The 57014-nt window shown below is 44.5% G+C and carries 59 protein-coding genes (2 of these 59 running past the window's edge); 21 read left to right on the top strand and 38 right to left on the bottom strand.

The window, feature by feature from the left end; translation table 11 throughout:
• The 3 genes in view from WCV65_RS06125 to WCV65_RS06115 are tightly spaced (at most 5 nt apart) and all read right to left on the bottom strand, a layout consistent with a single transcriptional unit that may run on beyond the window.
• On the bottom strand, window positions 1-355 hold the 5' end (the start) of the coding sequence (locus tag WCV65_RS06125) for an EcsC family protein (protein WP_338780882.1). It extends 356 nt beyond the left edge of the window; only the first 355 of its 711 coding nucleotides appear in the window; the start codon lies at window positions 353-355; the stop codon falls past the left edge of the window.
• Between the two features lie 5 nt (window positions 356-360).
• Entirely contained in the window at window positions 361-1581 is a 1221-nt protein-coding gene (locus WCV65_RS06120; protein WP_338780880.1) for an ABC transporter permease, read from the bottom strand.
• On the bottom strand, window positions 1565-2314 hold the full coding sequence (locus WCV65_RS06115; protein ID WP_338780878.1) for an ABC transporter ATP-binding protein: 750 nt from the start codon (window positions 2312-2314) through the stop codon (window positions 1565-1567). Before WCV65_RS06115 ends, WCV65_RS06120 begins: the two co-directional genes overlap by 17 nt.
• Window positions 2315-2900: 586 nt before the next feature.
• Here WCV65_RS06115 and WCV65_RS06110 point away from each other — a divergent pair.
• The 3 genes from WCV65_RS06110 to WCV65_RS06100 all read left to right on the top strand — a co-directional run bounded on the left by WCV65_RS06110 (window position 2901) and on the right by WCV65_RS06100 (window position 5186).
• On the top strand, window positions 2901-3326 hold the full coding sequence (locus tag WCV65_RS06110; protein WP_338780876.1) for an HIT family protein: 426 nt from the start codon (window positions 2901-2903) through the stop codon (window positions 3324-3326).
• A gap of 141 nt (window positions 3327-3467) precedes the next feature.
• Window positions 3468-4571, top strand: coding sequence for a 3-phosphoserine/phosphohydroxythreonine transaminase (gene serC / locus WCV65_RS06105; protein WP_338780874.1), 1104 nt, complete (start codon window positions 3468-3470; stop codon window positions 4569-4571).
• Window positions 4572-4670: 99 nt separating this feature from the next.
• Window positions 4671-5186, top strand: a complete 516-nt coding sequence (locus WCV65_RS06100; protein WP_338780872.1) for a tryptophan transporter — start codon at window positions 4671-4673, stop codon at window positions 5184-5186.
• Window positions 5187-5229: 43 nt separating this feature from the next.
• Here the strand turns inward: WCV65_RS06100 and WCV65_RS06095 are convergent, their stop codons facing one another.
• On the bottom strand, window positions 5230-5415 hold the full coding sequence (locus tag WCV65_RS06095) for a hypothetical protein (protein ID WP_051860892.1): 186 nt from the start codon (window positions 5413-5415) through the stop codon (window positions 5230-5232).
• A 205-nt stretch (window positions 5416-5620) separates the two neighbouring features.
• Here WCV65_RS06095 and WCV65_RS06090 point away from each other — a divergent pair, with 205 nt between their 5' ends.
• On the top strand, window positions 5621-5977 hold the full coding sequence (locus WCV65_RS06090; RefSeq protein WP_338780870.1) for a YtxH domain-containing protein: 357 nt from the start codon (window positions 5621-5623) through the stop codon (window positions 5975-5977).
• Window positions 5978-6178: 201 nt separating this feature from the next.
• Window positions 6179-6772: an HTH-type transcriptional regulator Hpr gene (locus WCV65_RS06085; RefSeq protein ID WP_035413658.1), complete on the top strand. Its 594-nt coding sequence runs from the start codon at window positions 6179-6181 to the stop codon at window positions 6770-6772.
• On the opposite strand, the gene WCV65_RS06080 is transcribed toward WCV65_RS06085, so the two are convergent.
• Entirely contained in the window at window positions 6766-7104 is a 339-nt protein-coding gene (locus WCV65_RS06080) for a DUF1878 family protein (protein WP_338780866.1), read from the bottom strand. The two genes, WCV65_RS06085 and WCV65_RS06080, sit on opposite strands and share 7 nt — an antisense overlap.
• 168 nt (window positions 7105-7272) lie before the next feature.
• Here WCV65_RS06080 and WCV65_RS06075 point away from each other — a divergent pair, with 168 nt between their 5' ends.
• From WCV65_RS06075 to WCV65_RS06065, 3 genes are all read left to right on the top strand, one after another.
• Entirely contained in the window at window positions 7273-7815 is a 543-nt protein-coding gene (locus tag WCV65_RS06075; RefSeq protein ID WP_035413653.1) for a DUF3267 domain-containing protein, read from the top strand.
• A 136-nt stretch (window positions 7816-7951) separates the two neighbouring features.
• Window positions 7952-8131 (top strand): hypothetical protein, encoded by a 180-nt coding sequence (locus WCV65_RS06070; protein WP_035413651.1) that lies wholly within the window; start codon window positions 7952-7954, stop codon window positions 8129-8131.
• 573 nt (window positions 8132-8704) lie between these two features.
• A complete protein-coding gene (locus tag WCV65_RS06065) occupies window positions 8705-9157 on the top strand; it encodes a hypothetical protein (protein WP_338780860.1) in 453 nt (150 codons plus the stop codon).
• A gap of 209 nt (window positions 9158-9366) precedes the next feature.
• On the opposite strand, the gene WCV65_RS06060 is transcribed toward WCV65_RS06065, so the two are convergent.
• Complete coding sequence (locus tag WCV65_RS06060; RefSeq protein WP_035406457.1) at window positions 9367-9450, bottom strand: YjcZ family sporulation protein; 84 nt, start codon at window positions 9448-9450, stop codon at window positions 9367-9369.
• A 103-nt stretch (window positions 9451-9553) separates the two neighbouring features.
• Window positions 9554-9637, bottom strand: coding sequence for a YjcZ family sporulation protein (locus WCV65_RS06055; RefSeq protein ID WP_035406462.1), 84 nt, complete (start codon window positions 9635-9637; stop codon window positions 9554-9556).
• A gap of 357 nt (window positions 9638-9994) precedes the next feature.
• On the opposite strand from WCV65_RS06055, the gene WCV65_RS06050 reads away from it, so the two are divergent.
• Both WCV65_RS06050 and WCV65_RS06045 read left to right on the top strand, forming a co-directional pair.
• A complete protein-coding gene (locus tag WCV65_RS06050) occupies window positions 9995-10873 on the top strand; it encodes a peptidylprolyl isomerase (protein WP_338780858.1) in 879 nt (292 codons plus the stop codon).
• 230 nt (window positions 10874-11103) lie between these two features.
• Entirely contained in the window at window positions 11104-11304 is a 201-nt protein-coding gene (locus WCV65_RS06045) for a cold-shock protein (protein ID WP_035406464.1), read from the top strand.
• Between the two features lie 56 nt (window positions 11305-11360).
• Here the strand turns inward: WCV65_RS06045 and WCV65_RS06040 are convergent, their stop codons facing one another.
• From WCV65_RS06040 to WCV65_RS06015, 6 genes are all read right to left on the bottom strand, one after another.
• On the bottom strand, window positions 11361-11549 hold the full coding sequence (locus WCV65_RS06040; RefSeq protein ID WP_035406467.1) for a sporulation YhaL family protein: 189 nt from the start codon (window positions 11547-11549) through the stop codon (window positions 11361-11363).
• 64 nt (window positions 11550-11613) lie between these two features.
• Window positions 11614-12558 (bottom strand): 3'-5' exoribonuclease YhaM, encoded by a 945-nt coding sequence (gene yhaM / locus WCV65_RS06035; protein ID WP_035406470.1) that lies wholly within the window; start codon window positions 12556-12558, stop codon window positions 11614-11616.
• 52 nt (window positions 12559-12610) lie between these two features.
• Entirely contained in the window at window positions 12611-15613 is a 3003-nt protein-coding gene (locus WCV65_RS06030) for an AAA family ATPase (protein ID WP_338780853.1), read from the bottom strand.
• A complete protein-coding gene (locus tag WCV65_RS06025; protein WP_338780852.1) occupies window positions 15610-16857 on the bottom strand; it encodes a DNA repair exonuclease in 1248 nt (415 codons plus the stop codon). Before WCV65_RS06025 ends, WCV65_RS06030 begins: the two co-directional genes overlap by 4 nt.
• Window positions 16858-16981: 124 nt before the next feature.
• A complete protein-coding gene (locus WCV65_RS06020; protein ID WP_338780850.1) occupies window positions 16982-17803 on the bottom strand; it encodes a GNAT family N-acetyltransferase in 822 nt (273 codons plus the stop codon).
• Between the two features lie 95 nt (window positions 17804-17898).
• Window positions 17899-18102 (bottom strand): hypothetical protein, encoded by a 204-nt coding sequence (locus WCV65_RS06015; protein ID WP_338780847.1) that lies wholly within the window; start codon window positions 18100-18102, stop codon window positions 17899-17901.
• A 136-nt stretch (window positions 18103-18238) separates the two neighbouring features.
• Here WCV65_RS06015 and WCV65_RS06010 point away from each other — a divergent pair, with 136 nt between their 5' ends.
• The gene (locus WCV65_RS06010; RefSeq protein ID WP_051860632.1) at window positions 18239-18568 is read left to right on the top strand and encodes a DUF3889 domain-containing protein; all 330 of its coding nucleotides are present in this window, start codon (window positions 18239-18241) and stop codon (window positions 18566-18568) included.
• A 135-nt stretch (window positions 18569-18703) separates the two neighbouring features.
• Here the strand turns inward: WCV65_RS06010 and WCV65_RS06005 are convergent, their stop codons facing one another.
• Entirely contained in the window at window positions 18704-19954 is a 1251-nt protein-coding gene (locus WCV65_RS06005) for an ABC transporter permease (RefSeq protein WP_338780841.1), read from the bottom strand.
• Window positions 19947-20846, bottom strand: a complete 900-nt coding sequence (locus WCV65_RS06000) for an ABC transporter ATP-binding protein (protein WP_338780839.1) — start codon at window positions 20844-20846, stop codon at window positions 19947-19949. Before WCV65_RS06000 ends, WCV65_RS06005 begins: the two co-directional genes overlap by 8 nt.
• 156 nt (window positions 20847-21002) lie before the next feature.
• Between WCV65_RS06000 and WCV65_RS05995 the strand changes: the two genes are divergently transcribed.
• On the top strand, window positions 21003-21188 hold the full coding sequence (locus tag WCV65_RS05995; protein ID WP_035406504.1) for a YhzD family protein: 186 nt from the start codon (window positions 21003-21005) through the stop codon (window positions 21186-21188).
• Window positions 21189-21243: 55 nt separating this feature from the next.
• Here WCV65_RS05995 and WCV65_RS05990 read toward each other — a convergent pair whose 3' ends face one another.
• The 9 genes from WCV65_RS05990 to WCV65_RS05950 form a co-directional block, all read right to left on the bottom strand.
• A complete protein-coding gene (locus WCV65_RS05990) occupies window positions 21244-22014 on the bottom strand; it encodes an enoyl-CoA hydratase (RefSeq protein WP_338780837.1) in 771 nt (256 codons plus the stop codon).
• A 13-nt stretch (window positions 22015-22027) separates the two neighbouring features.
• Window positions 22028-23182 (bottom strand): thiolase family protein, encoded by a 1155-nt coding sequence (locus WCV65_RS05985; RefSeq protein ID WP_338780835.1) that lies wholly within the window; start codon window positions 23180-23182, stop codon window positions 22028-22030.
• Window positions 23179-24054 (bottom strand): 3-hydroxyacyl-CoA dehydrogenase family protein, encoded by an 876-nt coding sequence (locus WCV65_RS05980; RefSeq protein WP_035406512.1) that lies wholly within the window; start codon window positions 24052-24054, stop codon window positions 23179-23181. Before WCV65_RS05980 ends, WCV65_RS05985 begins: the two co-directional genes overlap by 4 nt.
• Window positions 24055-24071: 17 nt before the next feature.
• Window positions 24072-25220 (bottom strand): acyl-CoA dehydrogenase family protein, encoded by a 1149-nt coding sequence (locus WCV65_RS05975; RefSeq protein ID WP_035406516.1) that lies wholly within the window; start codon window positions 25218-25220, stop codon window positions 24072-24074.
• A gap of 19 nt (window positions 25221-25239) precedes the next feature.
• Entirely contained in the window at window positions 25240-26799 is a 1560-nt protein-coding gene (locus tag WCV65_RS05970; protein WP_338780830.1) for a fatty acid--CoA ligase, read from the bottom strand.
• A gap of 145 nt (window positions 26800-26944) precedes the next feature.
• Window positions 26945-27382 (bottom strand): GNAT family N-acetyltransferase, encoded by a 438-nt coding sequence (locus WCV65_RS05965; RefSeq protein ID WP_338780829.1) that lies wholly within the window; start codon window positions 27380-27382, stop codon window positions 26945-26947.
• 599 nt (window positions 27383-27981) lie between these two features.
• The gene (locus WCV65_RS05960) at window positions 27982-29487 is read right to left on the bottom strand and encodes a coproporphyrinogen III oxidase (RefSeq protein ID WP_338782180.1); all 1506 of its coding nucleotides are present in this window, start codon (window positions 29485-29487) and stop codon (window positions 27982-27984) included.
• Window positions 29488-29560: 73 nt separating this feature from the next.
• Window positions 29561-30145, bottom strand: coding sequence for a TetR/AcrR family transcriptional regulator (locus WCV65_RS05955; RefSeq protein ID WP_035406524.1), 585 nt, complete (start codon window positions 30143-30145; stop codon window positions 29561-29563).
• Window positions 30145-30909 (bottom strand): alpha/beta hydrolase, encoded by a 765-nt coding sequence (locus tag WCV65_RS05950; RefSeq protein WP_338780828.1) that lies wholly within the window; start codon window positions 30907-30909, stop codon window positions 30145-30147. Before WCV65_RS05950 ends, WCV65_RS05955 begins: the two co-directional genes overlap by 1 nt.
• 162 nt (window positions 30910-31071) lie before the next feature.
• On the opposite strand from WCV65_RS05950, the gene WCV65_RS05945 reads away from it, so the two are divergent.
• Window positions 31072-31998: an LD-carboxypeptidase gene (locus WCV65_RS05945; protein WP_035406528.1), complete on the top strand. Its 927-nt coding sequence runs from the start codon at window positions 31072-31074 to the stop codon at window positions 31996-31998.
• An 84-nt stretch (window positions 31999-32082) separates the two neighbouring features.
• On the opposite strand, the gene WCV65_RS05940 is transcribed toward WCV65_RS05945, so the two are convergent.
• The 7 genes from WCV65_RS05940 to WCV65_RS05910 all read right to left on the bottom strand — a co-directional run bounded on the left by WCV65_RS05940 (window position 32083) and on the right by WCV65_RS05910 (window position 41347).
• Window positions 32083-32949: a Cof-type HAD-IIB family hydrolase gene (locus WCV65_RS05940; RefSeq protein ID WP_338780826.1), complete on the bottom strand. Its 867-nt coding sequence runs from the start codon at window positions 32947-32949 to the stop codon at window positions 32083-32085.
• A gap of 89 nt (window positions 32950-33038) precedes the next feature.
• Window positions 33039-35264: an alpha-galactosidase gene (locus tag WCV65_RS05935; RefSeq protein WP_338780825.1), complete on the bottom strand. Its 2226-nt coding sequence runs from the start codon at window positions 35262-35264 to the stop codon at window positions 33039-33041.
• Between the two features lie 14 nt (window positions 35265-35278).
• Window positions 35279-37000 carry a glycoside hydrolase family 35 protein gene (locus WCV65_RS05930; RefSeq protein ID WP_338780823.1) on the bottom strand — a complete coding sequence of 574 codons (1722 nt, stop codon included), beginning with the start codon at window positions 36998-37000 and terminating at the stop codon, window positions 35279-35281.
• A gap of 11 nt (window positions 37001-37011) precedes the next feature.
• Window positions 37012-37872, bottom strand: coding sequence for a carbohydrate ABC transporter permease (locus tag WCV65_RS05925; protein ID WP_338780821.1), 861 nt, complete (start codon window positions 37870-37872; stop codon window positions 37012-37014).
• On the bottom strand, window positions 37872-38723 hold the full coding sequence (locus tag WCV65_RS05920; protein WP_338780819.1) for a sugar ABC transporter permease: 852 nt from the start codon (window positions 38721-38723) through the stop codon (window positions 37872-37874). Before WCV65_RS05920 ends, WCV65_RS05925 begins: the two co-directional genes overlap by 1 nt.
• Before the next feature lie 60 nt (window positions 38724-38783).
• On the bottom strand, window positions 38784-40046 hold the full coding sequence (locus tag WCV65_RS05915) for a sugar ABC transporter substrate-binding protein (protein ID WP_338780817.1): 1263 nt from the start codon (window positions 40044-40046) through the stop codon (window positions 38784-38786).
• Between the two features lie 65 nt (window positions 40047-40111).
• Window positions 40112-41347, bottom strand: a complete 1236-nt coding sequence (locus tag WCV65_RS05910) for an ROK family transcriptional regulator (protein ID WP_338780816.1) — start codon at window positions 41345-41347, stop codon at window positions 40112-40114.
• Window positions 41348-41544: 197 nt separating this feature from the next.
• Between WCV65_RS05910 and WCV65_RS05905 the strand changes: the two genes are divergently transcribed.
• Window positions 41545-42000, top strand: coding sequence for an HIT family protein (locus WCV65_RS05905; RefSeq protein ID WP_338780815.1), 456 nt, complete (start codon window positions 41545-41547; stop codon window positions 41998-42000).
• 433 nt (window positions 42001-42433) lie between these two features.
• Here WCV65_RS05905 and WCV65_RS05900 read toward each other — a convergent pair whose 3' ends face one another.
• The 5 genes from WCV65_RS05900 to ssuD all read right to left on the bottom strand — a co-directional run bounded on the left by WCV65_RS05900 (window position 42434) and on the right by ssuD (window position 48435).
• The gene (locus tag WCV65_RS05900; RefSeq protein WP_338780813.1) at window positions 42434-43261 is read right to left on the bottom strand and encodes a carbohydrate ABC transporter permease; all 828 of its coding nucleotides are present in this window, start codon (window positions 43259-43261) and stop codon (window positions 42434-42436) included.
• Complete coding sequence (locus WCV65_RS05895; protein WP_338780811.1) at window positions 43261-44184, bottom strand: sugar ABC transporter permease; 924 nt, start codon at window positions 44182-44184, stop codon at window positions 43261-43263. The genes WCV65_RS05900 and WCV65_RS05895 overlap by 1 nt, the downstream gene beginning before the upstream one ends.
• Before the next feature lie 110 nt (window positions 44185-44294).
• Window positions 44295-45602: a sugar ABC transporter substrate-binding protein gene (locus WCV65_RS05890; protein ID WP_338780809.1), complete on the bottom strand. Its 1308-nt coding sequence runs from the start codon at window positions 45600-45602 to the stop codon at window positions 44295-44297.
• A gap of 121 nt (window positions 45603-45723) precedes the next feature.
• Window positions 45724-46959 carry an ROK family transcriptional regulator gene (locus tag WCV65_RS05885; RefSeq protein WP_338780807.1) on the bottom strand — a complete coding sequence of 412 codons (1236 nt, stop codon included), beginning with the start codon at window positions 46957-46959 and terminating at the stop codon, window positions 45724-45726.
• A 420-nt stretch (window positions 46960-47379) separates the two neighbouring features.
• A complete protein-coding gene (ssuD, locus tag WCV65_RS05880; protein ID WP_338780805.1) occupies window positions 47380-48435 on the bottom strand; it encodes an FMNH2-dependent alkanesulfonate monooxygenase in 1056 nt (351 codons plus the stop codon).
• Between the two features lie 258 nt (window positions 48436-48693).
• Here ssuD and WCV65_RS05875 point away from each other — a divergent pair, with 258 nt between their 5' ends.
• Window positions 48694-49659 carry an acetylxylan esterase gene (locus WCV65_RS05875; protein ID WP_338780803.1) on the top strand — a complete coding sequence of 322 codons (966 nt, stop codon included), beginning with the start codon at window positions 48694-48696 and terminating at the stop codon, window positions 49657-49659.
• A gap of 222 nt (window positions 49660-49881) precedes the next feature.
• Here WCV65_RS05875 and WCV65_RS05870 read toward each other — a convergent pair whose 3' ends face one another.
• Together WCV65_RS05870 and WCV65_RS05865 are read right to left on the bottom strand one after the other, a co-directional pair.
• Window positions 49882-50232, bottom strand: a complete 351-nt coding sequence (locus tag WCV65_RS05870) for a YlbF family regulator (protein ID WP_035406564.1) — start codon at window positions 50230-50232, stop codon at window positions 49882-49884.
• Between the two features lie 87 nt (window positions 50233-50319).
• On the bottom strand, window positions 50320-51456 hold the full coding sequence (locus WCV65_RS05865) for a DUF445 family protein (protein WP_338780800.1): 1137 nt from the start codon (window positions 51454-51456) through the stop codon (window positions 50320-50322).
• Between the two features lie 115 nt (window positions 51457-51571).
• On the opposite strand from WCV65_RS05865, the gene WCV65_RS05860 reads away from it, so the two are divergent.
• From WCV65_RS05860 to WCV65_RS05835, 6 genes are all read left to right on the top strand, one after another.
• Window positions 51572-52933, top strand: a complete 1362-nt coding sequence (locus WCV65_RS05860; RefSeq protein ID WP_338780797.1) for a YheC/YheD family protein — start codon at window positions 51572-51574, stop codon at window positions 52931-52933.
• A gap of 5 nt (window positions 52934-52938) precedes the next feature.
• Entirely contained in the window at window positions 52939-54027 is a 1089-nt protein-coding gene (locus WCV65_RS05855) for a YheC/YheD family protein (RefSeq protein ID WP_338780795.1), read from the top strand.
• A gap of 24 nt (window positions 54028-54051) precedes the next feature.
• On the top strand, window positions 54052-55422 hold the full coding sequence (locus WCV65_RS05850; RefSeq protein WP_338780793.1) for a YheC/YheD family protein: 1371 nt from the start codon (window positions 54052-54054) through the stop codon (window positions 55420-55422).
• A complete protein-coding gene (locus tag WCV65_RS05845) occupies window positions 55419-56447 on the top strand; it encodes a YheC/YheD family protein (protein ID WP_338780791.1) in 1029 nt (342 codons plus the stop codon). The genes WCV65_RS05850 and WCV65_RS05845 overlap by 4 nt, the downstream gene beginning before the upstream one ends.
• Window positions 56448-56603: 156 nt before the next feature.
• Window positions 56604-56813, top strand: coding sequence for a YheE family protein (locus tag WCV65_RS05840; RefSeq protein ID WP_035406579.1), 210 nt, complete (start codon window positions 56604-56606; stop codon window positions 56811-56813).
• Window positions 56814-56921: 108 nt separating this feature from the next.
• Window positions 56922-57014, top strand: the beginning of a protein-coding gene (locus WCV65_RS05835) for a helix-turn-helix domain-containing protein (RefSeq protein WP_338780789.1). Its footprint extends 813 nt past the window's final position; the window shows 93 of its 906 coding nt (coding positions 1-93); it begins with the start codon at window positions 56922-56924; its stop codon lies off the right edge, out of view.

The following is a 57014-nucleotide window of genomic DNA, read 5'->3' as shown; positions in this document are numbered from 1 at the left end:
TGCCGAGCAGCAGAGGGAAATCGGCCATACCCGCTGCGAATCCTCCCGCACCTGTTGCTGCTCCTTCAAGCGCCGCTGCTTTTTTATACGTGGATAGAAGCGACCGGACGGCATCATCTTTTTCCTTAAGAGTTGCGAGGTTCGGCACTTCTATATTGGTCCATTGGGAACCTTTTATCGTCATTTCTGTCATAAGCCGGATACTTTCTGTCAGGGCATCATGTATTTTTCCGGGTATGCGGGCAGTCACGTATGCTTGAATGTCCTTTGATTTTCTTTGCAGGAATGCCGGACGTTTCGAAAATTTCTTCTTCCAGAGCAGGACTTCCTCCAGAACTTCTTTTTCGTAGCTCATGGCTGTTACCCCCTGTACATCTTATCCATTCGTTTCCTTGCATAAGCGTTTACGAAAATTAAGACGAAAACGATGCCCCCACCAATAGCGGCTGCTCCCTCAATCCATTCCATTTTCATTAAAAGAACGGCTCCCAGAATCAGCCCCTGAACAAACAGGATATTCCTCAGCAAAGCAAGAAAGCTTTTACTTTTGCTTTCTTCAGCTACAGGATATAGGTCCGGCACGGAAAGCATATCAAAATGCCGAACGAGTACAATCAGCTGAACGCCTGTTAAAAAGATCGTTCCAGCCGTTAGAAGAACCGCACCGGTTACACTCATTTCCACAAAGCCCAAAATAAGACCGGATATAACCGTCAGCCTGAAAAAGATTCCGAGATAGTCGGTGCCTCTAATAAAAGCTCTGGCAAACATGTACATATAGACATGTTCTTTTCCATAGCGAATAGTATTCAATATCCAATCCAGGTACGCTCTCCTGTGCGCCTCTTTTTTCAGCTTCGGCACATCGGTAAAAAGATTGGCAAGCCTGTAGAATGATTGCTTCTTACGGTTTTCAGAACGGATGAGGCGATCCCATTTCAGACCTTTCCCTTTTGAAATCCGTTTAAAATAGAGCACAAACAGAGCAATCACCACAGCTACAATCAATGCATAAACAGGCATCTGAGAGAGCGCAAAAAACATCAGCACTGTATTCAATGCAAACCGCACCGCACGATCCCATAGAGCGGACGAATTCTCTTGGGAAAAAGAAACATACCAATCACATTCCATATTCACATAATTCAGGATGAGGAGCAAAATCCCTGTGTACATATAAACCATTCCATCATTCGATACTGCCAGATAAAGCGGACCAAGCAGAAGATACACAATGATTAGCGGCAGCAGTGACTGAAAATAACTGAACTGCTTTGCCTTCTTTAAATATTTCTCCATTTCCTTTTCAAGCGGCAGCAGGAAGACAAGATCTGCTTCCTTAAACAGTGTTCTCACGCTTGAGAAAATTAGCAATGCCCCGAATACAATCGAGATGATGATCTCGGCAGGAAAATCATCAGGAAGCTGCTTCAGCCATGATTGGTAGCCTAATGCGCCCCCAGCGAGAAGGAATATCATAACAATGAGCAGATGGTCATTCAGCATGTATTTTAGATAAGAGCGGATTTCTTTAATGTGCTCCTCAAGACGGGCACCCCAAAGGTCAAGAACGTTCTTCATATTCTTCTTCCTTTGTCAGCTGAATGTATAAGTCATCAAGATTGGCTCCGGTCATCCCAAACTCTCTCTGCAAATCACTAAGCGTCCCTTTTGCACGGACTTCTCCGTTATGTAAAATAATAAAGGCATCACAGTATCGTTCTGCTGTTGCCAAAATATGTGTGGACATGAGGATGCCCGCTCCCCTTTTTTTAGCCGTGTTCATCTGCTCAAGCAATGAATTGATTGCGAGCGGGTCCAGACCAACAAACGGTTCGTCGATTATATAGAGCTCAGGCTCCACCAGGAAGGCACACATAATCATTACCTTCTGCTTCATACCTTTTGAAAAGTGAGCCGGAAACCATTTCAGCCTTTTTTCCATTCTGAATTCTTTGATTAGCGGCGTGAGTCTTGCTTCAAATTCCGTTTTAGAAAGACCGTATGCCATCGCCGTGAGCTCAAGATGCTCATGCAGCGTCATTTCTTCATAAAGAATCGGTGTTTCAGGGATAAACGTAAATTGCTGCCTATAGGTTTCGTGATTTTCATCAAATGTCTGCCCATTAATGGAAATCTTGCCTTTTCTCGGCTCCATTAATCCGATTATGTGCTTGATTGCTGTACTCTTTCCAGCTCCGTTTAAGCCGATCAGTCCGACGATCTGGCCTTTTTCCAAGGTAAACGAAACATCCTTTAAAACTGGGTTTCGGGTATATCCCCCCGTTACGCCATCTACATGCAAAAGTGTCATCTCGTTATTCCTTTCTATATATAAGACTTTATGTTCCCATCATATCAAAACAGAACGACTCATGTCTTGCTGCCGCGCATCTAATTGCTAAAATAATCCAAGCATAACCATTAGGATAACTGCACATTCTAGTTAAGGAAGAAGGAAGTTCATTTACTTTTGCGAATGAGGTGTTTGTCAAAGACGCATTTGCTTAAAACTTCACCAGAGGGAAAGTCATGGATTTTATCCGCGAGCACATCGCTTAAAAATGAGGTGTTTGTTAAAGGCCAGATTTCTGATTGAAACGAATTTAAGCCAGTCACTTCTGTAAATGAGGTGTTTGTCGAAGACATGTTACCGTTATAAATGAGTCCTTCCCTTCTTCTTAAGCAGGGCTAGCTGATCGGCTTGGCCCTGCTTTTCCTATTGTGCACAAATTTTAAAAGCTGCACACGGAGAATTTCTTCGGCCTTGCTTGCCTTTTGTACTTCCTCTTCTATAGCATCCCTGCTCTGACCATATACGGTAAACATCCCGCTAAAGTTTCACTCTGTCTTTCCATTATGATAAAATACCCCTAACCAAGTCCTATGGAAGGAATGATTTGATGAGCTGTATTTTCTGCAAAATTATTAACGGGGAAATTCCCGGAGCGAAAGTTTTTGAAAATGAGCATGTTCTTGCTTTTCTGGATATCAGCCAGGTAACAAAAGGTCACACTCTTGTTGTTCCTAAAGTACATAAAGAAAACATTTATGAAATGACTCCTGAAATATCCCGTCATTTTTTTGAAGCGATTCCTGCCATCACTCGTTCCATTAAAGAGCAATTTCAGCCTGAAGGATTAAATTTGCTTAACAATAACGGGGAAGCAGCCGGACAGTCCGTCTTTCATTATCATATGCACATCCTTCCGCGCTACGGCAAAGGAGATGGATTTGGGGCAGTATGGAAAACTCATACGAATGACTACACTCCAGAAAAGCTTCAGGAGATCGCATCACAAATTCGTGATGGAATAAACGTATAAGTTATTTATAGAACAGCTCTTCATTGGGCTGTTTTTTGCTGTCTTCACAAAGCACAAAAAACAATTAATATTCAAAACTCTCAGTTATTTGTGATACCATAAAACTAATTTATTCAATTAACGCTTTAGGGGGATATACAAATGGTGAGAGCTTTGAATTTCAGCGCAGGTCCTGCTGCCTTGCCGCTGCCAGTACTGGAAAAAGCACAAAAGGAATTCGTTAATTACCAGGGCACCGGTATGTCGATCATGGAAATGAGTCACAGAGGCAAGCATTATGATGCAGTCCATAGCGGGGCGAAAGCACGTTTAAAAAACCTGATGAATGTTCCGGATACACATGAAATCCTGTTCCTCCAAGGGGGAGCAAGTCTTCAATTTTCAATGGTTCCGATTAATTTTCTAAAAAAGAATGAAACCGCGGGCTACATATTGACTGGTTCATGGTCGGAGAAAGCATTAAAGGAAGCCGAAAAGATAGGCAAGACAAAAGTAATCGCTTCTTCAAAAGAAAGTTTGTACCGTTCCATTCCTTCCCGTTCTGAATGGGGTGATGAGAAAGATCTTGCCTACCTTCACATTACATCCAACAACACCATCTATGGAACGCAGTGGCATGAGTTCCCTGACACAAACGTTCCTCTTGTTGCGGATATGTCCAGTGATATTCTGTCCCGTCCAGTGGATACAGGCAAGTTCGGTCTCATCTACGCCGGTGCTCAAAAAAATCTCGGTCCTTCTGGAGTGACCGTCATCATCGCGAATAAACAGTGGCTAAGCCAGAGCACAAACAGCCTGTCTAAATTTCTGGATTACAACACTCACGCTTCCGCTGATTCTCTTTATAATACACCGCCGACTTTTGCGATTTATATGCTCGGACTTGTACTGGAATGGGCAGAGGAACAAGGCGGCACCGAAGGTCTCGAAAGGAAGAACAAGGAAAAATCAGCTCTTCTTTATGATTCAATTGAGAGCAGCGAAGGCTTTTACAGAGGGCATGCCCTTAATGGAAGCGGGAGCCATATGAACGTAACCTTTACCCTCCCTGATCAGGATCTCGAAAAGGATTTTCTTGCAAAAGCTTCCGAGCATGGATTTATCGGTTTGAACGGTCACCGCAGTATCGGAGGCTGCCGCGCCTCCATCTATAATGCAGTCCCCTATGAAGCATGTGAAAAGCTGGCCGAATTTATGAACAGCTACAGGAAAAATCATTCTGCCCGTTCTTTTACTTTTCAATAAGAGCTGCCCCTGTTATAATCTATTTAACCGCTTTTGCAATGGGAAAATAGTTCACCATTGGAAAGCATACTTTTGAGCCAAGAAGAGGAGAGTTGAGTTATGAAAACGAGAGAACTTGTTACAATGTCGCTGTTTGTTGCCATTGGCCTTGCTTTGCACAGTATTATTCCGCCTATATTCCTTGGAATGAAGCCGGACATGATGCTGACGATGATGTTTTTGGGAATTGCCCTTTTTCCAACCCTTAAAAACACACTGTTATTGGGAGTATTAACGGGTATATTATCAGCCTTGACGACTGGATTCCCAGGCGGACAGCTGCCGAACATCGTTGACAAGCCCCTTACAGCACTGGCATTCTTCCTGCTGCTGACAGTGGCTGGCAAACTGGCTTCTAAACTTGTAACAGTATCCATCCTTACTGCAGCCGGAACAATCCTTTCAGGAGTTATTTTCCTTGGAAGCGCGCTGCTGATCGTTGGGCTTCCTGGTGGATTTACCGCTCTGTTTATTACAGTGGTTCTTCCAGCCACAGCACTCAATACGATTGCAATCAGCTTGATTTACCCGATTGTTACATCCATTCATAAAAGATCAAAGCCAATTTCAGCTTAACTTAAAAGGGACTGACCCACTGCGGCCAGTCCCTTTCTTTATGTCAATGCAGCAAGGACAGCATGATCCCAACCAGCAGCGTAACCCCCGCTCCCCCAGCCATAATCATAGCCCTTTGTTTGAGTATCCATTTAGGCGGATAGGAAGCGGCCTGCTGCGCCTGTCTCATATAATGCAAAGAAACCAATAAGAAAACAAGACTAATTAAGTAGAATAGTATCCCCAGCATACATCCCATTCTCCTCCTTTTACGCTTATGTATATGCCATAAAATCCGCGCTATGAGACATGTTTGATTCTGGCTGTGAATTCTGTACTTCTTCTTTGAAAGAATTTTCGTTTAAGTCCCCGTATGACGGGTATCATGTAAAGAAGGATTTCTTCATGATGATGTTGAATGTGTTAAGAGAACGGAGAACGGGAGTGATGAGTTAATGTCAAAAGCCAAATCCATACTACTTGGACTTCTAGCCGGAACCGTTGCTGGCGGCGCAGCAGCTTTGCTTTCAGCCCCATCTTCCGGCAGAGATTTACGAGGACAAATTAAAGACAGCAAAGATCGCATGCTGGATACGATCAATCAGCTAAAACAAGAAAGCATTGCCCTAAAGGAGCAGGTGGTTCAGGCTGCTAAGGAAAGTGCAGACGTTATTAAAGAGGTGTCTACAGAACTTCAAACCTCTTTAAAAGAATTCCAGGAAGAAATTGAGCCACACCGTGAGAATCTTCAAAAAGAAATTGAAGCCATTGAAGAAAAAATTAAACAATTAGAAGACACAATTAAAAATTGATGAATATTTCCATATAAGAAATATATGTAACAAAAAGGTGCTCAAACTTTGTCGGTTTAGCACCTTTTTTCCGTATTCTTTTATAACAATACTGGATTCAAAATATTTTTTTAAAAATTTTGTTAATTTACATCTTTATTAATCTTTACTTTTTTGGGATAATAGAGAATATTAGAAATGCGGAAAAGTAGGTGAGTGAATTTGAAGACAAATGAAAAGGATTACACGGTAAAAGAGGCATTGCTCTTCAGCCAGAGAATCGCTCAGTTAAGCAAAGCCTTGTGGAAATCAATCGAGAAAGACTGGCAGCAATGGATCAAGCCTTATGATTTGAACATAAACGAACACCACATTCTTTGGATTGCTTACCACCTGAAAGGAGCATCCATTTCGGAGATTGCTAAGTTCGGAGTGATGCATGTCTCTACTGCCTTCAACTTTTCGAAAAAGCTTGAGGAAAGAGGCTATCTGGAATTCTCCAAAAAGCTGGATGACAAAAGAAATACGTACATCGAGCTGACCCCTAAGGGTGAGGGAATTCTTCTGCAGCTAATGGAGGATTATGATCCTACCCGAAATGCCGTATTTAAAGGGGCCATGCCTCTGCAGAATCTGTATGGGAAATTCCCGGAGATTATCGAAATGATGGCCATCATCCGAAACATTTACGGTGATGACTTTATGGAGATTTTTGAGCGCTCTTTCAGCAATATCGAAAAGGAATTCGGCGAAGAGAATGGACGCTTGAAGAAAATTACGGAAGAGGAGCAGCCTAAAGCTGCTGCTAATCAATAATCGTTTAACATACTCAGGAAATCGCTCATCAACTGCGAAAACAATCCCTGTTTGAAAAGGGCTTGAGCGGTTTCCTTCACCTCCAGCTTTTCATTTAAATCTTGAACAAAAAGCGTAAGGAGTCCTTCAAAACGGACAAATCCCTGCGCTTTTTGTTTTTGGTAAAGCCGATCCAATTTATCACATAATTCCATAACCTGCTGATGTTCCTTTTCAGACAGCTGTTTTTCAATAACCATATACATAAATGGATGCTCATCCTTTTTAATCAATGAGGCAAGAAGACGAACCTGAAATTCCATCCGGTTCAGCCGTTCTTCAAACGAGTCCACGTAAACCCCTTCTTTCTCTCTCTTACATACTCATATTTTAGCGGAAGAGCTTCCTCAGAAAAAGATTTTCTTATAATATTGCACTCAATTTCTCCAAACGTATTGATTTTTATCTCAGCCGGAAGTACAGTAGGTAAGGATTTATTTTTCAAGGGACGGTGATCGGATATGAACTGCTGGAAAACCATCGACCTATCAAAAGATTATGGGTTTCAGCGTCTCTTTCTATATTTTATAATGGCATCAATTACGGCTTTTATTGTCCTATACCTTCCTCTATCGCTGGTAGACCCCAGCCGGAAGCTTGCTGCAGGACATATACTTTACCTGGCAGCAATTTTATTTCTAATATTGCCTTTGCATAAACTGCTCCATGCGCTTCCACTAATGATTTGCGGCAAAATCCCAAAAATGAAAATGGAATATGCAGCAATGATTCCCATTGTACGGCTCAAGCCATGCGCCCGAATTACTAAGCAAGTAATGCTTGCCACACTGCTTTCTCCATTCCTTATTTTTACGGCAGCGAGTATTCAGGCAAGCATCCTAATGCCGGAATACGTACACTACTTCTGCCTGGCTGCAGCCCTCCACATCGGCTGGTGTGTTCCGGATTTAATATACGCCCGACAAGTTATAGCTGCACCAAGAACATGCATTGTTGAAGAGGACCGAAATGCATTAGAGATATTAATAGAAAACAAGCTGTAAAATAAAGAAGGAAACCCGCAAATAACGGTTCCTTCTTTTCTTTTGGAAGAACACGTGCGAGTGCCGGCATTTTCCTATCTTTTTCAGCGAATATTTGGTAATCTTATATGTATCAGTAAGGAAAGGGGGATCTCATGTGATCATCTTGTTCATTTTCTTTGCTGTCTTCATTCTGTTTTACATCAACACTTTAACGAACAGGCTTTGTTTAGTTCGTGAGATTCCTGAAGACCGTCAAACGAGAGTGTTTCGTATGATTAATGTCCTTGTTACGATTCTGCTGATCTCTTCGTATATTGAAATTCTTTATACATAGAACTCGGAATCTGCAGCTCCGATCAACTTATACACAAAAAAGCCGGCCACTTGGTGGACGGCTTTTTTGTATTTCCGCATTGAATTTTGGCCGTTCCTCTTCTTAATTTGGCCATTCTGACGCTCTTTTCGGCCGTCCGGATTTATCTGTCCGTTCTGGACTGCTTTTTGGACGTTCGCACGTAGAATTTTTCCGTTCCTTTTCTCAATTTAGCCGTCCTGATACTCTTTTTGGCCGTCCAAATTTATCTATCCGTCTGGACTCCTTTTTAGCCGTTTGCACGTGGAATTTGTCCGTTGCCTTCTTAATTTAGCCGTTCTGACACTCTTTTTAGCCGTCTGGATCTATCTGTCCGTCCTGGACTGCTTTTTGGCCGTTCGCACGTAGAATTTGGCCGTTCCTCTTCTTAATTTAGCCGTCCGGATTTATCTGTCCGTTCTGGACTGCTTTTTAGCCGTTCGCACGGTGAATTTGGCCGTTGCTCTTCTTAATTTAGCCGTTCTGATACTCTTTTTGGCCGTCCGGATTTATCTGTCCGTCCTGGACTGCTTTTTGGCCGTTCGCACGTAGAATTTGGCCGTTCCTCTTCTTAATTTAGCCGTTTTGACACTCTTTTTAGCCGTCCGGATTTATCTGTCCGTTCTGGACTGCTTTTTAGCCGTTCGCACGGTGAATTTGGCCGTTGCTCTTCTTAATTTAGCCGTTCTGATACTCTTTTTGGCCGTCCGGATTTATCTGTCCGTTTTGGACTGCTTTTTAGCCGTTCGCACGGTGAATTTGGCCGTTGCTCTTCTTAATTTAGCCGTTCTGACACTCTTTTTAGCCGTCCCGATTTATCTGTCCGTTCTGGACTGCTTTTTAGCCGTTCGCACGGTGAATTTGGCCGTTCCTCTTCTTAATTTAGCCGTTCTGACACTCTTTTTGGCCGTCCGGATTTATCTGTCCGTTTTGGACTGCTTTTTAGCCGTCCGCACGGGGGATACAGCTCTTTATCCCCTATTTATCCGTTCTGCCGGACTTTGTTAAGCAACGCAAAAAGCGCCCCCAAGTGGGAACGCTGTAAATTTTGGAGAGACTAGAACAGGGCTGCGGCTCGCGCATAGCACTAGTGTCTAGCTCCAGCGGCTAGCCCCTCGAGGTCATAAGCCGCTCATCCTGCGGAAGGAAAGTTCACCTTCCTCCGGTTGATCGTCTTATGCTTGTCGGGGCTGGTCAAGCCGCCTGCGCTTTTCAAATTATAGCCAAGCTGCACCAACGATGATCAACAAAATGAAAAGTACAACGATTAACGCGAAACCTCCGCCGTAAGAACCGCCCATTGAACACACCTCCTTACTGATGGTTAAGATATACTATGCAATTCTTTTGTATTGCGAATGGGTGTTCATCCTGCATATTGCAGTTATAAGCAGCCCTTATTGACTAGCAAATATACGCTGCACCCACAATAATCAGCAAAATAAACAAAACAACGATCAACGCAAAGCCGGAATTGTATCCTCCCATGACGTATAGCCTCCTTTCGCAGTCAACTCATTATATGAAGGGAAAAGATGCTTGATTGGGCCTTTAGCCCACATCTAAAAATTTTCGCGCATATCCAAATAGTTCCGCGCATGAATTTCACATAATTTCACATATTAGGATTTTGACAGTAAGCTCTCATTCATTTTTATATTAAAAAACCCCAAAAACCCAGAAGCTTTCAGGAATGCTTCTACAGCAGGCTTTTCGGGTTATTTTAAACTTTGTCCTTTCCTATTTGCCCTCTTTTCAGATTGGGTTGCAAAAGTCCCCTGAACATGGCACAATGTTTTATAGTATTTAGTACAAACACTATTAGGGCAGGAGTTGTATCGACTAATGAAAAAAATGGCTATTGCGGCTATTACAGCTACGAGCCTTTTCACGCTCGGCGCATGCAGCAACGGAGCAGCAGGCGGTTCTGATGTTGTGGCTGAGACGAAAGCTGGAAACGTTACAAAGGACGAGCTTTACGAGGCTATGAAATCCCGCGCAGGTGAACAGGTATTGACTGAATTAGTTCATAACAAAGTGCTGGGTGAAAAATACAAGGTTTCCAAAGATGAAATTAAAAAAGAGCTTGAATCCATTAAAGCTCAATATGGTGCTGAGCAAATTGACATGCTGGTTAAAAAGCAAGGTCAAGCCTCAGTCGACAATATGGTGAAAACTGAACTTTTGCGTAAAAAGGCTGCTGAAGCTGAGTCAAAAGTAACGGATGAAGATATTAAAAAGTATCATGAGAGCTTAAAAGATAAAGTTAAAGCGAGCCATATCCTTGTTAAGGATGAAAAAACAGCCAAAGAAGTTAAATCAAAGCTGGATGGCGGAGCTAAATTCGAAGACCTGGCTAAAGAATACTCTCAGGATCCATCTGCACAAACCGGAGGATCTTTAGGATGGTTCGGCAAAGGCCAAATGGTTAAGGAATTTGAAGGAGCTGCATTTAAGCTTAAAGAAGGCGAAATCAGCCAGCCTGTTAAAACAGAATACGGCTACCATATTATCCGTATTGATGAAACGTACAAATCTTACGATCAAATGAAGAAAAGCCTGGAAGCTGAAGTAAAAGAACAAAAAACCCAGGATCCTGCTGCGATGCAGGCTGCAATCGACAAAGCGCTTAAAGATGCCAAGGTTGTAGTAAAAGATAAACAGCTTAAAGATACCTTTAAGGCTCCTGAACAGCCAGCAATGCCTGCTCAGCCGGCTCAATAAGAATAGAATAAAAAAGGAGAGGAAGCCATACGCGGTTCCTCTCTTTTTTCGGGCCAATTTGAGGCCATTTTTTCTCACCCGGCTTTAGACACTTGCTATTTATTGCCGTTCCTGTTATCCTTATTAAGAATTATTTTTGTTCGGATATTAAGATCGAATACGTTTCAGCTTGATATTTTTAGAGCAAGAATAGTAACACGTTTGTGCGTCATGCACTAGGAGGTAACAAAATGTTAGAAGGTACAGTTAAGTGGTTTAATGCAGAAAAAGGTTTCGGTTTCATCGAGCGCGAAGATGGCGACGACGTATTCGTACATTTCTCCGCTATCCAAGGCGACGGTTTCAAAACTCTAGAAGAAGGCCAAAAAGTTACATTTGAAATCGTTCAAGGTAACCGTGGCGATCAAGCTGCTAACGTAGAAAAAGCATAAGTTTCACCCATATAAAAAGACTCCTGCAAGCAGGAGTCTTTTTTTGCTTTTAAGGTTCAGACAGTCATTTTCTCAGCTTTTCTCCGCTCTCTTTCCGCTTTGATCCGCTCCAAATAGATTTGCCCTTCCTGTTCAATGAATTCCTCATCTGTCCGTATATCTTCTCTTGTAAGTGTTACAAATTTAAAACCGCTGAAAAGCACTCCGCCCATGCACAGATAAATCCACCAAGGCAACGTCAGCATACAGGTTCCTCCTTCATAAGCCAAGCTTTTATCTCATGCTTATGCTGAAGAAGTGCGCATTATGCTAGTTATGAAAAACCGGTTTGTAAAAGGAGCGGTTTTCAAGGGCAAAGACCCTTTCGGAAAATTCTCCGGGTTTTACACGTTCCAGTGCACGGTCAAGCATATTCATTTTAGCATCGAGATTATCAATGTAATGAAGAATTTCTGCTTCCTTAATCATTGGCGGCTTCGGACTTCCCCACTCTGCTTTTCCATGATGGGAAAGAATAAGATGCTGCAAGACGACGACTTCTTCAGATTCTATTCCCAATTCTTTTGCTGCCTGCGCAATTTCATTCACCATAATGGATATGTGGCCAAGCAGGTTGCCTTCTACCGTATAAGTTGTACTGATCGGGCCGCTTAGCTCTGTTACTTTTCCAAGGTCATGCAGGATTACACCCGCATAGAGCAGATCCGTATCAAGAGACGGATAAAGTGCTGCAATCGATTTTGCCAGATTCAGCATGGATACAACATGGTATGCAAGTCCAGAAACGAATTCATGGTGATTTTTCGTGGCAGCCGGGTATTCAAGAAAAGCCTGCTGATGCTGTTTCACTAGGTGCCTTGTGATGCGCTGGACATTTGGATTTTTCATTTCAAAAATATATTGAGTGATGGTATCCATCATGTCTTCTTTTTTCAAAGGTGCTGTTTCCAGAAAGTCCGAAATATCAAACGTTTCATGGTCATGAAGCGGTCGGATGTTTTTTATTTTGAGCTGGTTTCTTCCTCTGTAATGATGGATATCCCCGGCAATCTTAACAATGCCTTGAGGTCCATAAATTTGTTCGTCCCCCTGGCTTGCATCCCAGAGCTTCGCTTCGATTTCTCCGCTTTGATCCTGGAGGATGAGGGTCAAAAAGGGTTTCCCGTTGCTTGCTACCCCCTTGGTGGATGATTTAATGAGCAGATAAAGCTCAACCTGCTCCCCTACATCAAAATGCATAACTCCTTTAGACATGCTGATTCCTCCCTGTATTTATCTGTGAATAAGTATAACATACCCTCTAAACCTATACCGTTTCTTTCCTTACGCTAACGATCCCCTGCCGTTCTAAAGCCGTTACAGGCCCTGCGAACTGATTTGCTATATGTGTCTGGCATGTAAACATCAGCACCTGCTGTTCAGCAGAAATGTCCTGTAAAATGCCAAGCATCTTTTCTGTTCGTTTTGCATCGAAATGTACAAATCCGTCATCAATCAGTACCGGCATATTCAATGACTCATTTAAGCTTGAAATAAGTGCAAGCCTTAGAGAAAGGTAGAGTTGCTCTGAGGTTGCCTGACTTAACTCACCCGCTTTGAATCGCTGTCCATCCGCCCTCTCAGCGATAAACGTCTGCTCTTGGTCAGGCAGATAAACATTCACATAGCGTCCATCCGTTATCCTTGTAAAAAACTGAATGGTCTTTTCCAGCAATTTAGGCATCCGGACCGTCCGGTGATAATCAATGGTCCGAAGCAGAAAATCCCGTGCTACAGTTTGAACCACCCATTCTCTCGCTGTTCGCCTTGCGTCTTCCTTTTGGAGTTCGTGCCTATGCAAATGATCTGAATAGCTCCCATCAGCTTCAAGCGCCTCAAGCTTGGCCTGTAAAATCGACACCTGTTCCTGCCTGGATTTCAGCTGTTTTTCCAGAGCTTCTACATCCAGAGTGACTCTTGCCAAATCGTCTTCAAGCTTGGTCCAGTCCTCAGGCAGAGCTTGTGCGATATGACTGGTTTGAAGCTGTCTTGCCGTCCACGATAATTGTTTTATGATTTCTTCCCGTTTCCCATGCTGAACAGCCATGCTCCTGAATGTTTCTTCACCTGGAGCAGCCGCCATTTCTAACAGCTTTCGATAATCTTCGGTTTTGCTATTGAGAAGAAGAAGCCTTTCTTCGCATTCTGCTGAAAGCTCATTTATGCGAAGGTCCAGATCCTCAAGCTTCCTTGCCTTCTCTTTCTCCTGTATTAGAGCAGAATAGAGATCATCGATTTTTTTTGGAAGGTCATCGCGGGTAAGGTTAAGGGTACTGGCTGCCTTTTGCTCAAACTGTAAAGCATCCGTTACATTTAACCGGTTTTGGTCCTCTCTTTTCTGCTTTTCTAATTCTTTCTCTTTATACTTTTCTATTATAGCAAGGGTTTCTGCCAGGGAAGATGCTGAGGCAGTTTCAGGTAAAAATAAAGCCTTCAAAACCGGCTTCAGCTTATGATTCAGTTTAAAGCGCTCATTTTCCCATTCTTCATATTTTGCAATAACACGGTCACAGGTTCTTGTCTCCTGCTCTGTTCTAAGTCTCTCAAGCTCGGCCATTTGCTTTATTTGCTCATCCTTCCAAAGGATGCCTTTCAGTTCTTCCAGACGCTGTAAGACCGTGGTGGATGGATTCGTTTGTTCCTGCAGCTCCTGCTCCAAATCCCGCTTTCTTCTCCGCAAATGCTCAAGAAGCGGATCTCGGGCAGTTTGCAGGCTTCGGAAAAAAAGCACTCCAGCAGCCAAACCTGTAAAAAGAAGACCTCCCAAAACCCATTGCTGCTGGATAACTGACCATATACAGCCGGCTGCCGCAATAAGTAAAACGAACATCAGACTTGCAGAGCTTCGTTTTTTACTATTCTCTGATCGTTTCCGCTGGTTTTCGAGATCCCGTTCAACACTCTCAAGTTCCTTTTTGAGCTGCCCGGTCTGCTGGTGGTTATCGCCCTTTTCTAAATTAGAGAGTTCCTGTTCTAAAGCAGTCCGCTCATCCGGATTCATCGCTTTTTCTAAAAGGGAAGCATAGCGGATTTCGCTTATATCAAGCGCCTCTTTAGCGCGGTCAAATTGCTCATCCAGCTGGTTTTTTTGCATGAACAAGGTTTTCGCTTCTTCTGTTAGTTCAGCAATTGTGGTTTTCATTTTTATCGTGGTATCAATCCGGCTCAATTCCTCCTGTCTAGGAGGCTGCTCATACACTCGGCCTGCGAGAACGGCCAGCTCCTCATCCAAAGCCTCAATAGCAGAAGTAAGCGCAGAGCGATCGTTTATCAGAGCCTGATACGTGCCCGACTGCTCTTTTAACTCCACTATATGTGCTTCTTTTTCAAGAATGTTCCCATCCGGTTTAAAAGCTTCGGCTTTAGCCATCAGCTGCCGGATTTGTTCCTTCATTCTTCCGGTTTGGGCTTTAAGCGGTTCCATTTCTGTTAATAATTTTTCAAGCCTATTCATCCCCTCTGCAGGGAAGCACTTCGTGTCCGGCAGGGCCTCAAGCTCCTGAGTTAAAGCTTCCTGTTCCCTTAAGAGCGGCAAATAAGAAACAGCTCTGCTTAAATAGGATTGTTTTTTTCTGCCTTCACTTACGTTTAACTCCAGCTGAAAAACTTCCCTCTCAGCCTCTTCCTTCTGCATCATCAGCGGATGATATTCACTGGCTGCCTGAGCCGCTGCTTTTACGGCATCGGCTGTTTTCTTCACTTTTCCCAGCTTCTCATTTAGTGCAGGCTTCTTGCCATTAGGCTTAAATAAGCGGTCCTGTTCTTTTCCGAGCCTCTGCTCAAGCTTGTAAATAGCATCTGTTCCTACCATGCTCGTTACATAAAGGAATTTGCCTATCTCTTCTTCATTAAGGCGTTCAATTTGCTGAAGGCCATGCAAATCAAAGGAAAAGACAGATTGGAAGAACGCTTTATCCATCCCGCCTGTCCATTCGCGCAGCAGCGCCTCACCCGCTGTTTGACCGTCAGGAAGATCAATCCTTGCCTCTCCGCCTGAGCGGCCCCGGACCCGTTCAATTTTGACAATACCCGTACCGCTCACTTCAGCAACGATCGCCCCGCCGAAAACCTGACCTTCTTTCGGTTCGTATTTGCTGTCCGTCTGCTGTTTTTGAGGCAGCCCGAAAAGAATGCTATGTATAAAGGACATAATCGTGGATTTTCCGGCTTCATTCTGTCCGTAAAACAAAGAAGCCGGAGCATTATGAAGGACGATGTGCCGATTGATAAACTGGCCATATCCATAAATTTTAAGCTCTCGGATTTTCATTTATGAAGCTCTCCCTCCTTCAGCAGCTGTGTTAAAATGAGAGACTCCGCTTCCTGGATTATTTCCTGCTGCTCTTCCTCTGAGAACACTTCTACGTATTTTCGAACTGATGCATTTCCGTACAAAGGCGCAGCAGCTTCTGCAAAAAAACCGTAGTTTTCCGTAACGTTTAAAAAGTCCCTGTAAAAAACTGAATCCTGTTTAAGTTTTTCTTTATCAGCATGAAAGACCGTTTCGTCAGATATTTTCCGAATCCAAACAAAATCGGTGCGCTCTTCTTCCTCTTCATTAATCGCAGCAAGCAGATCTTTTGCCGTTTCAGCCTGCTTTAGATCTGCAGCAAGCACGGTTTTTCCTGACAGGGTAATCGTCAAGATAACCGGGCATCCCTCATTGCGGAGAGCTTCTTTTTCCAGTTTAATAAGCTTCATAAGCTGATCCGCGGTTTCCGTTTCATCTAAGGGGATGCGGCGCTCCAGCCACAGTACATCATGAAGAGGGGAAAAAACAGGATTCACTCCCGCTTCATTTATTGTGACGGTATAACACCCTTTCTCCCCTGTTTCCTTCCGGTGCCTCCCCTGAAGATTTCCAGGATAAACAATTGTGGTTTCCTGCGAGGGGAGAATAGCCCTTTTGTGAATGTGACCCAGCGCCCAATAGTCAAAACCTGCTGACTCCAGCTGGCTGATGGTAAACGGGCTGTATACATCATGCTCCTCCGTTCCTCCCTCAAGCGATCCATGGAGAAGTCCGATGTGAAAAGGAGCCCCCGCCTGTTTTCTGTAGTGCGGCGTAAGATTTGCTGTAACAGAGCGCTCAGGATAGCTATATCCATAAAGGTGAGCAGCCAGTTCTGCCTTTTTATAATAAGGCAGGCACTCTACCTGTTTATGACTGAAAACATGGACATTTTCGGGCCAGTCTATTTGAAGCCATTTCCCCCCTAAATGATCATGATTACCGTGAATAATATATACATGAATTCCAGACTCATTCAATTTCTCAAACTCTCTTTTTAGCCTGAGCTGCGCCTTTAAGCTTCTGTTTTCCCCATCAAATAAATCTCCGGCTAAAAGAAGGAAATCTGCTTTTTCTTCTATAGTAAATGACACCAGATTTGAAAAGCTTGCAAACGTACTTTCCTTCAGCCGCTGCAGAATGGACTCAGGCAAATGCTGGAGCCCGGCGAATGGACTATCCAGATGCAAATCAGCAGCATGAATAAATTTAATAGATGGCATGGTAATTCCCACTCTCTTTAGACCTTTGCATATATTTTATCATCACATGGAGGGGAATGCACGTTCTTGCATTTCCTTGCTTAACAGGAAAAAGAACCTCCCCTAAAGGAAGTTCTGATATCGATTATTTCGTTAAATAATAATCCTGTGCATAATAAGCCCTGAATCCGCACGATTCATACAGCTTCAATGCGCGGGTGTTTTTTGCCTCCACCTCGAGAAAAACCGAGTTGCCTTTCGACGTTTCCTCTTTCAGGATGCGGAATAGTATTTTTCGGCCAATCCCTTTTTTCTGATGCTCCGGAGAAACAGCAAACCCATAAATCCACGCTTCTCCTTTTTCAGCTGCGACCCGCACTTTTCCAACCGCTTTTCCATTATTCTCAATGATCCAGAACTGCTGGCCCTGCTCCTGTTTCCTGCTTTTTGTAAAGACTTCTGCTTCTTCAAGTGAAAATCCAAAGCAGTCTGCTTCAAGCTGAACCTCCAGTGCAAAATCCTCTTTTTCCGAACTCCGGAGAATGACGTCCTCAGTTACCGGAAGGGGTCCGCCCATCCATTTCATTTGATGCTCTGTGAAAACAAAAGGGACCTGGATCTCATTTAAAAAACCTTTTGCCGAATTAGAGTTCGAGGGCGCATTTAAAAGGATTGTGTGATACCCCTGACTTCGTGCTTCTTCCAAGGCTTCCTTAAACATGGCAGAAAACAGGCCATTTCGGCGGTACTCCGGCTTCACCATTCCGCACATCTCGACTTTATTGCCGAAACCATATAAGCCTATGAAAGCCGCTAATCCATCTGGTTCATAATGAAAGAAGTCCTGTTTCACTCCGTTTTCTCTATACTCCAGCATGTCCCAATTGAGCTTTAACTGAATTCCATCTGCTTCTTCGCATACCGCTTGAAGCTTTTTTATATGTGACAATTGTTCTTTTGACAGCATGATAAACCCCCTTTTGTCTGTTTTAGTCATTCTCTGTGAGGTACTTTAAATCATCTATGAAAACTGTTGAAAAAAGGGAACAAAAAGAGGAAGCATTAATCGCCTCCGCCATCTCCGCCCCCGCCGCCGTCAAAGCCACCGCCGTCTGATGAAGAGTCGCCTGAGTCTCCTGAATAAAAAAACGGCATGAAACCTGAGCTGCTGCTGTTTCTGTTCCCTTGATGATCCTTCGTTCCCTTAACTGCTTTATAAATGATGAATGTTATTCCCGCTATAATAGCCAAACCTATCCATGCCATATCCCGATTCCCCCATTCTTTTCGTGTTCAGTTCCGATTGAAATCCACTGCCCGAACCGTCAAGCCCGGATCCTCCATTTCACTAGAATATCAACCAGGTATAAGGGAAGACTATCCAGCAGGAGGGTGATAAAAAATGAAAAAGTGGTGGATTTCCCTTTTTGCTTCCCTTGTCATTATATACGGCTGGAACCTGGAAAAGGTTTCATTTTCCAGTTATTCCGCACAAGCAGCGAAAACCCCTGATTTCACGGCTGCAGCAAAAAAAGAAGCGGTAAAAGTTTATCCATTAAGCCAGGTCATTATGGCGAAGCAAATTTTCGAGCAGACAAAAAAAGACCAATCATTGAAACAGTATCATCTGACATTGGCTGAAGGACAGAGAACCATTCAAGTGATTGTTGTGATTCATTACAAAACGGGAACAAAAAAGGTTCACTCTGTACAGGTGCATGAAATGAAATAAGCTCAGACCTGCTTTTATCAAGCAGGTTTTTTTAGGTTTCAGCCCCTTCGTAATCTTTGAGTTTACTGCCGGTACCGTTCTTTTAATTAACATCCCGCATAGAAAAAAGAGCCCGGCTTTACCCGGGCTTTCCGTTTAGTGATCTTTTCCGATGCTAATCGCTTTCTTAATATCCTTCAGCGAGCTTGAGCTTCCATACATGAGCACCCCGCCTTTGTATACACGCGAACCAAAATAAGCAAGCAGATAGATGGAAGCGATCAATATAAAGATTGACAGTCCAACCTGCCAGAACGGAACATCCAGCATCCCTACCCTTAGGAACATAATCATCGGTGCGAAAAATGGGATAAAGGATGTTACCGTAACAAACGTATTATCCGGATTGCCAAGATTGAACATCGCAATCATGAAGCCGGCAACGACGATGAAAATCATCGGCGTAATCATTTGCTGAACATCTTCTATTCTGCTTACAAGCGAGCCAAGGAACGCCGCCAGTGTAGCAAAAAGGAAGTAGCCAAGCAGGAAGAAAATGAAGCAATATGCGATGGTCGCAGGAGATGTATTGGAAATACCCATCACCCCGCCGCTCATCGCATCAATCTGAGCCATTTTATCTTTGACAGCAAGGAAACCGACACCAATCATGATCGCGAGCTGCGTTAAGCTGACAAGTGCGATACCTAAAATTTTAGCGAACATCTGCTGAATAGGCGAGATGCTTGAAATCAGAATTTCCATCACTCTGGAGGATTTCTCCGTCGCCACCTCCATGGCAATCATACTTGCATACGTTATGACAGAGAAATAAATAACAAACAGCATGACATACACAAGACCGCGGGCCTGATTTAATTCTTCCTCAGACTTTGCATTTTCCTGAAGTGCGTTCTTTTCCATTTCCACTGGAGCAAGAAGCTTTGAAATCTGAGCAGTGTCCACACCGAGTTTTTCTGTCCCGATCGCCACTTTGGTCTGCTGCAGCGACTGATCAAGACTGTATGCGAATCCGGAATCTACGACAGATTCAGCGTTAAAGGTTCCCTCCGGCATGCCTTCTGCATCACTTTTCAGCACCACATAAGCATCAAGCTTTCCGTCCAGCACCTGCTTTTTGAGTGTGTCTTCATTTTCTGATGATTGCTTTATCTCCAAATCTTTATCAAGTGCTTCTGCATTTTGGCGGAACGGCTCGAAAAGGGAGCCCCCTTCGTCGATTACGGCAATTTTTTTTGGTTCGTTTTTATTGAACATCTCCATTACATTTTGGAGGTTGGAAATGCCGAATATTAATAGAAGGGAAATACCGGTTGTAATTAGAAAAGATTTTGACTTCACTTTGTTTTGATATGTATACAGCATCACAACCCAGAATTTACTCATAGGACGCACCTACCTTCTCAATGAAAATATCATTTAAAGAAGGTTCTTCCAGAACAAATTTACGGATGAATCCTTTGTTCTGAATGGCTGCCAGCACATCCTGCGACACTTCCTCGCGGGTTACCTGGAGCCTGATGCCCTCTGACGTTTTCTTATGTTTAATAACGCCTGGGAGTTCACTGAGATAGGTTAAATCAAAATCACCATGAATGATGACATTTTTCTTCCCGAAGGACCGTTTAATATCCTTCAATCCGCCATGAACAACCGGCTTTCCTTTATGCATGATGCATAAATGGTTGCACATCTCCTCAACATGCTCCATTCGGTGGCTTGAGAAAACGATTGAAGTCCCCTGCTGTCTCAGTTCTTCAACCGCTTCTTTCAAAAGCTCAACGTTTACCGGGTCAAGCCCTGAGAAGGGTTCATCCAGAATCAGCAGCTTCGGTTTGTGAAGCACTGCCGTTATAAACTGGATTTTCTGCTGATTTCCTTTAGACAGCTCTTCAACTTTTTTATTCATATACTCAGGCACCTTAAAACGGTCAAGCCATTTAGTCAGTTCTTTTTCTGATTCGCTTTTGTGCATTCCTTTTAATTTAGCCAAATACACAAGCTGGTCCTTCACCTTCAGCTTCGGGTAAAGTCCTCTTTCCTCAGGCAAATAGCCGATTTGATCAGTGGTTTTGTAATTAATGGGCTCTCCTTGCCAGCTGATTTCACCGCCGCTTGGATGCAGCAGCCCAAGAATCATTCTGAATGTGGTCGTTTTTCCCGCACCGTTCGCTCCTAAAAAGCCAAAGATCTCTTTCTCCGGTATTTCGAGATTCAGCTGATCAACAGCTGTATGCGCTCCAAAATTCTTCGTTACTTTATTCAGCATTAAGGCCATAAATATCCCTCCTCTAATGGTTCATTACGTGCCTGCTGGTAAAAAGTTTCAATTTCATCATAAATGATTAAAATGGAAGTTAGAAGAAGGAATTTTGGAATTCGTTTCCGAAATAATAATAGAGGACGATTTTAATGAGGCAAAGGGGAGGCAGCTATGGGAAAGTACTACTTAACTGTATTTGAAAAAAATGGGGAAAAGCTTCTGGATGAAAGCTTCGAGGCAGCGAGCGAGCAGGAAGCAAAAGATCTTGGCATTCAAAAACTTGAGGAAAAAAATTATACAAAGAAAACGCACCGCTGTGTGAATGCGGCCGGCAAGATGGTGTTATTTGAGCGTTAGAAAAAGAGGTGCTACTAGCACCTCTTTTGTGTGTTTGCCTATTCTATAGCATTAATTACTTTCCCGAAAACTGAGGCTGTCTCTTTTCAAGGAAAGAAGAAATACCTTCCTTGTGATCCTTTGTCTGTCTCATTTTATATTGGGAAGAGGTTTCAAGACTTAAGATGGTTTCAAGGTCTGCTGCCCTTCTAGAGGTGTAAATGCGTTTTGTCTCAATCATGGCAGCGACGGGTTTTTCAAGCCATTCAGAAATTTTCTCTTCTACAGCCGCTTTCATATCCCCTGCGACCATTTGATCAATAAGGCCGGCCTGCATCGCACCTTCAGCCGAGAGTCTTCTTCCCTCCCAGATCATCTGCTTCGCTTTTGTTTCACCTAAACGTTTTTCCATAAAGAAATGGCCGCCGCCGTCCGGAATCAGACCGATTCCGATAAAGTTCATTGAGAGAATCGCCGTTTCATGCGCTATCACATGGTCGCATGCCAGTGCCAGGCTGAAGCCAAGTCCGGCTGCGGCACCATGAATAGCACTGATGGTGAGCTTCGGCATCGTATACAGCTCGGTAATCATTTGCGAGATCGTATACATGACGGATGAAAATGCGGACTCATCCATATCAGAAAGCATTGACTTAATATCGCCGCCAGAGGAAAATCCCCGTCCTGCTCCTGAGATCACTAAAACATCCGCTTCACTATCCCGCACCTCTTTAAATGCTGCGAGAAGCTCGCTCAGCATTTCGCCGTCCATTGCATTCAATACGTCCGGTCTGCTCATTTCAACTTTTGCAACTCTTCCCTCATACACTACATTTACCGTGTTCATTGCTTCATCCCCTTTAGTTTAATCGTTCAATGATGGTAGCTACAGCCATTCCGTGGCCAATGCAGATCGTCAAAAGTCCATAGCGGCCATTTCTGCGTTCCAATTCATGAAGGAGCGTCGTCATTAGTTTAACGCCTGTTGCTCCAAGAGGATGGCCAAGTGCTATGGCCCCTCCGTTTACATTTACTTTCTCTCTGTCCGGTCCCAATTCCTTCATCCAGGCTAAAACGACAGGCGCAAAGGCTTCATTTATTTCAAACAGATCGATATCTTCAATCTTAAGCCCGGCTTTATCGAGCACTTTTTTCGTTGCCGGGATGACACCATCCAGCATTAATATGGGATCTGACCCAACGACAGTGTTCGCCGCAATTCTCGCGCGCGGCTTGAACCCCAGCTGCAGCGCTTTGTTTTTTTCCATCAGGAGAATCGCCGCAGCTCCATCACTCATCTGGCTCGCATTTCCTGCCGTAATGACGCCGTCTTCTTTAAAAACAGGCTTTAATGCAGCCAGGGCTTCGACCGACGTGTCAGCACGGGGGCCTTCGTCCTGTGTTACGGTAATGGTTGTGCCTTCTCGGTCCATTCCTGTTACAGGGAATATTTCCGCATCAAATCTTCCATTTTTCTGAGCTGCGAGCGCCTTTTGGTGGCTTTCAAATGAAAATCGATCCAACTCTTCCCGTGTCAGGCTGTATTTTACTGCAATTAGTTCGGCTGATACTCCCTGATGAACAAAATGATATTGATCTTTCAGAGAAGGCGGGATGGTTTGGTCATTTCCATCACTCAAAATTGGAACCTTTGTCATGCTCTCCACTCCGGCGGCGACGGTAATGTCCATATCTCCTGACGTAATTTCCTGGCAGGCAAACTGGATGGCCTGCAATCCTGAACCGCACATCCGATTCAGCTGAACAGATGGCACGGTTACGGGAAAACCAGCGTCAAGAGCAGCGAGGCGGCCAATGTTTAAGCCCTGTTCCTTGATCGGACTGACACAGCCCATGACCACATCCTCGATCAGGTTTGGATTTAACCCGGAACGCCGAGTCAGTTCTTTAAGAATTCCCGAAGCGAGATGCACCGGATGCGTTTCGCGGTAAACTCCCTTTCGCTTGCCTGCGGGGGTCCGGACCGCTTCAATGATGACGGCTTCTCTGCTCATTGTTTACTCGTCTCCCTTTGGTCCGTATAGGTATAAAAGCCTTTTCCTGTTTTTCGTCCAAAATGGCCTGCTTCAACCATTTTTCTCAAACTCTGCGGAGGCAAAAATCGATCGCCATAGGCAGCGGCCATTCCTTCGCTGACGAACAGCATTGTATCAAGTCCGACAAGATCGGCAAGCTCCAGCGGTCCCATTGGATAGTTCAGCCCCAATCGGATCGCTTTATCAATACCTTTGGCATCTGCCACCCCTTCTTCATGCATCCTTATGCATTCCAGCAGATGGGCAGTAAGAGCCCTGGTTGTGACAAAGCCCTGCCGATCCTTAACTATCACCGTTTCCTTCCCTATTTCCTGGGAAACCTCTTCTACAGCTTTAATGGTTTCGGCTGATGTATCCTCTCCCTGTACGATTTCAATCAGCCTCATGACCGGCGCAGGATTGAACCAGTGCATCCCGAGTACTTTATCCGGACGGCTTGTAGCAGCCCCAATCGCTGTAACACTTAATTCAGATGTATTGGTAGCCAAAATGGCTTCCTCCGGTGCCAGCCGGTCGATTTCCTCAAATACTAGTTTTTTTAAGGAAAGTGATTCAGGAACCGCTTCGATGACAAGCTCCGCGTCCTTTACCGCTTCCCACACATCATGAACAGGACGGATATGCTCCATAACCGTGAAAACAACCTCTTTGTCCATTGTTCCTGCTTTAACGAAGCGCTGCAGGCTTTTTTCAATAGAGGCTTCTGCCTTTTTCAGCGATTGTTTTGAGGAATCATAGAGTGTGACCCGTTTTCCTCCCATTGCCAGTGACTGGGCAATGCCGCTCCCCATTAACCCCGCCCCGATCACCGCTATTTTTGTCAGGCCCATAAGCTTTCTCCCCCTAATTAAAGTCCCATCTTTTTCGCAATAATCGTTTTCATGATTTCATTAGTGCCGGCGTATATAGCCATAACCGGGATATCACGGTACCGCCTTGCAACCTCGTATTCCTCCATGTATCCGTACCCTCCATGCAGCTGCATTCCTTCTGCCGCTATGCGTTTTGCCATGTCTGTGAGCCACCATTTAGCCATGGATACCTTTTGAACCGCATCCTTGCCATCCATATGATCCTGAATGGCTTCATTTAAAAACGAACGGCCAATTTGCACTTCTGTCGCCATTTCAGCAAGACGAAACTGAACGGTTTGGAGCTTGCTGATTGATTTTCCAAAGGCTTCACGTTCCTTCACATAAGCAGAAGTCAGTTCCAAAATCCGTTCCGCAGATGCCTGAGCACAAATTCCAACGAGCAGCCGCTCCTGCTGAAGCATTTGCATGAGGTAGTAGAAGCCTTTGCCTTCTTCCCCAAGCAGGTTCTCTGCAGGTACGATCGCATCTTCAAAATAAAGCTCAGCTGTATCCTGGGCATGCAGACCCACCTTGTCGAGCTTCTTCCCTTTATGAAAACCGATTGTTTCTTTCTCTACAGCAATCAGGCTGATTCCTTTATGAGCGGGAACCGCCTTCGGATCTGTTTTACAGACCACGATAACAAGGTCTGCATGAATACCGTTCGTTATGAACGTTTTCGAACCATTCAGCCTGTAGGAATCCCCCTCTTTCACCGCAGTGGTCTTGATTCCAGCTAAATCGGACCCTGCCCCGGGCTCAGTCATCGCGATTGCGGTAATGATATCCCCGGAAACACAGCCAGGAAGCCAGCGCTGCTTTTGCTCCGGTGTTCCGAATTCATGAATATATGGGACGGTAATATCACTATGAAGCCCGAAACCAATCAGACTTGAACCGACCTTCTCCATTTCTTCATTTAAGATGACGGAATAGCCAAAATCTGCTTGAAGTCCGCCGTATTCCTCATCCACCCATGGACATAAATAACCTTCCTTCCCGGCTTTCATCCAAAAATCTCTTGGAATTAGACGGTCCTTTTCCCATTGCTCGTAAAAAGGTACGGCTTCCTTCTGTAAAAACCTTCTCAAAGAACTTCTGAATATGGCATGCTCTTCTTTTATATAGACGGCTGATGTCATCCCTTTTTCATCCTTTCTGTTACGCCTGTGTATGTGCGGCAAGCTGCTCCCTCAGCAGGAATTTCTGGATTTTTCCGCTTGCGTTTCTTGGCAGCTGTTCGGTAAAAATATATTTGCGCGGACGCTTATAGGCCGCTAATCTGCTTCCTTCTTTGCAAAAAATTTCAAGATCATCCTCTGTCAATTCTGGGTTTTTCTTTACAATATACGCTACTACGATTTCGCCCCATTTTTCATCCGGCTCTCCGAGAACGGCTGCGTCAAGGACCCCATCATGCTCATGCAGGGCATCTTCCACCTCGCGCGGGTATACGTTTTCTCCGCCGCTGATCATCATGTCATCCACACGGTCTGCAACGAACAAATAGCCGTCTTTATCCAAATAACCGAGGTCTCCGGAGTGATACCAGCCTTTATACAATGCTTTCTCACTTGCCTCGGGTCTCTGATGATAGCCGGCCATAACGGATGGGCCCTTAACGAGAATTTCCCCCACCTCATATGGCTTGAGCCGGTCATCCGGTTCAGCCGGTCCATCTTCATTCGGGCGTACGATAATCAGTTCATGTCCAAAGCATACTCTTCCTGCAGAACCGGCCTTAGTCAGCTGTTCATCTTCAGTAAGGAAGGTCACAGCCGGACCCATTTCAGTCATGCCGTATGCCTGAACCAAGTCGATACCAGCCGCCTCTTTCAGGGCTTTTACTAAAGCAGGTGCCATTGGAGCAGCACCATAAAGACCGACCCTCATACTGCTGAAGTCAGCTGACTCCAAGTCTTCCTGTAAAAGCATATTCCACATCGTCGGGGCTCCGAACATAATGGTGATCTGATCTTTTTTTATGACATCCAGGACCTGCTTCGGATCAAAATGGTGCAGAATCACATTTTTAGCACCAATCAGGACTCTCGGAAGGAAGCAGCAATGAAGCTCGGCACAGTGGAACATCGGAGCGGCTGTCAGCCCGCAGTCATTTGGAGTGAGACGGAGCGCCATAGTGCAAACCATTGCCTGGTCAATCATGTCTCGGTGCCTGTGGAGCACGCCTTTTGGACGGCCTGTTGTCCCGCTCGTATACATAATGGCGTATAAATCATCCTCCGTAACCTCCGTCTGCACATCATGAGCGGGAGCGGTTTTGACCTTTTCATGATAATAGTCCGCATAGGACGGAGGAGCAGAATCGATGGACCAGAAAAGCGTATAGGGGAATTGCTCATGCAGCGCATCAATTTCCGGTGTGAGAGCTTTCTCAAACAGGACGAGCTTCGGAGAACAATCCGTTAATATAAATGCGACTTCCTGTGATTTTAAGCGGAAATTAATCGGGTTCAGCACTGCACCAATCTTTGAGCAGGCAAAGAACACCGTTGCAAGCTCGGCACAGTTAAAAAGGAACGTGGAAACACGGTCTCCCTTTTTCACCCCTGCTTCATGCAAAGCATTTGCACATTGATTCACATCTGTTTTCCACTCGCTGAAAGTCCTTCTTATACCGCGAGACACATCAGCAAGCGCCTCTTTATCCCTGCCCTTTTCCGCCGCTAGATCAAAAAGCTTCCCGATTGATGAATACATCGAATCCCCTCCAAAATTGGAATCGCTTTCATTTTCTTGCAAAAATAGAATCTCTCTATATACTTTCCTATCATTCTGCTAAAATCCTGCTTTTGCGCCATAAAAAATGAGCGGGCATTCAATCTTGCCCGCTCTGCTGAAATAATCATATATGCTTAACCATCAAAACTTGAAGACCCTTTTCTCCATCATTGTAGGTATGCTCTGTCTCATGAAATCCAAGATGCTGATAGTAAGGCAGATTTGACACTTTTGTCGTGCACCACAGCACCTCAATTTTGTTTTGTGCTAAAAGGTTCTCACCGAACAAAATGAGCGTCTGCCCCCTTAACTCATTGCGGTGACCCGGATCAATTGCAAGCCCTTTAAGGCGGTACATGCTTTTGCCGCTTAATTTGTCATGCTGCTCCTTATAAAAAGAGGCTGCCCCGACAAGCTGATCCTTCGCAAACGCTCCAATATGTATGGTATCTTCGTTTTCATCTCCGATATACTTGCTCTCTTCCAGTGGCGAGTCCGGTGAAATCACCATCTGGCGAAGCGGAATCGCTTCCATTGATTGAATTGGTTTTATCTCAAACATAATAAGATCCTCCTGTCCTAAAGCAAAAACTTAAGGAAATTCTATTTTAAAAGACGGATTGGAGGATGTAAAGTTACAGATTGTGAGAAATGAAGGGATTGGTGGAGGCTGTTCAGGAGTATTTGGACTACTTACTGCATGATGCCTTGGGGAAAGAGTTTTCAGCTTTCATCATATATTTCAGAATTTCATCATAATCTGGAAAAATTCATCATAACCTGGAGGAATTTCATCATAAACCCTAAAAATTCATCATAAACCGGAAATTTTTCATCATAAACCCAATCAGTACCTGGGTCCGGTCCGCATTGCCTGGCATTCTTGCCTGGCATCGCGTCCTTTATGATCGAAAACTTCGATTCGGGACGTTTCGACCTGCCGGATTCCGATTCAGTAGCAAACTTAAACGATACAGCCTCACTCCACACAGGTTTTTGCCCCGCCGACAATCATTCTAACGCCCGCTTACCCAATCTGATTCACTATTATCTTTTCAAAGCCTCATCCTTTTTTTACCTCCCTAAACAGATCTCCCCCACTACCATCAATCCTGCACAACTGAAAAAAGCCCGGCTCTCCGGCCGGGCTTTCCAAAAACCTTATACATCTTCCTTCACACCAAACAGTTCGTTCATGATACGGATTTTCTCTTCTGTATAATGCTTATATCCATCATTATACGATTTTGGATCCTTCGGGTTGTTGAAGTGTGAGATTTTTCCTGTTTCCGGATCGCGGAATTTACTGGCGGCTCCGCAGCCAAGTCCGAGTATGGTCTGCTGTTCTTCCATAATCATGATGTTGTAAAGGGAGTCCTGTCCTTCAAGCGCATATCCTACGTTCTCGAGATTGCCTAGGATATTCTTTTGACGGTAAAGGTAATACGGCTCATATCCGTTTATTGCAGTCCAGTCAACGGCTAGTCCCATCATGTCGCTTGTTTCCTCACGGCTTGCCACTTTATAGCGCTTCTTGTTCTGGGTCATTTCGGAAGCACGTTTAAATGACAAAGTATGAACGGTGAGTGATTCAGGCATAAGCTTTTCCGTTTCAGCAAGGGAATGCGCCATTTCCTCTACCCCTTCATTCGGCAGTCCGATGATGAGATCCATGTTGATATTGTTCATGCCGTGTTTGCGGGCTAAATGGAACTTTTCTATCGTTTCCTCTACAGTATGGTGGCGGCCGATTGCCTTTAGTGTTTCCTGTGTATAGGACTGCGGATTGATGCTGATGCGGTCAATGCTGTATTTCTTCAGGACATCCAGCTTTTCAGGTGTGATCGTATCAGGGCGTCCTGCTTCAACGGTCACTTCCCGGATGTTCTTCACATCGGGGAAGACTTCCATCATGCGTTCGTACAGCATGTCCATTTCCTCTGCAGAAATACTTGTTGGCGTTCCTCCGCCGTAATAGACAGTCGTAATTTTGATGCCGCTTTCCTTCAGGTACTTTCCGATCTCTTCCATTTCGTAGTGGAGACCTCCAAGGAACGAATCGACTCTGCCTTGTTTTCCATTCATAGCGAACGCAGGGAATGTGCAGTAAGCGCATTTAGTCGGGCAAAATGGAATTCCGATGTAAATGCTGATTTCCCTGCCGAGGTCATAGAGATCGGGAATCACCTTTAATTGACGGTCCACAATGCTTTGCATGAGCTGTATTTTTTGTTCGGTAATTAAATATTCTTCCCGCAGCTTATGGTGGGCTGCTTCTTTCGTCATGCCGTCCTGCAGCATTTTGTGAAGCAGTTTGACCGGGCGCATTCCTGTCAGGATGCCCCACTGCTGAATAATGCCGGTATGCTCTTGAAGCAGCATGAGGTATACGCGGGCCAATGTGTTTTTAATCTGTTTAAACCGTTCCTTTTCTATAGAGAAAGCAGTCAGATCCTTTTCGTGGCTTGCCGTATAGGTGCGGGAGCCTGCTTCCGCGATTCCGGAAATGAGAACAGATGGTCCGCGGTCTTCGATTACAAAGGAAGCCGTTAAATCTGCTTCATCTTCTTCAAACAAAAGTTCTGTCTCTTCAAAAAACAAATTGGAAATCAGTCTAAGCGGCCGATGAAACCGTTCATCCTGATTTCCTTTTATATAAATACGCAACATAATCACCTTTTAGGAAAAATTTAAAAACTGATCTTAGTGTACATGATGGATGGTGCGAACACAATAAGGGTTAACTGCAAAACTCCTCTATCACCTGGGACTTCATTTCTTCAATGGGAAAATGATCAGGATAGCTGCAAATCATCAGCATAATGCCATTAAGCGTGGAGGAAAAAAGCAGGGAGCGCTTCCTCGCCTCTTGGTCACCGAGCATTTCAAAAATCCGGCTCTGAATTTCAAAATTTCTTTCAAACTCCTTCTTTAGGATATCCGCATATTTTGCGAGTACCAAATCCTGATGGGGCTGGGTTTGAAGATTCATATAAAATCGGTACAGCTCAGGATTCTGAAACACGTTTTCCAGCGTTCCTTCTGCTATATGGCAAAGTTTTTCTTTAGGTGTCCTTTTTGTCAGGGCGCCCTCCATCACTGCTTGCAGGTTTTCAATCCTCATCTGGATTATTGCTTCAAGGAGGCCTTCCTTTCCTTGATAATAATGATAAAGCAGCCCTTTTGAGACTTGGGCAAGTTTCGTTACTTCTTCGATTGAGGTGGAGTGGTATCCCTTTTTTATGAAGAGGTCTAAAGCAGCAGATAATATTCTCTCGCTGCTTTGCTTTCTTATCTTCTCATAAGCTTCAGGGGTGCGCGGCATTAGTGTTTAGCTTCCTCCTTTATAAACTCCAAAATATTTTCGGCAATTTCTTCAGGATGCGTCAAGGTCGACATATGATCGGCGCGAGGAATAATGACAAATTCAATGGACGGGATCTTGTCATAATGTTCTCTAATTTGATACATATCTTCAAATTCCTTTGTTCCCTGAATAAAAAGAGTAGCTGCTTGCATTTCTTTGAGTCTTTGAATAGCCGGGGGCTCCGGCCAAATGATTTCATAATTTTTCCATTCTGTAAGAGCCTTTCTTACATAAGTCCTCATCATTTCCCCGAAAAGAGCAAAATGCTCGGATGCTTTAATGATTGAGTGATGGGGTCCGTTCATAACAAGTTCAGCAATGCCATTGATATCGCGAGGTGCTGAATTTATTTTATGCAGCCAAAAATTATACTCTTGTGAATATTCGTATCCGGTTAATGAGGGAGAAATTAATATGAGCTTTTCGATGCGGGAAGGATCAGTTAATGCAAAATCTGCAGCTACCTGTCCACCTCTTGAATGACCGACTAGTGTTGCTTTTTCAATGTGGAGACCGTCCATAAGCATTCTTAAATCGTCGACGAAGTTCATCGGTTCAACCGGAGACGGCGACTTTCCTGACCCTCTGACGTCATAAGCAATCACTTGGCACGTTTTAAGTAGATAAGGGATGATGAAAACCCATTCACGCAAATCCGTTCCGGGCCCGTGAATGAGAATAACGGGGCGGCCGCTGCCTTGAACTTCGGCATGCAAATCCATGTAAGCCCTCCTAATTTATCTGACATGTCCATCCTATCTTATGATTGAACTGTCGGTCAATGAAAAGCATACTCATTTCACTTCAGATTATAGGTTCTTCTTTTTCGCATCACTTCCACATATACATGTTACAGCATGATTTGGATAGAAGGGGTGAAGGGATTGGCTCAGAGACCGCCTATTTTACAGCAGGGAGATACCATTGGCATCGTTACGCTCGGCAGTCCGCTTGATGAGGAAAAAATAAATCAGGGGATCGCAACGTTAAGAGGTATGGGATTTAAGATTGTACTTGGTGACTATGTTTATGCGGCTAACGGGTTTCTGGGCGGAACTGATGAACAGAGAGCAGCGGATTTAATGAATATGTTTTCCAACCCGGCAGTGAAAATGATCCTGCCGACAAGGGGCGGAGTCGGAGTTGCTGGTATTCTTCCTTATCTTGATTATTCAATTATCCGCAAAAACCCAAAAATCTTCAGCGGCTACAGCGATATTACGGTTCTGCAAAATGTTTTATTTCAATATGCAGATTTAATTACCTTTCAGAGTCTGCTCCTGCTTGATTTTGTGCCGGAAACCCCCGCCTATAATTTTCAGCAGTTTTTTGCGGCCACGGCTACCCTCCAATCACCGCGTCAAATTGTGAATCCTCCTGGCATTCTACAGGTCAGCAGAGTACCGGGAAATGCAACCGGAGAAACGGTCGGGGGAAATCTAACCTCTTTTGATGATACGATCGGAACCATTTATGACATCGATACAAACGGAAAAATCATTATCCTTGAAGAAACACACGAGCCGATTAATAAAGTGTACCGTTATGCAAACCACCTAAAACTTGCAGGAAAATTTGAGGATTGTGCCGGGATTGTTCTTGGAGAATGTACCGAATGCGGGGAGGCATACAGCAAAACCTTTGAGGATTTAATTCAGGATTTCTTTATTCCGCTTGGTAAACCGCTGATGACAAACGTTACGACGGCACACGGGTATTACAAAGCAGCCATTCCAATCGGTGCCCGAGCAAATTTAAATACAGTGAATAATACATTCACCATTCTTGAGCCGGGCGTTCGTCCTTCGTAAGCTGCTTTCACATACTCACTCGCCTGTGTTATTACCCTCCTCTTTTCATCAAAAAAAGGCCAACCCCTCAGGGTCAGCCTTTACTTACCGGTCCAGCTTAATTTTATCTAAGTATCCAAGGCGGTACTGTTTTCTAAAATGCTCTTTAATCATGTAGGCAACTCCTGAATCCTCATTGGAGCGTGTGATCCAGTCAGCAGCCTGTTTTACTTCAAACGGCGCCTGCCCCATAGCGACACCGAGTCCGGCATTTGCGATCATATCCCGGTCATCCGAGCTGTCTCCAATCGCGACAACCTCGCTCATTGGTATTTGAAGATGGCTGCAAAGAAGCTCCAGTCCGGTTGCTTTGGTCACTCCTTTGGCCGTTAGATCGAAGCGGAGTGCGTTCCTGTCTGAAATGGTGACCTCATTAAAAGTTTCTTTCAAAAAAACAGCCGCCGCTTGCTTCTCCCTTTTGCTTTGAAACAGCACCTCCAGCTTAGGAGCATCAATCGGTTCATCTCTAAGTGCATCTCCAAGTGATTCTACATATTGATTTGGATAGAAAAGAGGTTCAGAGGACTGGATGACCGCACTTCCGGTCATGTGAGGCGTAACCTTCACCCGGTTGCCGATGCTATAGCGCTCATGAATAATCCGGATATGGCATTCATAGTTTTCGAGCACCTGAACGAGGCTGTACGTCAACGTTTCTCCCAGTCTTCTTTCAAAAAGCGGCTCATCTATTTTTTCTGCGATAAAGGCGCCGCTGTGAGTAACCAAAAACGTTTCCAGTTTTAAGGCTCTCGCAAGCTTTCTGGCAGACTGGAAATGGCGGTTTGTCACAAGCGAGACATACACACCTTTTTTCTGTACAAATTCAATAGCTTCTCTTGTCACCTGGTTAAGGCGTCCATTTGAGCGAAGCAGCGTTCCGTCTATGTTCAATGCAAGCATGCGGTAAACCACGCAGGCTCCCCCTCTCTTGATGTCTGAAGTTGTTCCCTTATCAGCGTATGAAGAGGATTATGAGGGTAGAACAAGACGGCTTGCCCGCGTCAGACTTTTTTCAAAAGAAAGACTTCGGATTGAAAGTCTCCTCCTCTTTCTGCATACTTGGCATTGACCCCGTTGAATTCCATTGATAAATTAAGACCTCTCCTCATCAGTTCATCTCCCCGATAGATCCTGGAACGGCCTTCTACTGAATAGGCTGCATCGGGATCCAGCCCTGTAAGCTTGATGACCTGCTCTTTTTTCGGATTCGGAACAGCCAGTGTTTTATACCAGCCGGCGATGGCTGCAGACTGATCCTTCGCCACAACCATCCAAAGCAATTCGTTCGATGTGAACGGACTGATCAGTCTGTAAAAATCGCCGTCCCTGATCAGGGTGCGAAGCTGCTTGTATTGCGCAATCTGCCCTTTCACTTCTTCCTTCTCTTCCTCTGTCATGCGATTGGGATCCAGTTCATAGCCGAAGGTTCCAAAATACGCGACATCTCCCCGTGTTTTAAGCGATGTCTTTCTCATGGTCTGATGATTGGGAATATCCGATACGTGAGAGCCCATGCTGTAGATGGGATACACAAAAGAAGAACCGTATTGAATCTTCATTCTTTCAGCTGCATCCGTATCATCGCTCGTCCATGCCTGAGGCGCGTAATAAAGCATACCCGCGTCAAAGCGGCCTCCGCCTCCCGCACACGATTCAAAGAGGACGTCCGGAAATTCAGCGGTGAGCCGTTCGTACAGATCATACACTCCCAAAATATAGCGGTGGAAAAACTCACCCTGCTGATCATTTCCCAAGGCAGCTGAATAGGCTTCAGTAATATTGCGGTTCATATCCCATTTAATGTAGCTGAGTTTGGCAGAGCGGATAAAGAACGACATTCTTTCATACAGATAGTCAACGACTTCCCTGCGGGTATAATCCAGCACCCATTGATTACGGCCGTAGGATTTAGGACGCTCCGGATCATGAACCACCCAGTCAGGATGCTTTTTAAACAGTTCACTTTCCTCATTCACCATCTCCGGCTCAAACCATAAACCGAACTGCAGACCTTCCCCCCGAATCGATTCAGAAAGAGCTTCTATTCCTGCAGGGAGCTTGGCTTCATCTACAAACCAGTCCCCAAGGGAAGAGGTGTCATCATTTCTTTTTCCGAACCACCCGTCATCAAGAACGAAAAGCTCGATCCCAAGCTCTTTAGCCTGTCTGGCAATTTGCGTGATTTTCTCTGCATTAAAGTCAAAATACGTAGCTTCCCAGTTATTGATGAGAACCGGTCTTTCTTTATTGCGCCAGTTTGGCGATATTAAATGATTCCGGAATAGATCATGCACACCTTTTGTTAATCCGTTCAGGCCCTGATCCGAATAGGTCAGGACAGCCTCAGGAGTGTGGAAGGCCGTGCCGGGTTTCAGGTTCCAATTAAATTGGAATGGATGAATACCCATCGTGATTCTCGTCGTATCGTAATGGTCCACCTCTGCCTGGGCAAGAAAATTTCCGCTGTAAATGAAATGAACGCCGATCGCTTCTCCAAGCGTCTCGGTTGTTTCTGGCCGACGAAGTGCTAAAAATGGATTATGATGATGAGAGCTTGCTCCTCTTGCACTTGAAATGGACTGAATGCCTGTCTCAAGCACACGCTCCTTCAAGTGGCGCTCCCTTGACCACGTACCGGAAAGATGCATCATCTTATAGTCACGGTCATTTAAATCAAGGGACAAGCTCATTACCCGTTCAAGCTGAACGTTTTCCGTGCCGATGTTTTCTATGGTCGTCCTTCTTGCCATAACAGGAAGATGCTCAAATAGGGTGTAGTTCAAAGTCAGCTTCAGTCCGGCTGTCCGGTCGAGCAGCGTAATGGCAAGATTCTCCGCTTCCCCTTGCTCCGCAAATGTTGCCGGCATGCCTGGAATCCGTTCCTTTCCATCTGTAATAGCATAGTCTGCGTATTCAAAACGGTGGATCGCGCTGCCGCTTTCTCTTCTGATTGAAAGCGCAGGTTCCCTGAAGTCTGTAGTCCCGTAGCCAGGGTATTCCTGTCTTACTGTTTCCAGTGAAAAGGCAGGATCATCTTTTTCAACATGGCAGCTTGCCGCTGTCGGAACAGCTGAGTTTTGAAAATGTGAAAAATCCTCCTGATGGTTCAAAGCTTTTCCATAGTAAAGGTGGCCAAGCTCCCCGTTTTTCATCACATGAAAAATATAGCTGATCTGTCCGTTTGTTAAATGAAATTGTTTAGAAGATTCGTTGATATGAATAGGCATAGCGGTTCCTCCTCTTATCCGAGATCGGGCTGATCTGACAATTCAACGGTATTTGATGATGTCCCTTCAAGTTCCAGTACAAGGATTTCATTTTCTCCCTCTTTTACCAGCGGCCCTGGGATGTAAAGACTTAGTTGAGGTCCCTCTGACTGCCAATAACGGCCCAGGTTGAAGCCATTCACCCAGACATACCCTTTTGTCCACCCGGTCAAATCAATGAACGTATCCGCACAGGTTTCTGCAGAAAAGCTGCCATTGTAAAATATTGGAAATCTTGTATCTTTTCCTTGAATCAAGGTTATCTCTTCATGATTCAATTCGATCGGGATCACTTCCCAATCAAACCAATATTGCTGGCCGATCCAAAGGTTTTGAATGATTCCTTTTCGGTCCTTCAAATGCTTCCCGTAATTCACACGGCCCATATTTTCCACTAGAATTTCCAGCACATTTATGGCCTGATCAAAGGACAGCGTAATCGTTTTCTCCGCATCATTCCGATAGATGGTCTTCACATGCGTTCCATTGATATAGATAAACGCCCTGTCCCTTATTGGCGAAATATCCATCTCGAGCTCTCCCTGCTTCTCTACCTTAGTCCGGTAAAGAATCATTCCATAGCTTTGATCAAACTCTTCCATCGATCTCGGTGCAATGGCTTTGATAGAGGAGAGATCCTGAATGGCATCAAACAGGCTGGAGCTTTTCGATAATGCCACTTTGCCGTATGTTTTTTTCTCACCGGGTTCCGGATCCTCTTCAGGAACCTCCTTATACCTGGCCAATATCTCTTTCACTGCAAAATATTTATCCGAGGGATCTCCCCATTCTGTCAGCAAAGCATCATAATCATAGCTTGTGATCGTCGGAGTATACGTTTCGTAATGGTTGGCTCCATTCATAAAGCCGAAGTTCGTTCCTCCATGGAACATATAAAAGTTGACGGATGCCCCTTTGGAAAGCATGGTTTCATATACGGCCGTCATTTCCGCTGCGTCCCTTCTGTGGTGCTCACCGCCCCAGTGATCAAACCAGCCGATCCAAAACTCTGCACACATTAGAGGCGAGCCTGGTTTGAACCTTTCCAGCTCGCTGAACGCTTCCTCCGGCCTGGAGCCAAAGTTCAGCGTAGTTACCGCGTCCTCCAGCGAACCATGCTGGATAAACTCGGGACCATCAGAAGTAAAGAGCAGGACATCTATTCCCTCCTGCTGATAAAGCTTCCTTAAATACTTCAAATATTGCTGATCATTTCCATAGGCTCCATATTCATTTTCAATTTGCACCGCGATGACCGGTCCGCCATTTCCAGATAAATAAGGCACCAGCTTCGGCAGGAGAACGTGAAAATATTCGGTCAAATGATTTAAAAACACGGGATCGGAGCTTCGAAGCTCCATATCCTGTCCCTTCAGCAGCCAGGCAGGCAGACCGCCGAATTCCCATTCTGCACAAATATAGGGAGCGGGCCGAAGGATGACATGCAGACCCAATTTATCCGCTGTCTGAATAAATCCTTCCAAGTCTGCCATTCCTTCAAACTGAAATTCTCCTTTTTTAGGCTCGTGCACGTTCCAAGGAATATACGTTTCTACCGTATTCAGACCGAGCATCTTCAATTTTTGCAATCGGTCTTCCCAGTATTCCGGCACCACTCGAAAATAGTGAATGCTTCCTGATAGGATTTGAAAAGGTTCTTCGTTCAGAAAAAATTGTCCGTCCTTTGCTGTCAGCATAGAAACCCTCCTTATTTAACGGCACTTCCAAGCATTCCTGAAATAAATTGCTTCTGCAGAACGAGGAAGAAGATAATGATTGGAATCGTCGCTATGGAAACCCCCATCATGACTTGTCCATAATCAATGTACGACAATCCCATTAAACTGGAAAGAGCTACAGGGAACGTGTGCATGGATGAATCATTCAATACAACGAGCGGCCATAGGAAGTTGTTCCATTGAGTCATGAATAAGAAAATCGATGCAGCTGCAAGTGACGGCCTCATTGCCGGCATGACAACCTTCGCAAAAATCTTCAGTTCACTCGCCCCATCAAGCCGTGCAGCCTCGATCAGCTCTGTCGGGAATGCGAGGAAATTCTGCCGCAGCAGGAAAATGGCAAACGGATAACAGATTTGCGGAGCAATGACCGCAAAATACGTATTCAGCCATCCAGCAGAAGACATCATTTGAAAGAGCGGGATTAAGGTTGCCTGATAAGGAATCATCATGGAAAGCAGGAAAGCTGTAAAGATCAGATTTTTCCCTTTAAAATCCAGCTTCGCCAGTGCATAAGCGGCGAGAGAACATACAATCAATGCTGAAACCACATACAGCAGGGAAACAAACAATGAGTTAAATAGCACTCTTGATATATCAATAGCAGAATTCAGGTTCTGATAGTTTTCCACGAGCTTCGTTCCGGGAAGAAGCGTCGGCGGATTCGAGAACATTTTCCCGGATTCATTTGTAGACCCGATGAACATCCAGTAGAAAGGAAAAATAGAGATGACCAGAAAGACCCCCAGCAATGCATACATGCCTATTTTTTGCGGAAGCTTCCTATTCTTTTTTTCCTGTGTTATAGGTACACTTTTTACGGCTTCCATTATCGATCACCTGCCACTTTGAATTGGATGAAGGTCAAGATTGCTACTAGAACAACTACCACATAAGCAATGGCGGAAGCATAGCCAAACTGGAAATATTCAAAACCGTTCTGATAAATGTAAAGTCCCAGCGTCATCGTTGAATCTGCCGGTCCTCCTTTAGTCAGGTTAAATGGCTCATCGAACAATTGCAGTGTTCCAATCGTGCTCAATGTACCGGCAAACAGGATGACGGGCTTTAATTGAGGGATGGTGATATGAAAGAATTGACGGATCTTTCCTGCACCATCCAATGAGGCTGCCTCATAAATTTCCTCTGGGATATTTTGAAGCGCAGCAAGGAAAATGACCATATTGTAGCCTGTCCATCTCCACGTCATCGCAAGAATAATCGATGCTTTTGCCCAAAACCCATCAGACAGCCAGGGCACGGCTGCAATCCCAAGGTAGCTCAACGCGTTGTTGATAATCCCTTCCTCCTGCAGCATGATCGAGAAAAGGATGGAATAGGCTACAAGAGACGTTACAGCTGGAAGGAAGAAGGAAACCCTGAAAAATCCTTTCAGCTTTAAAAGCTGGCTGTTCAATGCCCCTGCCAATACGATTGCGAGCAGCAGCATGAGCGGCACCTGAAAAATGAAAATGATAAACGTGTTCTTTAGCGCTGTCCAAAAAATCTCGTCATTAAAGAGACGAATATAGTTGTTTAATCCGTTAAAGGTATAAGCTCCTGCCTCAAACTTCTGAAAGCTTAAGATAGAGGAAGCAACGACCGGATACACAGTAAAAATGAGAAACAAAACCAGTGCCGGAGCTAAAAACCAATAAGGAAACAATCGTGAACGACTCATTTGCAATCCCGCCTTTTGTAGAAAGAGCTAACTGCATTAGCTCCTTCCAGAATTTTCACTTTACAGCATCCTGTTCTTCAAACGCTTTTGAGCTGCTTTAAATGCTTCTTGGATTGAAAGCTTTCCTCCCGTTGCCTGGGACTGCGCCTTTACCGCTTCATCCTTGGCGTATGGGAAATCCCCTGTATAATTAACGGATGGAATATCTGTCATCTGATCGGCCAGTGTTTTCCATACAGCCTGTCCGCCAAAAAAGTCCACTCCGTTTGTAAACACTTCTTCATCATAAATAGTGGTTAAGGAAGGGAAGAGCCCGCCATTCATTGCTTCAATCTGAGTTTGTTCATCCGTTGAAAAATACTCCAGGAAATCATAGGCCATTTCCGCATTTTCAGATGACTTCATGATCGTATAGTTGCTTCCGCCAAGATTTGAGGCACGGTTTCCACCCTCCTCAAATGCCGGTAAAGGAATGACTCCCCAGTTGCCGGCAGAATCTTTTCCCTGCTGGGTAATTGAGCCTGCAAGCCATGCACCCGATGGAGCTGTCGCGACGTCCCCCTGAACCATGGAGCTGATCCATGCATCCCAGCCAACTGTATTTTTCACAAGATCCGCTTCTTTCAGCTGCTTATGGACCTCCATGGCTTTAACTGACTCTTTTGAAGTCAGATTCGGTTTCTCATTTTCATCAAAATAAAAGGTCCCTTGCTGATTCAGCATCATTCGGTAGAGACCGTCATCCCCGTTTAAATCAAGCCCGATCATATCCTTGCCGGTTTTTTCTTTAATCGTTTTTCCAGCTTCGATAAAATCGTCCCATGTTTTCATATCTTCCGCATTTACGCCGGCTTTTTCAAATATATCCTTGCGGTAAAAGACCCCTGTGGGACCCGCATCGAAAGGAAACGCATACATATCTCCGTCCTTTGAAACTAAGTCTCTTTTAAATTGCGGGAACATGGATTCTTTCTTTTTATCAAATCCTTGTTTTGACAAGTTCAGGAAGGCATCCGGAAAGGAATCAATGTAGCCTTGAATGCGGTCATCCTCCACCAGAACAATATCCGGAAGGCCCTGTCCGCCTGCAAGCAGCCCAGTGGTCAGTTTTTGATAAACATCGCTTGTACCCATTTCAACAATCTCAAGATCAAACTCTGGATGATTTTTCTGATATCGCTTCTCAGCAGCTTCCAAAACCGGTACGTTAACGTTCCAGACCCAGGCTGTTAATTTATTTGGGTTATCAGCCTTGCCAGAACATCCTGCCAGAAGTCCAATCCCCATTATGAGACACAGAAATACGCTCCATTTTTTTTCCATAATTTCCCTCCTATGATTCTGGCTATATAGTTACTTAATTAATTTATGAAACAAACTATTTAGATTTATAAGATCTCTTTTTGGTTTTGGTATTGCACAGCAAACATTTCTGCAAGCACGAGCGTTGCTGCTCCAATCAAAGCCGCCTCATCTCCAAGGCCGGACTGAACAATCACTGTTTCCTTAGCTTCCTCATCCAATGCCCTCTGTTTTACGACTTCCCTAATAGGATCAAGCAAAAAGGGACCAGCTTTTGAAATTCCCCCGCCGATAATAATTTTCGAAGGATTCATAATATGGATCAGATTTGTTACAGCTGTACCGATGTATCTCCCTGCATCACGGAATATTTCAATCGCTAGCTCATCCCCTTGAAGTGCAGCTTTGTGCAGCAATTCACCGCTGATTTTGTTCTCGTCTCCATTGATCAGGTCCGTAATTAACGTTTTTCTGCCGAAGGAAATTTCCCTCATGGCTGCCCGCTTCAGTCCATCATGTCCTGCGACCGTCTGAAGGCATCCATAATTGCCGCAAGTGCATTTCGTGCCGTTTAAATCTGCGACCGTGTGCCCAATTTCCCCTGCCAGTCCATGGCGGCCTCTGAATAATTCATTGTTCATCAGGATTCCTGCCCCAATTCCATAGCCGACATTGATGCAAATCAGATCCTCTGCTCCAACACCATTGCCAAACCAGGATTCACCCAGAGCCATTGCCCTTGCGTCATTTTCCACCCGTACCGGGACAAGCAATTCCTCTTCAAGCCTCTCCTTCAGAGGGATGTTCTTTAAGTTAAGGTTAGGTGCAAACAAGGCTACCCCCTTAGAAGAGTTCACTATTCCATGCATGCCAATTCCGATGCCGATCAGCTTATCCTTCGGGATGGCTGCTGTCTCTACAAGCCGAAGAATCTCACGGATAATAATCTGAACAAAGTCCTCCTCCGTCATCGAATCATCAATCGGAATCGTATTCTGAAGCACAATTTGCGCTTCCAGATCCGTTAGGGCAAAGCGGATTTTACTTACTCCTACATCAATTCCTGCAACGAAAAAGTTCCTGGAATTAATTCTTAGGATAATCGGCTTTCTCCCTCCGCTGGAAGGGCCCTGCTGACCTTCAACTACCAGTCCATCGTTCAGCAGTTCACTGGCGATATTCGTAACGGTAGGAGGAGTCAGCTTCGTTTTTTTGGCGATTTCCGCTCGTGAAATCCCTCCCGTTGACCGAATAATATTTAATATCAAAGACCGGTTAAGCGATTTCATTAATTGAAAGCTTCCGACAAGATGGCTCGCCATCCATTCATCCTCCCTGCTGCATATACAATCAATTAATTCCTCTTACAGAAAATTAATTAATTTAATTATGTTTTTGCGAAAGCACTTACATGTATTATGGCAAGCGTTTTCATATTTTGCAAGACTAAATCAGATATTCATATTACAATTGGATTAAGGTAAATATTAGCATTTTATTTTGATGGGAGAATGAATATATGTCCTGTTTAATCTGCGAGAGAATCCAATGGATAGAAAAAGAGAAAAATCCTTATTTCGTTGCCGAACTCGATACCGGTTATGTAGTAATCGGAGACCATCAATATTTCAAAGGCTACAGCCTATTCCTCTGCAAAGAGCATAAAAGCGAACTGCATATGCTTCATCCAACATTTAAAAGAACATTTTTAATGGAAATGAGCTTGGTTGCAGAAGCGGTTCAAAAAGCATTTGGAGCTGAAAAGATGAATTATGAACTGCTTGGAAACGGGGATTCTCATATGCATTGGCATTTATTTCCCAGGAAGGAAAACGATGCCCCTATAAAAGGACCCGTATGGTGGGTAGACCGGGAAGACATGTTTGCTGAGGAAGTAAAGCCTGCAGAAGATGAATTGGAAAAATTGAGAGATAGATTAAGAGCGGAAATAGAGCGGCTAATTACTGCAAGGTAAATACGAATATGAAAACCCGGAAACGCTCAAAGCTGTATTTCCGGGTTTAGGCTATGGTAAAGTGTAGTGTTGATTTTTTGACACCTGTTGATTGGAGCGGAAAGCGAGCGCCTGATAGCTGCAATGAACCTTTAGGTTTAACTGAGCTATTTTTAAAAGAATGCTCTGTTAAAGCCTGATATTGATTTTTAACACCTGTTGATTGGAGTGGAAGGCGCGAGACTCCTGCGGGAGCAGCGGGACAGGTGAGACCCCGCAGGCGCAAAGCGGCGAGGAGGCTCACCGCCCGCCCCGCGGAAAGCGAGCGCCTGCAACGGAAATCAACAGCCAAGTATAACAGAGCTTTAAAGAAAGATTGATTGGAGCTCCAGCCCATACACAAATTTCAAAAAGTAAAAATTGCTTTCTGATCTATAGATATAGATATTCCGATCTATTCTTTAACAGAGCTCCCAAGCATGCCGGATATAAACTGGCGCTGCAGCAGCAGGAAGAAAATCATAATCGGCAGAGTTGAGATGGCAGTTCCCATCATCAGCTGTCCATAATCAACCTTAGACAGTCCAATCAGACTTGATAATGCGACAGGCAATGTGTACATATCCTGCTCGTTAAGGATAACAAGCGGCCAAAGAAAATTGTTCCATTGAAACATAAACAGGAAGATGGCGACCGCTGCAAGAGACGGCTTCATTGTCGGCAAAACAATCGTAAAGAAGATTTTAAATTCCCCTGCGCCATCCACTCTAGCTGCTTCCAGCAATGAGTCAGGCAGCGCCTTCATATTTTGCCTCATGAGGAAAATGGCAAAAGGATAGGCCAGATTCGGAAGAATAACAGCCTGATAGGTATTGATCCACCCGAGAGCAGCCATCATTTTAAACAGCGGAATCAGCGTCACATGATACGGAATCATAATGGCCAATAACAGAACAAAGAAGATGGCATCTCTTCCTTTAAATTTGAACTTGGCAAAAGCATAGCCTGAAGCAGAACAGATCATCAGGGCCAATGCTGTATAAATGAGTGTTATCGTTAATGAATTCCCCAGAACCTTTAGGATACCAATGGATTCATCCAGGTTTTTAAGGTTCGTCCATAGCTCGCTGCCAGGAAGGAAATTCGGCGGAACTTTGAAAATCTCGCCGCTCGTATGGGAAGCTCCGATCACCATCCAATAAAACGGACCGATGGAACAAATGACACCAGCAATTAGTAGGGCATACAGCAATATTTTCGAGATGTTCTTTTGTGTTTTCATCAGTCCTGATCACCTGCGACTTTCATCTGAATCCAGGAGAGGATCGCAATCATAATCACAAGCACATAAGCTATAGCCGATGCGTAGCCGAAATCGAAGTATTTAAAACCGTTTTGGTACAAGTACAGAGAAATCGTTAACGTGGAGTTATTCGGTCCGCCTTCAGTCAGGATAAACGGTTCATCAAATAACTGCAGAGTTCCGATCGTGGAGAGTACGAAAGTAAACAAAATAATCGGACGCAGCTGCGGGATTGTAATATAAAAGAACTGCCGGACCCTGCCAGCGCCGTCAATGCTTGCCGCTTCATATAAGGATTCAGATACATTTTGAAGACCGGCGAGGTAAATCACCATATTGTAGCCTGTCCACCTCCATGTGATGGCTATCATTAAGGCAACTTTGGACCATGTAGTACTCGTCAGCCAGCCGACCTTTTCCATTCCCAGCAAGGAAAGAAAGTAGTTGATGATTCCATAATTTTCATCCAGCATGATCATGAAAACAATGGAATAAGCAACGAGTGCTGTGATGGCCGGCATAAAGTAGGAAATCCGGAAAAAAGCCTTCATTTTGACAAGCTTTGAATTCAGGGCTGCGGCAAGAATCAGGGCCAGGAACAGCTGAATCGGAACCTGAATAATTAAGATGAAAAACGTATTTTTCAAGGCTGTTAAAAAAAGTGGATCCTTAAATAGCCTTACATAATTTTCTAAGCCGACAAATGCCATCCCGGCCCCGTCACTTTTTTGAAAGCTCATAATGAACGATGAAATAACCGGATATACCGTGAATAAACAGAAGAGGATCACGGTAGGTGCAATGAGAATATACGGGAAGTTTTTCGGTGTAATCCAATTTTTCTTATACGCCTTTGGTTCATAGACCTGCTTGACAGCGGTCTCTTTTTGAAGCTCTGCCATATTGAAATCCTCCTCTCGGGACATCTGAATGAAACGCGTTTGTTCATTAAATTTAGAAACGGGGTAAAGAAGAAGGCTGCCCTTGAACAAGCAGCCCTCCCTTCTATATCTTACTTATTGATTTCGCGTTTCGATTCATTTGCCAGCTGATCAGCAGCTGCTTTCAGTGCCTCAGCCGGGTCCTTCTTATCAAGAAGAGCTGCAGCCTGAGCATCTGCTGCATATTTCAGTCCGCGAGGGTAATCATTCGTATAATTGGCCGGAGGAATATTTTTCACTTCGTCTGCAAACATACGGAAGATCGGCTGATTGTTAAAGAAAGCAACCGGCTCATCAAAGTATTTGTCTTCGTATGTTTCAAGCAGCGATGGGAAGATTCCGTATTTTTTAAGAACGTTCACTTGCGTATCTTTATCTGTCGTGAAGAATTCAGCAAATGCGTAAGCTGCGTCTTTATTTTTGGAGGCAGCCGGAATGACGATATCCGATCCCCCAAGATTGGCATCCCGGTTTCCGCCGGCTTCAAATGCGGGAAGCTTCATTACATCCCATTTCCCATCAAGCTCCTTTGCCTGTTCCATAATGGTTCCGGTATACCAGACGCCGAAAGGCACAGTTGCCACAGTTCCGTTGACAGTCGCCGTTACAGTTCCATCCCATCCGTCCACATTAGCCACCAGCTTGTTTTCCTGCAGCTTTTGAATCATGGACATCGCTTTTACGGATTCATCAGACTGGAAGTCAATGTTGCCTTTATCATCAAAATAGAAAGCACCTTGCTGATTCAGCATCATCCGGTACAGTGCATCATCCTTCGCAATATCCACTGGTACCATGGCAGAACCTGTTTTCTCTTTAATCACTTTCCCCGCTTCGATGAAATCATCCCACGTTTCAATCGATTTCGGATCTACACCCGCTTTTTCAAAAATATCAGTTCTGTAAAAAACGCCTGTCGGCCCGATATCCCATGGCATGGCTACGAACTTTCCATCTTCGTTTTTAGCTGTAGCTATTTTTGATTTCCCGAATTTATCTTCATATTTATCGAACCCTTTTTCAGAAAGATCCATGAATCCTTTCGGGAACTGCTTTTTATAGTTATCCAAACGGTCGCTTTCTACCATCAGGACATCCGGAAGTCCGGCACCGTTGGCAGCAAGCCCGACTGTGAGCTTATCGTATAGATCCAAGCGCCCTATATCCTGGACTTTCACTTCCACATCCGGGTATTTTTTCTTGAAATTTTCTACAGCCAATTCCATTGAGCTCGCTGCAACATTCCATCCCCAAACGGTAATTTCTCCTTTAGGCTTTCCGCCATCCCCAGCGGAACCGCCTGATCCCTGTGAACTGCATGCAGACAGCATCCCCACTGTCATGACTGCAGCCATCAATAATGACCATACCTTCTTCATATAAATCCCCCTTTTTTGTATCCGCTTTCATTTCTCCCAAAGTGAAACGTGTTACTTAATTAAATAATATAACGAACTACTATTAAAATAGCACACTTTTTTTCAAAATGTAAGGGCTTTCTTATACTGTTTGTCTCCTATTTTCATAGTTTAATGAAAACATATCCTCCAGGATTAATGTAACAGCGCCGACGAGTCCTGCACGGTCCCCAAGACCTGATTCGACGATGATCGTTTCCCTTGCCTCTTCACTCAACGCCCGTTTTAGAACGACTTCCTTAAGAGGATCCAATAGAAATGGTCCTGCTTTTGATATGCCGCCTCCAATAATGATTTTTGGCGGATTTAAGACGTGAACAAGATTAGAAATGGCTGCCCCGAGGTATTTACCGGTCGTTTGTAATATTTCAATCGCCAGATCATCCCCTGATTTTGCAGCCTGATGGATAATTTTCCCGCTGATTTTGTCAACGTCTCCTTCAGTCAGCTCAGAGATAAGGGTCCTCCTGCCAAGAATGATTTCCTTCATAGCTGCACTTTTTAACCCGTCGTGGGCCGTAAGAGTTTGGAGACATCCATAGCTTCCGCACGTACACCTTGGTCCGTTTAAATCAACGACCGTATGGCCGATTTCACCCGCCAGGCCATGCCGTCCCCTAAACAGCTTGTTGTTCATAATAATACCTGCACCGATCCCATATCCAACATTGATGCAGATGAGATCCTCAAAGCCAATGCCGCTGCCGAACCATGCCTCGCCCAGCGCCATAGCCCTCACATCATTTTCAACCTTTACCGGGATCATAAATTCTGCCTCCAGCATGCTTTTCAGCGGGATGTTTTTCATATTAAGATTTGGGGCAAATATGGAAATCCCGCGTTCAGCATCAACGATTCCATGCATGCCAATTCCAATTCCCATTATCTTCGTCCTTGGAATATCCGCCTTATCAATAAGGGTATAAATCTGCTTAATTATCAATTTGACAAGCTCTTCTTCTGTCATTCTTTCGCTGATGGATACGATGCTTTTCATAAGAATCTCCGCATTTAAATCTGTGACGGCAAAGCGGACTTTTTTAACCCCGACATCCACCCCTATGATATAAAAATTCCGTGAGTTGATTCTCAGCATGATAGGCTTTCGTCCTCCGCTTGAAGGTCCGGTCTGGCCTTCTATAACTAATTCCTCGTTCAAAAGTTCATGAACGATGTTTGTAACGGTAGGCGGAGTAAGCCTCGTTTTCTTCGCAATTTCTGCCCTGGATATCATCCCTGAAGAACGAATAATATTCAGAATCAGGGACCGGTTCAGGGATTTCATTAATTGAAAACTCCCGATTACATGATTAGCCAACCGTTTTCCCCCTCTTTAAATATAGCCATTTACGACTTTTTTATATCATGAAGACTCTCAGCACAGCAGTGTCCAGTAAACTTGTGGAAAACCCGCAAACCTCTTGTCTTTTAAAGGTATACCAGGTGTTTATAGAATAAGGCACTGTTAACTTTGGCTGTTGATTTTGCAGCAAGCTTAACCTAGTCAAAATAAAAATTGGCCATTAAAAAATGAAATGTCTTTTGCCAATCATATCGATTTAATGTTCCGCCGATCTCCCTTCGTTAATTAAGTTAATTTTCCAAGGTAGTTATGTAAGCACTTACATTTATTATCGCAAGCGTTCCTGATTTTGACAAGAGGCTTTCTGTAGCGCTGCCATCTTTTAACTCAGACTAAAGAAAAACCCGCAGTGCTGCGGGTTTTTTAGCAATAACGCTATTTATTAAGTTTCGGAAACACAAGCTCTGCGAATCGATAGGCTTCTTCCAGATGAGGATAACCGGATAGTATGAATGTATCCACACCAGCCTCCTCGTATTCTCTCATCCGTTCTGCTGCAATGTCAGGGTCGCCGACGATTGCTGTTCCCGCTCCTTCGCGTGCGAGCCCAATTCCAGCCCATAGATTAGGAGAAATTTCGAGATTGTCCCGCAGTTTGGAGCCGCCGTGCAGAGAAGATTGCGTTCGCTGAGCAACTGAATCGAAGGAAGCATGACGCTCCTCGAAAGCCCGGATGGTTGCATCATCTACATGACTGATCAGCCGTTCAGCAGCATCCCATGCTTCCTGTTCCGTTTCTCTGACAATTGCATGCAGCCGAATACCAAAGGTTAGTGTTCGTCCTTCAGCAGCAGCCAACTTCTTCATCTCTTGAATTTTTGCTTTAATTTGATTCGGCGGCTGACCCCATAACAGGTAAACATCCGCATGTTTCGCTCCAACCGCTTTCCCTGCTGGAGATGATCCGCCGAAATATAGCGGTGGATACGGCTTCTGTACAGGCAGCTCCGGTATATGAGCACCCGTTACCTCCAGATGTTTCCCTTTGTAATCTACTTGATTGCCTTCCATTACTCTTCTCCAAATATCCAAATACTCATCCGTTACTTCATATCGTTCATCGTGGCTATGGTAGCTGCCAAACCCTGCCTGCTCTGCAGGGTCACCGCCTGTCACAACATTCAAAAGAAGGCGGCCGTCTGAAAAATGGTCGAAGGTTGCAGACATTCTTGCAGACAGGGTTGGAGACATGAGACCAGGCCTGAGGGCAATCAGAAATTTTAATTTATTTGTGACAGAGGCGAGGTAGGAAGCGGTTACCCACGAATCCTCACAATTTGCCCCTGTCGGTAATAAAGCACCATCATATCCAAGGTTGTCCAATGCACTTGCAATTTGCTTTAAGTAGGTAATCTCAGGTTTTCTTTCTCCCGCACGTGTTCCTAAATAATGGCCGTCTCCAGCTGTTGGAAAAAACCAGAATAAATTCATGATGTACCCCTTTCTCTCACTGATGAGAACTGCCTGTTTCTCTATAAAAATATGATTTTTACCGCAAGGACATGACCCTGCAATGCAAAAACCCCTGCTTATAAATGTGTGAAGGCGGGGGTTTTCAGTTCTCTCATTAACCTTTTATTCTATAGAACTATTGTAAAGTTGATAATTCCGATACGTCAAGTAAACAATCTGAAAAAGCAGGAAATTCAGTTTTCAGCGAGAAACATGGTGATAGGAAGGTGGTAAACAATGAACGCTTTGGAAAAACAGATCGAGCAGCTTTTGGCTTATTCAGCTGCGCCTACAATTTCGCTGGAAAACCTATCTGCTTTTTGGAAAAGGAATCTGGAAAAGTTTAAGGAAACGCCCGTTGATGCACGCTTTTCACAGACTGCTGATCTATTTCCTTCGGTTGATATTTATACTGCTGTTTTTTACGGCTTTGATGATACGCCGCTGAACGCCCAGCTCCTTATCCCCCGTTTTGCAAAGGATGAGCAGCTGCCTTGCGCGATTGTCTTTCACGGATATGGGGACAGCAAAGGCATGCCTGAAAAACACGCGGCTCTTCTTTTATTGGGGGTCGCCGTATTTGCAGTGGATGTAAGAGGGCAAGGAGGCAAAACCGGAAACCATTTGACCAGTTCATACGGAATGACGTCCGGCTGGATTACACAAGGAATTTTGGATCCTGAGACTTCCTACTATCATGCGATTGTCATCGATGCAGTAAGAGCGGTGGATGCAGCTGCCTCCCACCCCAGAGTAGACGGAGGCAGATTGTTCACTGCCGGTCTCAGCCAGGGCGGCGGACTTGCGCTGATGACGGCTGCATTAAGCGGCGATAAATTAAAATTTGCATCTGCTGCTCTTCCCGGGATGTGTCACATGGATCTAGGGATCATGAAATCTTCCGGGTCACTTAGCGAAGCCGCTGCTTTTGTCCAAAAACACCCTGAACATCTCAGTCAGATCCTCTATACGCTGAGCATGTTCGATGTGCTGAATCACGCTCATGCTATTACGGTTCCCGTACACATACAAGTAGGATTAAAGGATCCGGTCTGTGTTCCAGAAAGCATTCTTGCTGTTTACAATAGGATCTCATCCCGTAAAAAGCTTGCGGTTCATCCTTTCACCGCTCACGAAATGACCGAGCACGTGCAGCGGCGGATGCTGGAGTATGTGAAGGATGAACTTTTTGGGGAGATATAGAGGTTTTTAATAAAATAGGATGGAAATTACGGGTGGATCGGATTTTTTGCTGATAATCGTAATTGCTGACTTTTACCGTTATTTGCTGACTTTTCCTGATAATTGCTGACTTTTTACCATTATTTGCTGACTAAGCCCTTCCAGCAGGGCTTAGTACAAGAATCACCAAGCACCCATTCAAAAAAAAAACGCCCTCCAAGGAAGGCGATTTTCTTATATTGATTATTCCACCGCACCATAAAGGTCTTCAAGCGGCTTCATAATGATTTTGTTGAGTTCGGCGATGACCATGCTCATGCGCTGTTCGGCTTCCATCAGCTGGGCGATGGTTTGGTGCTGCTGGACAAGTGCAACCGATTTTTGCGCCTGGTCCACTTCTTCTTGTGAGATTTCCTGTCCGGACATTTGCTTTTGCTGAAGTTTCAGCTGGATGTCACGGAAGTTATCAAACATATTTTTTGCTGCTTCATCTGCGTTCACTTGATCATAAAGCGCTCTAAGCTGCTTGTATTCTGTGCTTTCGCGCAGTGCTTTTTCCAGGTTGCCGGCTTCTGTGTAAAGGTTCTCTGACATGTGATCGCCCTCCTTTAATTTCGGTCCTCGATTCGGACCCCTACCCACTATAACAGAAATCGATCTGATTTTCATGGATGGAACGATTTAACCTTGGAATACCGCAATCAAAGCCTGAAAAATCCCTATTAAACCGCCGAGCAGCGCACCTAAATAGGTAATCATTTTCAGCTCGCTGCTTGTTATTGATAACACCATTTGCTCGAGTCTTTGAGTGGAAAATGTATCTACCTGCTCTTTAACGATCTGCTCGATGTTGAGTTGATTCATCAGAGTTTCCATGTTGTTTGTTAAACCGCTGATTGCCATGGAAACCATGTTCGGGATAAAGGTTTCGCGAATGGAATGATGGTATGGCGCTGTCATATCAAATACAGTTTTTCCATACCAGTCTTTTATTCCAAGAGAGCGAATAGCACGGTTTTTCAGCTCAGTTGCAGCTTCATCCATTTTCAGCTTCTCTTGAACTTCCCCGAATTTCATTTGCTTCGCTTTCTCCCATTCATTTGTAATCAGGTCGGAGATGAATGCTTCTGTTTCCCCATTTTTCAAAAACTTTATCAGTTCAGGCTGTACAAGTTCAGAGAGATTCATATTGCCTGTAAACATTTGAATCATGCTGCCGAGGCGGCCGCGTTCTGCAAGAAAATCATCGATCATGTTTTTAATGCGATTTCTTCCCTCGAAGCTTTCAAAATACTGGATGCCTGATAGAACGATATAATGGGCAACCTCTTTTGCTTTTCCGTCGAGCTTCGCTTCAAGTGCTGGAGGCATCATTTGCGATAGCGTTTTTTCCCGGCTTTCCGCTTCAAATTCTCTCCACTTGCTTTCAATCATTGAAACAATCAGCTTTTCCGTTTTTTCATCTGCCTTTTCAACTCCGGCTTTTTCTAAAACCCCCAGGATTGTCTGATTTTGATTCATCCATTCAAACACCATTTTTTCTGCCCAGTTTTCCAGCGCTTGTCCGAAGGAGGAATCAATGATTTTCTTTTTAAGGCTTTCTGCAGTGAGAAGGTGTTCAATCACCATTTTCCCCATCTGCTCAGCCATCTGGTCTCTTCTTTTCGGTATGAGGCCTGGTGTAAAAGGAAGTCTTTTTCCGAATACATAGACCGGATTATACGGTCTGAAAAGCATTTGAATCGCAAGGTGGTTCGTAATTCCGCCAATTGCGGCTCCAATACCGATCATAAAAATAAAAGTCCATAGCACGCTCATTCTAACACTCCATATCTTCACATACTTTTCGTCTTCTCCATAAACTGCTGATAAGGACATCTGCCTAGAACAAATTATAAGTCTAGTTACGCCATTCGGCAAATGAGGGATTGCGATGAAATGGATGAAAACCGATATTTTTTTTCACGAGGATTCGGAACCTTCCGTAAGAATCAGCAGCGGACTGCTTAATCGATTTGGCCAGTTCTCACCTCCCAGATGGAGCTTCCTTTCGATTGGAAGGAATAGAGTCAAAGTCCGCCTCGTAATTATAGATGATAAGAGTTTTTTCCTTTCCATTTCAAAAACGGCTCTTGAGGCCGCTTTTGTTCCGGAATGGCTAGTGGGAGGACAGAGCTGGTCAGTTTGTATGGCAGCAGAAGGAATTAGGATTGGCCCCATATTTGCCCTGCTTACAGATATCCGGTCTGCTAAAGAAAGCATTGCACTTGGAAATATGGAGGATTATTGTGTAGAGCTCGCGTCTTATTGCGAGGAAAAAGGCTATCTCTTTTATCTTTTTTCATTGAAGGACTGGAAGGATAAGCATGTGAGCGGATGGGTCCGGCATAAGGAGCAATGGATCAGGACGTTTTTGCCCTTTCCTAATGCTGTGCATAACCGTCTGCACCAAAGGAGAACGGAGCTCGATGTTCGGTTTGCGGCATTCACAGATGGACTTCAGCAGCACAATATTCCCTATTTTAATCAGCGTTTTTTGAACAAATGGGAAGTCCATCAATGGCTGGAGGCTGATCCCGTTTTACTCCCCTATGTTCCGGTTTCAAGAAAGCTTGCTTCTAAACGGGATTACGAATTGTATACTGCTTCCTACACTGACTTTTTTGTAAAGCCGATCTATGGCAGCCAGGGGAAAAAGATCTTCCGGATCAGGGAAACGGATGAGGGCTATTTACTTGATGATACCTCTTCAATTGACCCGGCTGCTTCTTTCAAAAATACGGATGAAATGTTCAGGCACATGTATCCCCGCCTTACAAAGGAACCTTATATGCTGCAGGAGACGATCCGAATCATTACGTATCATAGTAAGCCAATGGATTTCCGCATCCTCTGCCATAAAAAGAATGATCTCGACTGGGCGGTCACTTCTATGACAGCAAGGGTGTCATCCGAGAATACGTTCGTTTCAAATCTCTATCAAGGCGGTGCGGCATTTCCTGTAAAAAAAATCCTCGAAGAGCTCTATGGGGTAAAAAAGGGGCGGAACATCCGGAATTTGCTTGCTGAGCTTTCCCGGGAAATCTGCTTCGCGGTTGAAAGGAACTCAAATGGCTGCTATGGCGAGCTTGGAATTGATTTAACCCTTGATCAGGATGAACGGCTTTGGCTCATTGAAATTAATTCAAAGCCCTCCAAAAGCAGTGAATATATTCCCGGACAGATGAGGGTTAGACCGTCTGCAAAGGCTGTAGTGGACTATGGAATTTATTTAAGTAAGCTGAATGGGGTGTGAAGAGAATGAAGTCTGTGCTTGGGTTTATGACGCTTCATCAGGAAGCAGAAAAATCGTATTCCACTGAAATTGCCAAAAGAGCCGGGTCGTTTGGACTGACTGTGTTCAGGTTTTGTCCTGCTGACATTCAGCCCGGCACTGCTCTATTAAAGGGATTTTTATATGAACAGGATGAATGGAAGCCTTCTCTTCAGCCGCTGCCAGCCTTTATTTATGATCGCTGCTTTTATAGCAAAGGCGACCGTTCGGCTAAATCCCGGCCAATCGCTGACTGGCTGAAAAACAGACCGGATACCGTATTTCTGGGTAAAGGCTTGCCAGATAAATGGACAGTGCATCAGGCGATTATGAAAGATTCTACCCTCTCCTTCTATTTACCGGATACCGCACAGATTGATACAGCTAAGGACATACTTCCCCTTCTTTTCAGGGAACGGCAATGCATGCTGAAGCCTGTAAAAGGGGCGCAGGGACGGGGAATAATCGCCCTGTCTTTGAGCGGGAAAACCATTGAAGCGGTTTATCATAACGGTGCAAATAAGAAAACAAAGGGATTCTCTTCCATTGAGGAATTCGAAATCTGGATGAACCTGTTTCTAAAACAATCCACATCTCCCTATCTCATTCAGCCGCTGCTTCAGCTCACAGACCGGAGCCGGTATCCATTTGATATCCGTATTTTGATGCAAAAGGATGGGAGCGGAAATTGGGCTGAACGCGGCCGCGGGATCAGGCGCGGCTATCAGGGATCGTTTATTTCCAACCTTGGAAGCGGAGGTGAGGCACTATCCTATGAAGATTGGTTTCAAAGACTATCGCGCCGCCAGGCTTATTTATTCCATGACGACCTCAGCACGATTCTCTCAAAATTGCCGATCGTTCTTGAACAGTCCTTCTCTTCGTTATTTGAGCTTGGTATAGATATTGGATATTCAAGAGACGGGTCTATTTGGATTCTGGATGTGAATTCAAAGCCGGGACGCCAGCTGATTATGCAAACCCAGCCAGACCAAAAGAACAACTTATACGAAGCGCCGCTGGCATACTGCAAGCACCTGCTGGCTAAAACCGCCAATGCCGATCAAGAGCAATAGATTGAAAGGAGCCTGAATGCCGTTATGTCCGATATCTACACGCTATATTTATTGAATGAAGAAGACAACGGACCGGAATTTGTGTTTCCGTCCAGACATGATGTATTTGAAGAAGTAAGCCACGCTGCCTTTGGAACGTTCTGCCTTCCATGCACTTCACAGGCAACAGGGAAAAATGGCTGGGAAATTGGAGTTCATCCAGCAATGGCTGAAAAACTCAAGCTTCCCTTTCCAGGAAAAACCCGGGTGCTCATCCATGATGGAATTCTTTATTTAGGGCCGCTAATCGGAATTTTCACAGCAGGCTTCACCGATTCTCTCCTCAGGCCGGTCGGCGAGCGGTCCCTATTTTTCGCAAGATTGATGAGCATGGATCAGACAGCCGGCATGTACACAGTCGTGTTTGGAGCACATCACATTAACTGGGAAAATGGGACCGTGATGGGCTATACATACGGCCAAAAAGGCTGGAGTGAGCTTGAGGTTCCCATCCCGAATGTTGTTTATGACCGCCTTCCGAACCGTAAATCTGAAAATCATCACGCTTTAAAGCTTGTTAAGCGGCGCTTAATCGAAGAATACGGCATTCCATGGTTTAATCCGGGATTCTTTAATAAATGGGATATTCATCAAACCCTTTCTCGTATTCCAGATGCGAAAGAGTTTTTACCAGAAACCATCCTTGGACCGACTCTTGAGCAGATCGAACAAATGCTGAGCTCGTACAAAAGTGTTTACTTAAAACCCGCTAACGGCAGTCTCGGTCTTGGCGTATTTCAGCTCATGTACAGCCGTAAGGAGGAATGCTATTACTGTAAATACAGAGATGAAGCCTTTCAAAATAAACTGCGGAAATATCCTTCACTTGAACACTTTTTCAAGCATTCCTTCAACGGAAGAGTACTTGATTCATACTTGGCGCAGCAGGGCATCGAGCTTTTCCGGCAGAATAATCAGGCAGTTGATTTCCGCATTCATACGAATAAAGATTCGAAGGGCGAATGGAGTGTCACTGCGATCGCAGCTAAGATTGCCGGGAAGGGAAGCGTGACCACCCACTTAAACAGCGGAGGGATTGTTAAAACTCTTGAAGAGCTGATTGAGGATCCGCAGGAACGGATTCGCGTACTTCATAATTTAACGGAGTCCTCCATTTTGCTTAGTGAGCACATTGATGAAAATATTCCTGGCTTTATTGGGGAAATCGGCTTTGACCTTGGTCTGGACCAGACAGGGAAGATTTGGCTGTTTGAAGCCAATTCCAAACCAGGACGATCCATCTTCTCCCACCCAAAGCTAAAGGACGGAGATTTGCTTTCCAGAAGACAATTTTTAGATTATGCGATGTTCCTGATGAAAAAGTCGATTGAATCCCCTGAGGATATTGTTCAATGACGAGTGGACAGCCGCGAATTGCCATTTTAACAGCTCCAGGGAAAAAAAATCGAACCTTTTTTGGAAGTGAGTTTTATTTTAAGAAACTAATCGGAGAGGTTTCAAGGCTTGGTGGCCTCTGCTATGTAGTCACTCCAGAGGGGATAAAGGAAAAATACGCGGAGGGCTTCAGTTTTTTTGCAGAAAAGCACCAGTGGCAATTGATGAAAGCTCCTCTCCCTGACGTAATCTATAATCGCATTCCCTCCAGAATCGCAGAAATAAAAGCTGAAGATTGCCTAAAGAAGCTAAAGGAAAAAAAAATTCCAATCTTTAATCCTTCATTTTTTAACAAATGGGAAATCTGGAATACGCTGTCTGATATCCCCCTTCTCCGCCCCTTCCTTCCAATCACCTCTCTAATTGAAAGTGAAGAGGAACTTCGGGAATGGACAGCACGGCTTGGTCAGATTTACATCAAACCGGTGAACCAATGCAAAGGAAAAGGAATCATGAAAGTAACCGCTTTGGGCGGTCAGAATGTGATATCGGAGTCCATCGAGGTTCCCCCCCATCAATCTACGATTAGGGAAGTGTGGGAGCAAATTTCTGATATTCCTGTCATCGTTCAGCAGTCGATTGATTCTGATTTACTAAACGGACAAAAATATGACCTGCGGCTGCTCGGAATTTTGAATGGAACGACCCACGTTCTCGTTGGAACCGGAGTGCGTGCATCCAAAAAGCAGAATCTGACTACTCATGTACCTGCTGGAGGGCAAATCGTTCCTTTCCGATTTGTTGAGAATAGGATAGATATGGATCAGCTCCATTTCATCACGGAAACCGCTGGCAAAGCACTGTCAGATCGCTACGGACTTATCGGAGAATTTTCGATTGATGCAGGTGTTGATCAAAACGGAAACCTCTATATTTATGAAATTAACTCTAAACCCATGAAATTTGATGAACCTGAAATTGAAGGCGCAAGAATTTCTAAACTCAGCCGTTTGTTTATGCAATTAGCGGAGAACAGATCCTTTTGACCAGTTATTGGCAAAAGGATTTTTTTCATTTATGCCGTATTTATACAGCGAGAAGACTCCTACTTCAATCTGACTAAGTGTGGGATGAATCGAAGTGGCAGATCGTTCAAGCCGTATAAATTTTATTACCGATATGGAATCAAGGAGTGATTACAGATGGTTCAGCATTTTCAATGGAAACCTCTTTTCAAGCAGGCAAATTTGCCTGGATGGCGGATTTCTTTTTATTTTAAAGGAACTCATTACGACGGCATCTACCATAAGAACGGGCAGGTGGAGTGGGGAACAGCCATTCCTCCCGGGGATGAGGAGGAGCATCTAATCTCCCAGATCCATGAACTGATGCTTTTCCACGTTTATGAATAAGCTAAAAAGAACGGACCCTCCTCCGTTCTTTTTTAGCTGCGCTTCCAATATTCATCCTGTCCCGCTACCTGTTATAATAAAAGGAGTACCAGGTAAAGGAGTCTGACTATGCTTCAGCAATTGATGCTTTACTTCGACAATGATTTTTTATCAGGGCCTCCAAGGCTGCTGGATGAATATAAATGGTTTGAAACGGCGGAT

Origin of the sequence: Metabacillus sp. FJAT-52054 (assembly GCF_037201815.1) — a bacterium.
Lineage (GTDB): Bacteria > Bacillota > Bacilli > Bacillales > Bacillaceae > Metabacillus_B > Metabacillus_B sediminis.
Note: the sequence above shows the minus strand (reverse complement) of the source record. Positions and strands in the feature narration are given on the sequence as shown.

Bases quoted from the DNA above. Each gene is read 5' to 3' on its own strand.
- WCV65_RS06120 (WP_338780880.1), bottom strand. From the start codon at position 1,581: ATGAAGAACGTTCTTGACCTTTGGGGTGCCCGTCTTGAGGAGCACATT.
- WCV65_RS06115 (WP_338780878.1), bottom strand. From the start codon at position 2,314: ATGACACTTTTGCATGTAGATGGCGTAACGGGGGGATATACCCGAAAC.
- serC (WP_338780874.1), top strand. From the start codon at position 3,468: ATGGTGAGAGCTTTGAATTTCAGCGCAGGTCCTGCTGCCTTGCCGCTG.
- WCV65_RS06100 (WP_338780872.1), top strand. From the start codon at position 4,671: ATGAAAACGAGAGAACTTGTTACAATGTCGCTGTTTGTTGCCATTGGC.
- WCV65_RS06095 (WP_051860892.1), bottom strand. From the start codon at position 5,415: ATGCTGGGGATACTATTCTACTTAATTAGTCTTGTTTTCTTATTGGTT.
- WCV65_RS06090 (WP_338780870.1), top strand. From the start codon at position 5,621: ATGTCAAAAGCCAAATCCATACTACTTGGACTTCTAGCCGGAACCGTT.
- WCV65_RS06075 (WP_035413653.1), top strand. From the start codon at position 7,273: ATGAACTGCTGGAAAACCATCGACCTATCAAAAGATTATGGGTTTCAG.
- WCV65_RS06060 (WP_035406457.1), bottom strand. From the start codon at position 9,450: ATGGGCGGTTCTTACGGCGGAGGTTTCGCGTTAATCGTTGTACTTTTC.
- WCV65_RS06055 (WP_035406462.1), bottom strand. From the start codon at position 9,637: ATGGGAGGATACAATTCCGGCTTTGCGTTGATCGTTGTTTTGTTTATT.
- WCV65_RS06050 (WP_338780858.1), top strand. From the start codon at position 9,995: ATGAAAAAAATGGCTATTGCGGCTATTACAGCTACGAGCCTTTTCACG.
- WCV65_RS06045 (WP_035406464.1), top strand. From the start codon at position 11,104: ATGTTAGAAGGTACAGTTAAGTGGTTTAATGCAGAAAAAGGTTTCGGT.
- WCV65_RS06040 (WP_035406467.1), bottom strand. From the start codon at position 11,549: ATGCTGACGTTGCCTTGGTGGATTTATCTGTGCATGGGCGGAGTGCTT.
- yhaM (WP_035406470.1), bottom strand. From the start codon at position 12,558: ATGTCTAAAGGAGTTATGCATTTTGATGTAGGGGAGCAGGTTGAGCTT.
- WCV65_RS06030 (WP_338780853.1), bottom strand. From the start codon at position 15,613: ATGAAAATCCGAGAGCTTAAAATTTATGGATATGGCCAGTTTATCAAT.
- WCV65_RS06025 (WP_338780852.1), bottom strand. From the start codon at position 16,857: ATGCCATCTATTAAATTTATTCATGCTGCTGATTTGCATCTGGATAGT.
- WCV65_RS06020 (WP_338780850.1), bottom strand. From the start codon at position 17,803: ATGCTGTCAAAAGAACAATTGTCACATATAAAAAAGCTTCAAGCGGTA.
- WCV65_RS06015 (WP_338780847.1), bottom strand. From the start codon at position 18,102: ATGGCATGGATAGGTTTGGCTATTATAGCGGGAATAACATTCATCATT.
- WCV65_RS06010 (WP_051860632.1), top strand. From the start codon at position 18,239: ATGAAAAAGTGGTGGATTTCCCTTTTTGCTTCCCTTGTCATTATATAC.
- WCV65_RS06005 (WP_338780841.1), bottom strand. From the start codon at position 19,954: ATGAGTAAATTCTGGGTTGTGATGCTGTATACATATCAAAACAAAGTG.
- WCV65_RS06000 (WP_338780839.1), bottom strand. From the start codon at position 20,846: ATGGCCTTAATGCTGAATAAAGTAACGAAGAATTTTGGAGCGCATACA.
- WCV65_RS05995 (WP_035406504.1), top strand. From the start codon at position 21,003: ATGGGAAAGTACTACTTAACTGTATTTGAAAAAAATGGGGAAAAGCTT.
- WCV65_RS05990 (WP_338780837.1), bottom strand. From the start codon at position 22,014: ATGAACACGGTAAATGTAGTGTATGAGGGAAGAGTTGCAAAAGTTGAA.
- WCV65_RS05985 (WP_338780835.1), bottom strand. From the start codon at position 23,182: ATGAGCAGAGAAGCCGTCATCATTGAAGCGGTCCGGACCCCCGCAGGC.
- WCV65_RS05980 (WP_035406512.1), bottom strand. From the start codon at position 24,054: ATGGGCCTGACAAAAATAGCGGTGATCGGGGCGGGGTTAATGGGGAGC.
- WCV65_RS05975 (WP_035406516.1), bottom strand. From the start codon at position 25,220: ATGACATCAGCCGTCTATATAAAAGAAGAGCATGCCATATTCAGAAGT.
- WCV65_RS05970 (WP_338780830.1), bottom strand. From the start codon at position 26,799: ATGTATTCATCAATCGGGAAGCTTTTTGATCTAGCGGCGGAAAAGGGC.
- WCV65_RS05965 (WP_338780829.1), bottom strand. From the start codon at position 27,382: ATGTTTGAGATAAAACCAATTCAATCAATGGAAGCGATTCCGCTTCGC.
- WCV65_RS05955 (WP_035406524.1), bottom strand. From the start codon at position 30,145: ATGCCGCGCACCCCTGAAGCTTATGAGAAGATAAGAAAGCAAAGCAGC.
- WCV65_RS05950 (WP_338780828.1), bottom strand. From the start codon at position 30,909: ATGGATTTGCATGCCGAAGTTCAAGGCAGCGGCCGCCCCGTTATTCTC.
- WCV65_RS05935 (WP_338780825.1), bottom strand. From the start codon at position 35,264: ATGCCTATTCATATCAACGAATCTTCTAAACAATTTCATTTAACAAAC.
- WCV65_RS05930 (WP_338780823.1), bottom strand. From the start codon at position 37,000: ATGCTGACAGCAAAGGACGGACAATTTTTTCTGAACGAAGAACCTTTT.
- WCV65_RS05925 (WP_338780821.1), bottom strand. From the start codon at position 37,872: ATGGAAGCCGTAAAAAGTGTACCTATAACACAGGAAAAAAAGAATAGG.
- WCV65_RS05920 (WP_338780819.1), bottom strand. From the start codon at position 38,723: ATGAGTCGTTCACGATTGTTTCCTTATTGGTTTTTAGCTCCGGCACTG.
- WCV65_RS05915 (WP_338780817.1), bottom strand. From the start codon at position 40,046: ATGGAAAAAAAATGGAGCGTATTTCTGTGTCTCATAATGGGGATTGGA.
- WCV65_RS05910 (WP_338780816.1), bottom strand. From the start codon at position 41,347: ATGGCGAGCCATCTTGTCGGAAGCTTTCAATTAATGAAATCGCTTAAC.
- WCV65_RS05905 (WP_338780815.1), top strand. From the start codon at position 41,545: ATGTCCTGTTTAATCTGCGAGAGAATCCAATGGATAGAAAAAGAGAAA.
- WCV65_RS05900 (WP_338780813.1), bottom strand. From the start codon at position 43,261: ATGAAAACACAAAAGAACATCTCGAAAATATTGCTGTATGCCCTACTA.
- WCV65_RS05895 (WP_338780811.1), bottom strand. From the start codon at position 44,184: ATGGCAGAGCTTCAAAAAGAGACCGCTGTCAAGCAGGTCTATGAACCA.
- WCV65_RS05890 (WP_338780809.1), bottom strand. From the start codon at position 45,602: ATGAAGAAGGTATGGTCATTATTGATGGCTGCAGTCATGACAGTGGGG.
- ssuD (WP_338780805.1), bottom strand. From the start codon at position 48,435: ATGAATTTATTCTGGTTTTTTCCAACAGCTGGAGACGGCCATTATTTA.
- WCV65_RS05875 (WP_338780803.1), top strand. From the start codon at position 48,694: ATGAACGCTTTGGAAAAACAGATCGAGCAGCTTTTGGCTTATTCAGCT.
- WCV65_RS05870 (WP_035406564.1), bottom strand. From the start codon at position 50,232: ATGTCAGAGAACCTTTACACAGAAGCCGGCAACCTGGAAAAAGCACTG.
- WCV65_RS05865 (WP_338780800.1), bottom strand. From the start codon at position 51,456: ATGAGCGTGCTATGGACTTTTATTTTTATGATCGGTATTGGAGCCGCA.
- WCV65_RS05860 (WP_338780797.1), top strand. From the start codon at position 51,572: ATGAAATGGATGAAAACCGATATTTTTTTTCACGAGGATTCGGAACCT.
- WCV65_RS05855 (WP_338780795.1), top strand. From the start codon at position 52,939: ATGAAGTCTGTGCTTGGGTTTATGACGCTTCATCAGGAAGCAGAAAAA.
- WCV65_RS05850 (WP_338780793.1), top strand. From the start codon at position 54,052: ATGTCCGATATCTACACGCTATATTTATTGAATGAAGAAGACAACGGA.
- WCV65_RS05845 (WP_338780791.1), top strand. From the start codon at position 55,419: ATGACGAGTGGACAGCCGCGAATTGCCATTTTAACAGCTCCAGGGAAA.
- WCV65_RS05840 (WP_035406579.1), top strand. From the start codon at position 56,604: ATGGTTCAGCATTTTCAATGGAAACCTCTTTTCAAGCAGGCAAATTTG.